This window comes from Stenotrophomonas sp. PI_27 (genome assembly GCF_027854495.1).
Classification (GTDB): domain Bacteria; phylum Pseudomonadota; class Gammaproteobacteria; order Xanthomonadales; family Xanthomonadaceae; genus Stenotrophomonas; species Stenotrophomonas pavanii.
Map to the genome: position 1 here is coordinate 172,162 of NZ_JAJNOF010000008.1, position 40,967 is coordinate 213,128.

Genomic DNA, 40,967 nt, shown 5'->3' on the forward strand with positions numbered 1-40,967 from the left:
AATGAAGCCCAACCGCCGCGGAACTCTGCACATCGATTCCACCGCGGTTGTGCCAGCCTTGCCGCACTTCAAGGAGAACACCATGCCTGCGCAGTACCACATCAGCCTGCCCGACCCGTCCAAGGCACGCGGCAACGACCCTGACCTGTCCTTCCATTCGCAGGGCGCCGCCGGCTTCGCCGAGGAGCTGCAGGATGCCCTGCGCAGCGGCACGTTGTTCGAACGCTGGAAGGCCAAGCAGCCCGACCCGGATGCAGTGGAGCCGCAGTGGGGCGCAACCGATCCCGAGGCCACCGTGACCGGTGAGCAGAAGGACCTGCGCATCAACCTGGTGGCCACCACCCGCATCGACAGCGATGTGTTCAAGCAGCGCCTGCGCCTGCTGGCCGGCAGCCACTGGGAACTGCGCGACGTGCGTTGAGGCATCCTACCCCGCCGGGCACGGCGCGGCGCTAACGTGCCCGTGTCGTGATCGACCCGGTGCCGATGACCATGCTCGGGTGGACGCCAACCTTGGGCGGCGCTTGCACAAACGACTGCCAACCAAGGGTGGCAATTACTGATGCACCGTCGGACATGGCCCAGCGCTACTGAAGCCTGCTCCGGTAGGCGCCAACCTTAGTTGGCGCTTTCCAACCCGCCGCGCATGTGGCTGGCACACTATGGGAATGAGAAACAGAGATGCCATCACCCGGCCGGGTACGCGCGGCGAGAAGAAGCTGCGCGATGCCCCACGCCGACTACGCGACCTGCAGCATTGGGCTGACTGCTTCAGCGGTGCGTTTCCCTCGTCGGAGGAGCTGGGCAGTCAAGCTCGCTACTGGAACTACAAGGTTCCGACCCGAGCAGGTCTGATCGAGCCCGGCCACCACCCTGAGAATCCAGCGTGCCTGCGCCCAATCGCTCATCAGCGCCTGCGCAAATCTAATCCAGTCGCGGCCCGCTTCACAGGCTAATGTGCGGGTAACCTGCTGCATCGCCCAGCCGGGGATGTTCTCCAGCGAGATTTGCCTTTACCTGGACGAAGCGTACTTCCAGGGCCACGTCGCCTCGACAGCGGATGGTCAGGTCACCGCCATCACCTCGCGCAGCCTTTCCGCCGAATGGCAGCTCGTCCTACCTCGAGGGGTTGAGGAGCGAGGTGTGCAGGTCAGCATTCCTCCCACCGACCACGATGACGGTCTGGAACAGGAATACTGGTTCTACGGCGAGGTCGCCGACAGGCGTTGGTGAACGAGAACGCAAGCTCGGTCGGCGCTTCCGGGAAGCGCTGCCAACCAAGGTTGGCAACTACCGAACCGCCGGGTAGTGGCGGCCGCTACCCAGGGCGCGGTACAGCGCTATGCGCACGATCGCAGCTCCGGCCTGACTGTAAAGCGCGATGTCCTTGGATGGCCGGAACCCCAAACAGGCTGGTTCTGTACGACCAGCGGCGAGCCGGATTGGCCTGGCCGAACAGGATGAGGCGGTTTGGCGGCAACGGGCAGCAGCGCGTGACGGGCTGGCCTGCTCAGCAATCCATGGTTCCGTGCGCGTTGCCCTCGTCATCCAGCACGTGTGCATGCAGGACCACCTGGTTGCGGCCGGCACGCTTGGCGGCATACAGGCCGGCATCGGCATCGGCCAGCAGCTGATCGGCGCTGGCCATCGCTGGCGGATGCAAATAGCCCACGCCGATGCTGATGCTGACCGACCCTTCAGGCAGCGGCAGCGCCGCCACCGCCTCGCGCAGGCGCTCGGCCAGTGCCAGCACGCCCGACAGCGCACTTCCGGGCACGATCACCGCGAATTCCTCGCCGCCGTAGCGCGCAACACGGTCACCGGCGCGGCCGGCGCTCGCCTTCAGGACCGCTGCCACGGCCTGCAGGCAGCGGTCGCCGGCGGGATGGCCGTGGCGGTCGTTGAAGGCCTTGAAATGATCGATATCCAACAGCAGCAGGCCCAGCTCGGTGCCACTGCGCCGTGCGCGGTTCCACTCGGCCAGCAGCAGCGCGTCGAACTCGCGCCGGTTGGCTACGCCGGTCAGGCCATCCTGGCGCGCCAACTGGTCCAGCGAGGCCTGCCGTTCCATCAGGTCCACCTGCAACAGGATGCTGCGCAGGCCGAACCCCAGCGTCGCCACCACGAACCCGCTCACGGCCAGGGGCCGGGCGTGGTCGACCACCAGCGTGCCTACCACCAGCAGCAGCAGCGGCAGGATCATCGGGCCGGCCGCCTGCACCGTGCGCGCCATCCGCGGATGCGGCGCCAGGACCCGCGCCGGTGCCTGGCTGAGTGCGAGCAGCGCCAGCAGCAGGAACGGCAGATCGATCAGCAGGTCGGCATAGGCACCGAACGCATCGCCGGAGGTGTAGTGGTTGATGTAGTACGCCACCAACAGGTAGGTCACCGCATACATCGCCAGCGCGCGGAAAAAGGTGCGCCGCTCGGGGACGTCGCCGGCCAGCCAGCGCACCACCGCGAACACGGCGATGCACAGGTTCTGGATATCGAACATGCGTTGCATGTTGGCCAGCGCGTGGTCGTCGATGTCAACGCGGGCGGCAAACGACTGCGCGTGCACGAAGAACAGCACGCCCAACAGCGCCGCCATCGCCGCATCGATCAGGCTGATGCTGACCCGTTCCCGGCGCGCCCGGGCCAGGATGAACACCAGGGGCACACCGTAAAGCACGTAAAGGAACAGGCTTGCGCGCGGGGTGAAATCGGCACGCCCGGCGCCCAGGGCATCAATCATGTTGAACGCCATGCCGCCGGCCCACAGCAGCAGGGCCAGTGCCGTGGCGCGCCACCCCAGTGCCGCGCGGTCGCGGCGGGCCCGCCACAGGCAGGCGATCGCAGCCAGCAGCGGGGCGCCGGTCAGGAAAACGAAGGAACCCGCCCCGGCGGGACCGGGCCACAGGGCCAGCACCAGCCCATGGCACAGCACATACAGCAGCGCCAGCACTACCGGCATGCCTTCCCCCATCCGCAAGGCCGTATGGGCGCACGATAGCGCGCCGGCACGCCACAGCGGCGTGATCCACTGCGGCAAAACAACACGCTGCGTGCACCGCCAGGGTCGTGCCGGCCGCTGGCTGGCATCCGAGGGAATCACGCGGCGGCAGGTTGCCGGCCAGCGGCCGGCACTACCGGCAAGGCCTCAGGCGTGCAGCGCGTGGGCGTGGTGGGGCTGGCACGCCACCACCGCGTGATCCACTGCGGCGAAACGACGCTCCGCGTGCACCGCCAGGGTCGTGCCGGCCGCTGGCCGGCATCCGAGGGAATCACGGGGCGGCAGGTTGCCGGCCAGCGGCCGGCACTACCGGAAGGCCCCCAGGCGTGCAGCGCGTGGGGGTGATGGACCGGTACGCCACAGCGGCGTGATCCACTGCGGCGAAACGACGCTCCGCGTGCACCGCCAGGGTCGTGCCGGCCGCTGGCCGGCATCCGTGGGAATCACGCGGCGGCAGGTTGCCGGCCAGCGGCCGGCACTACCGGAAAGCCCCCCGGGCGTGCAGCGTGTGGGCGTCGTGGGGCTGGCATGCCACCACTGCGATCCACTGCGGCAAAACAACACGCCGCGCGCACCGCCACGGTAGTGCCGGCCGCTGGCCGGCATCCGAAGGAATCACGCGGCGGCAGGTTGCCGGCCAGCGGCCGGCACTACCGGAAAGGCCTCAGGCGTACAGCGTGTGGGTGCGATGGGCCGGCACGCCACAGCGGCGTGATCCACTGCGACAAAACAACACGCCGCGGGCACCGCCACGGTAGTGCCGGCCGCTGGCCGGCATCCGTGGGAATCACGCGGCGGCAGGTTGCCGGCCAGCGGCCGGCACTACCGGAAAGGCGTCAGCCGTGCAGGGCGCGGGCGTGGTGGGCGATGTGCTCGCCGATGAAGCTCGCGATGAAGTAGTAGCTGTGGTCGTAGCCCGGCCGCAGGCGCAGGGTCAGCGGATGGCCGGCCGACGCGCAGGCCTCCTGCAGGCGCTGCGGCTGCAGCTGGGTCTGCAGGAATTCGTCCGCCTCACCCTGGTCGACCAACAACGGCAGCCGCTCGCTGGCCGCGGCAATCAGTGCGCAGGCGTCCCATTGCGCCCAGTCGGCCGGGTTGTCACCCAGATAGGCAGTGAACGCCTTCTGCCCCCACGGGACATGGCTGGGCGCGACGATCGGCGAGAACGCTGACACGCTGCGGTAGCGCCCCGGGTTGCGCAGCGCGATCACCAACGCACCGTGGCCGCCCATCGAGTGACCGCTGATGGCGCGAGCGCCGGTCGCCGGGAACTCCGCTTCGATCAGCGCCGGCAGCTCGTGCACTACGTAGTCATGCATGCGGTAGTGCTTCGCCCAGGGCGCGCGGGTGGCGTTGAGGTAGAACCCCGCACCCTTGCCGAGGTCGTAGCCTTCGGCATCGGCCACGTCATCACCGCGCGGGCTGGTATCCGGCGCGACGATGATCACGCCGTGTTCGGCCGCATAGCGCTGCGCGCCCGCCTTGGTGATGAAATTCTGCTCGGTGCAGGTCAGCCCGCTCAGCCAGTACAGCACCGGCAGCGTCTGCGTTTCCGCCTGCGGCGGCAGGTACACGGCGAACTGCATATCGCAGCCCAACGTGGTCGAATGATGGCGGTAGACGTCCTGCCAGCCACCGAAACAGGCGCGGTGTTCAATGCGTTCCATCAGGCTCTCCTGCGCACCGGCCTCAGCCAGCACGTCTATTGATCAGTTCATCCAGCTGCGAAAGCAGGTGCAGAAGCGGCTCGACACCGGGCTGGCCGTCGAGGTTGCGGTACGCCGCCACCGCCACGTCGCTGCGCGGTGGCCACTGGCCGTCGGCGCGGGCTTCGTGCAGGCGCGGCAGGAACACCTGTGCCAGCCAGTGCTCGAACGGCATCTCGTCGATACCGAAAGGTGAATCCACCGCACGCGGTGGCCCCACCTCGCCGTCGACCCAGCCCAGCGCACGCAACGCCTGCTCGATCGGCGCCACCAGGGCCGCGCGCGGGTCTTCCGCACGCGGCCGGCGCAGGGCATCCAGCCAGCCCATGACGCGGCTCAGTAATGGACCACCGAACGGATCGACTTGCCTTCATGCATCAGGTCGAAGGCGTCGTTGATCTTGTCCAGTTCCATGGTGTGGGTGACGAACGGCGCCAGTTCGATATCACCCTTCATCGCGTCTTCGACCATGCCCGGCAGCTGGCTGCGGCCCTTCACGCCGCCGAAGGCAGTGCCCATCCACTTGCGGCCGGTCACCAGCTGGAACGGGCGGGTGGAGATCTCCTGCCCGGCACCGGCCACGCCGATCACCACGCTCTGGCCCCAGCCACGGTGCGCGCATTCCAGCGCCGCGCGCATCACGTTGACGTTGCCGATGCACTCGAAGCTGTGGTCCACGCCCCAGGTGGTCATCTCGACGATGACCTGCTGGATCGGCGTGTCGAAGTCCTTCGGGTTGATGCAGTCGGTGGCGCCGAATTCGCGCGCCAGTTCGAACTTGGACGGATTGGTGTCCACTGCGATGATGCGGCCGGCCTTGGCCTGGCGCGCACCCTGGATCACCGCCAGGCCGATGCCCCCCAGGCCGAACACAGCTACGCTGTCGCCTTCCTGCACCTTGGCGGTGTTGTGCACTGCGCCGATGCCGGTGGTGACACCGCAACCGAGCAGGCAGACGTGCTCCGGGTTCGCGTCCGGGTTGATCTTGGCCAGCGAGACTTCGGCCACCACGGTGTACTCGCTGAAGGTCGAGCAGCCCATGTAGTGGTACAGCGGCTCGCCGTTGTAGCTGAAGCGGCTGGTGCCATCGGGCATCACGCCCTTGCCCTGGGTGGCGCGCACCGACACGCACAGGTTGGTCTTGCCGCTCTTGCAGAACAGGCACTCGCCGCACTCGGCGGTGTACAGCGGAATCACGTGGTCGCCCGGCTTGACGCTGGTCACGCCCTCGCCCACCTCCACCACGATGCCGGCGCCTTCATGGCCCAGCACCACCGGGAACAGGCCTTCCGGATCATCGCCGGACAGGGTGAACGCATCGGTGTGGCAGACACCGGTATGGGTGATCTTCACCAGCACTTCGCCCTTCTTCGGCGGGGCGACGTCGATCTCGACGATCTGCAGCGGCTGGCCGGGACCAAAGGCGACGGCGGCACGGGACTTCATGGTGGCTTCTCCAAGGGCAGGCAGTAACAGGATGGGCGGCGCACTGTTGCGCCGTCGTTTATTTCAGGTACGAGCGGATCAACGCGCTCATGTCGCGCACGCGTTCGGCGCGTTGTTCGTCAGAGGCGGCGGGCTGGCCGAACTCCTCGCGCAGATGGGCTTCCATCACCTCGGACATCAGGCCGTTGACCGCGCCACGGATGGCGGCGATCTGCTGCAGCACCGGCCCGCAGTCGGCGCCAGCTTCGAGCGCGCGATCCAGCGCATCGCACTGGCCGCGGATGCGGCGCACTCGGGCCAGGACCTTCTTCTTCTCTTCGGGGGAGTGCGGCATGGCGGGCCACCTCGAAACTATACTGGGGGATAGTATACACGGCCACCCTGCCAGTGTCACCGAAGCTCCCCGCCGCCATCGTGATCCGCCGGCAGAGCCGGGCTAAAGAACCCCGCCACGCAGCCGTTATCCGGTGCCTGATGGCGAATGAGTCGCCGGCAATGACACGGAGTTCTGATGATGGTGCGTTCCCTGCTGCCCGCCTGCCTGGCCATGGCCCTGGCATTACCCGCACTGGCCGGGCAGGCCCCCACTGACGCGGCGGCCCAGGTGGATCTGCAGCAACCGGCGCGCATCCGCCTGTTCAGCGCCAATGGCCAGTATCTGGCGATGCGCAAGAACCACACGCGCAGCGGCGCCGAAGCCGAGGTGGTCAGGGTGGAGAGCAAGGCGTCCAAGGGTGTGTTCAGCACGCTCGCCTCGCTGGCCACCGGCAATGAAAGCACCTCGATCGGCATGCCCGAGTCATTCGCCACCGGTACGCTGGGCGGTATCCGCAAGCCCTTCTATCGCGAATTCGCACTGGTGCCGGGCCAGCTGGTCAATGTGATGGCCAACTTCGAGGGCAATCGCCGCTGCGTTCCGGCGGGCGAAAGCGTTCGCGACCTGCGCTTCACGCTGCCGCCCTCGCTCCTGCTGACGCCGGAACCCGGCCTGGACTACGAAGTATCGTTCGGTACCGACGGCAGCAGTTGCGGCATGAACGCCAGGCTGCTGCTGGCCGACGGGCGCTCAGTGCCACTCCCCACCGAGTTGCAGCGGCAACGCTCAGCAAAGACGTACAAGGTGGAAGGAACGCATCTGTATACCTTCCTGTTCCGCCCGGGCAGCGTGTACTACCGCCCGGTCGGCGAGGCGGAGGACCTGCAGCTGCGCATCGACGATGCCGAACATGCCGACGCATTCGAAACGGCGATGCGCGAGATCGCCTCGCGGCCCGGCACCCAGATGTGCATCGTGCTGCCGGACTTCTTCTACAAGAGCCCGCTGAAAGACCGGCTTGACCGCGTCCTGGACGAGCAGGACAAGAATTTTCCGGCGATCCTCGAACCGATCGAAGGACTGCGCAAAGTCCGCCAGCTTGAGGACCATGTGCCCACCACCTTCCTGGATGCTGCCGCGTACTGCCAGTTGGCAGGGATGATGGCGTTCCCGCCACGCAACACGCTCGATGGCGCACCCGACGTGGCAGCCCCGGCTCAGTCAAACAATCCCTGAGCCGCCAGCCGCGCCAGCTCATCCACCACATAACGTACCTTCGGCCGCAGGTGGCGGGTTGGCGGCCACAGCGCATGGATGTCGATATGCCGCTGCATGTGCGCATCCAGCACCGATTGCAGCGCGCCGGATTCCAGGTGCCGGCGCACCAGTGACTCCGGCATCTGGCAGATGCCCAGCCCAGCAATGGCGCCGTCGATCACTGCATCGCCGTCGTTGAGCTGGTAGGCCGCATTCGGGATGAACGTTCCTTCGGCATCATCACTGCCAATCCGCCACGCCACCGGTTGCCCGTGGCGAAAGCCGACGATGCTGCGGTGCTGTGCCAGTTCCTCCACGATCGCAGGCACACCATGCGCCTGCAGGTACTCCGGCGATGCGCAGGTGACCAGGCGCTGGCGACCCAGCCGGCGCGCGACCAGGTGCTCTGCGTGGTGCAGCCCACCGAAACGGATCAGCAGGTCGATGCCCTCTTCGACCGGATCAACGAAGTGATCGGTGAAGGTCATCGTCAGCTGCAGGTCCGGGTACTGCCGGCACAACCGCAGCAGCACCGGCAACACCACCAGCCGCCCGAACGAGGACGGCATGTCGATGCGCAGCCGCCCACTGGGCAGGCCGGCCGAACCCAGGCAGGCCTCGGCGGCGGAGATTTCTTCCAGCGCCGCCGCACACGACGCGTAGTACGCCTCGCCGTCGGTGGTCAGCGCGATGCGGCGCGTGGTGCGGTGGAACAGGCGCACGCCCAGCCGCGTTTCCAGCCGGGCGATGGCCTTGCCCACCGCCGAGCGTGAGACGCCCAGTGCATCGGCCGCTTCGGTGAAGCTGCCCGAGCGGGCCGCGGTAACGAAGGTCACCAGGCCATTCAACGATTCCAGCGGCAGCATTCTTTCCCCCACATTGGGGACAAATAGTCCCACGCTCAGGGAGATCGAAGCGCTTTATGCGCCCGCATGTCAACTCCATCCTGTGGGCATCGCGCCGCTGGCGCTCCTCCCCCCGCACCGAGATGACCGACATGACCGCCACTCTGTTCCGCCCCTTCGACCTGTCAGGCACCCTCCTGCGCAACCGCATCGTGATGGCCCCGATGACCCGTGCCCGCAACCCCGGCTCGGTCGCCAATGCGCTCACCGCGCAGTACTACCAGCAGCGCGCCAGCGCTGGCCTGATCATCAGTGAAGGCACCCCGGTCTCGCCGCAGGGCCAGGGGTACATCGACGTGCCGGGCATCTGGTCGGCCGAGCAGGTGGCGGGCTGGAAGCAGGTGACCGAGGCCGTGCATGCTGCCCAAGGCACGATCTTCGCCCAGCTCTGGCATGTGGGCCGCATGTCGCATGCCTCGCTGCAGCCCGATGGCGGACAACCGGTCAGCGCTGGCACTCGCCCGGTCGCCAGCGCACCAAAGAACACCTCGTTCGTCTACCTGGACGACGGCAGCCGCGGCCATGCCGATCCCACTCCGGCGCGTGCGCTGGCCACCGAAGAGATCCCCGGCATCGTCGACGACTTCGTGCGCGGCGCGGAGAACGCCATCGCGGCCGGCTTCGACGGCATCGAGCTGCATGCTGCCAACGGCTACCTGTTCGAACAGTTCCTCAACCCGCTCATCAACCAGCGTGAGGACCGGTATGGCGGCTCGCTGCCCAATCGTGCGCGCCTGATCCTGGACACCGTCGATGCGATGGCGCAACGCATTGGTGCCCACCGCATCGGCGTGCGCCTGGCACCGAACAACCTCACCTTCGACATGCCGTTCTACCCCGACAACGAAGCCACCTATCTGTATCTGGCCGAGGAACTGGGCAAACGCGGCCTGGCCTACGCGCATCTCAACGACAACCTGCAGGCGGGCCAGTCGGTGCTGGGCGAGGCCTTCCTGCAGCAGTTCAAGCAGGCCTACGGCGGCACCCTGATCCTGGCCGGTGGCATGACCCGCGAACGCGCGCTGCCGCTGGTCGAGGCGGGCACCATCGACCTGGCCGCGTTCGGCCAACCGTTCATCGCCAACCCGGACCTGGTCGAGCGCCTGCAGCGCGACATTGCGTTGGCCACTCCGGACCGCAGCAGCTACTACGGCGGCGGCGAAGCGGGTTACCTCGACTACCCAGCCGCCGGCTGATCCCGCACGGGGTCGGATCCCCGCCACAGGGGGGGCTCCGACCCTTGGATCAGGCGTCCTCGCGCACGTAGGCGAACGACTGGTCCAACCGCTCGAAGCCGATCACTTCAGCGACGATGGCCTGCGCATCCTCGTCGCTGATACGTCCCTCGGCAATAGCGTCAACACGGGCGAACAGCCGCTGCAACGCCGCGTACTGGTCATCGCGCAGGAACGGTTGATGGCTGTGCAGCCAGCGCTGCAGATTGCTGGCCAGCTCGCCATGCGAAAGCAGCGTGTACGTCGCTTGGTAGTCGGCAACTGCTTCGACCATCTTGCGGAACAGGAAGTCCTGGTAGCTGGCGGCCAGCACATCGGCACGATCATCGTCATGCCACACCAGCACGACCGGCGATTCGGCAACACCGGGCGCGTTGCTCCAGAAGCAGTAGCTGTCGCCGCCCCCCGTCCGCGCAAACGGCAGCAGCTGCAGGTCCGTGCGCAGGGGGTTGTAATGATCCTCGGCGGTCAGTTCCTGCCACGCCTCGCGCAGTTCATCGTGTTCCAGCGGTTCGTATTCCTGGGCGTACAGCAGCACCGGCGGATCCGCCTGCAGCGTCGGGAACACCACCTTGGACCATTCCGGATGTGGGGCACCCCAGCTCAACCGACCCGCTGCATGCAACTGCTTGAACAGGGGCGGGAAGGACTGGCCGGTGGCCCGTTCGATGTCAGATAGCGTGCTCATGGATGTCCTTGTCGATAGAGACCGCCCAGCTTGCCCGAATGCGCGCAGCAGATGAACCGGCGGCAGCACGCGGCAGGACTAGACTGCGACCACCGGATGCCGCCCATCGCTGCCATGAACGCCCCTGCCCACAGCTTCATCGTCAACATCGACGTGCCCGACCTGGCCGCCGCCGAAACCTTCTACGTGGCCGCGTTTGGATTGCGCATCGGCCGCCGTCTCGGCCCGGAGGCCGTGGAATTGCTCGGTGGGCCAACACCGCTCTACCTGCTGCAGAACGAGGCGGGCAGCGCCGCCACCGAAGACGGCGACGTGCGCGACTACGAGCGCCACTGGACCCCGCTGCACCTGGACTGGGTGGTGGATGACATCGACGCCGCGCTGGCACGTGCAGTCGCAGCCGGGGCGACACTCGAGCAATCCGTGCGCGAGCGTCGCTGGGGACGCATCGCCGTGCTGGCCGATCCATTCGGCCACGGCTTCTGCCTGATCCAGTTCAGTGGCGAAGGCTACGACGCGCTGGTGACATGAGCGATTGGGGTGGGTGCCGGCCGTGGGTCGGCACTGCATCCCTTACCGCCACTACGCCCGCAGCATATCCACGAACGCCCGCAGCGCGCCCGGCATCTGCCGCTGCTTCGGGTAGTACAGCGCGAATCCGGCGAACGGTTCGCTCCAGTCTTCCAGCACTGCCACCATCTGCCCCGAGTCGATGTACGGCCTTGCCGTGTCTTCAAGCACGTACGCCAGGCCGATGCCATCCAGAACGGCGCGCACGATCGTGCCCTGCTCGCACAGGGTCAGCCGCCCCGGTACATCGATCTCCAGCGCCTGCCCACCGCGCTCGAACTGCCACTTGTACAGGTGCCCGCTGGCGAAGCGGAAGCGGATGCATTCGTGTGCGGCCAGGTCGCGCGGATGCTGTGGCGCCGGGCGCCGCCGCAGGTAGTCCGGCGAGCCGACAATCAAGCCACGCAGCGGTGGGCCCATCGGCACCGCCACCATGTCCTCGGGTACGAACTCGTGCAGGCGCACGCCGGCGTCGTAGCCTTCGGCAACGATATCGACCAGGCCATCGTTCTCGGTCAGCTCCACCCGCACGTCGGGATGGGCGTGCAGGAAGCGCGCCAGCCGCGGCCCCAACTGGGTCGGCACCGCCGCGCGGGTGGCGTTGATGCGCAGCAGGCCGGCCGGGGCGGCGCGGAAGTGGTTCATTTCTTCCAGTGCGTCGTGCACCTGCCCCAACGCCGGCTGCAAGCGCTCCAGCAGGCGCTGCCCGGCTTCGGTCAGGGCCACGCTGCGGGTGGTGCGATGGAACAGGCCAACGCCCAGCCGCTCCTCCAGCGCGCGGATCGCATAGCTCACCGCCGAGGTCGACAATGCCAGTTCGGCACCGGCGCGGCGGAAGCTGCGATGGCGGGCGACTGCGGCGAACGCGGCCAGATGGGTCAGGTTGTCAGTGGCCATTGTGCAGTTTCACTTGATGAATCATGCCGATATCCGCGCTTCTTGCCACTGGGCATGGGGCGTATTGTAAAGCGCCTTTCGATAAACCCTGCCAAGGATTCCCCATGTCCCTCGCCCGTGGTTACGCCGCCCATTCACATACCGCCCCGCTGGTGCCCTACGCGTTCGAACGTCGCGCGGTCGGCCCGGACGACGTGCGCATCGAGATCCTCTACAGCGGCATCTGCCATTCCGACCTCCACCAGGCCCGCGATGACTGGGGTGGCTCGATCTACCCGATGGTGCCGGGCCACGAGATCATCGGCCGGGTGACCGAAGTCGGCAGCAACGTCACCCGCTTCAAGATCGGCGACCACGCCGGCGTCGGCTGCATGGTCGATTCCTGCCGCCACTGCGACGCCTGCCAGCACGACCTGGAGCAGTACTGCGCCGAGGGTGCGACCTGGACCTACAACGGCCGTGAACGCGAAACCGGCGCGCCGACCTACGGCGGCTATTCCGACCACGTGGTGGTCGAGCAGCGCTTCGTGGTGAAGGTGTCCGACACCCTCGACCTGAAGGCGGCCGCACCGCTGCTGTGCGCCGGCATCACCACCTGGTCGCCGCTGCGCCACTGGAAGGTCGGTCCGGGGCAGAAGGTGGGCGTGATCGGTCTCGGTGGCCTCGGCCACATGGGCGTGAAGTTCGCCAAGGCATTGGGCGCGCACGTGGTGATGATCACCACCACGCCGGAAAAGGGTGCCGACGCCAAGCGCCTGGGCGCCGATGAGGTACTGGTCTCGCGCGATGCCGCGCAGATGAAGGCGCACGCCGGCAGCTTCGACTTCCTGCTCAACACCATCCCGGTCGGCCATGACACCAACCCGTACATGGGCCTGCTCAAGCGCGAGGCCACCATGTGCCTGGTCGGCGTACTGACCGAACTGGACCCACCGCTGACCGGTGGCAGCGTGATCTTCGGCCGCAAGCACCTGACCGGCTCGGCGATCGGCGGCATGGCCGAAACCCAGGAAATGATGGACTTCTGCGCCGAGCACGGCATCGTCAGCGATGTCGAGATCATCGACATCAAGAACGTCAACGAAGCCTGGGAACGCATGGCGAAGAACGATGTGCGCTACCGCTTCGTGATCGACATGGCGACGATGAAGGACGCCGCCTGATCCAACGCAGATGTGGAAATGAAAAACCCCGGCAATGCCGGGGTTTTTCTTCTGGTAGTGCCGGCCGCTGGCCGGCAACCCCGCATGACGATCAGTACGCGAATTCGCGGAACACCGGATCGACGTCGCCGTGCCAGCGGCCATGGAACAGCGCCAGCTTGCGCTCGGCCGGGGTCAGGCCGGACTCGACGATCTCCTGCAGCACGTCCAGGAACTTGCTCTCGTCCTGGCCGTCGGCATTGCGCGCCGCGCGGCGCTTGAGGCCTTCGACGGAAATCTTCACCGCTTCCCGGGCCAAGTCGCGAACCGTGCCATTGCGGAACGGCAGGTTCATCGCATGCTTGGGCACGCCATCGCGCAGCGCATGGCGCTCGGCCAGGGTGAAGTCATGAACCAGGTCCCAGGCAGCATCGAGTGCGGTGTCGTCGTACAGCAGGCCGACCCAGAACGCGGGCAGCGCACACAGGCGGCTCCACGGGCCGCCATCGGCGCCACGCATTTCCAGGTACTTCTTCAGGCGCACTTCGGGGAACGCGGTGGTCATGTGGTCCGACCAGTCGCGCAGGGTCGGCAGCGCACCCGGCAACACCGGCAGCCTGCCCTGCATGAAGTCGCGGAAGCTCTGCCCGCTGGCGTCGTGGTAGATGCCATCGCGGTAGGAGAAATACATCGGCACGTCGAGCAGGTAGTCGACATAGCGCTCGTAACCGAAGCCATCCTCGAACACGAAGTCGAGCATGCCGGTGCGGTCGGCGTCGGTGTCGGTCCAGATGTGCGAGCGGTAGCTCAGGTAGCCGTTCGGCTTGCCTTCGGTGAACGGCGAGTCGGCGAACAGCGCGGTGGCGATCGGCTGCAGCGCCAGCGACACGCGGAACTTCTTCACCATGTCCGCTTCGGTGGCGTAGTCCAGGTTCACCTGCACCGTGCAGGTGCGGGTCATCATGTCCAGGCCCAGCGAGCCGACCTTGGGCATGTACGAGCGCATGATCTTGTAGCGGCCCTTCGGCATCCACGGCATTTCATCGCGCTTCCACTTCGGCTGGAAGCCCATGCCGAGGAAACCCAGCTGCAGTTCGCCGGCCACCTGTGCCACTTCGTTGAGGTGGGTGCCGGTCTCCACGCAGGTCTGGTGGATGGTCTCCAGCGCCGCGCCGGACAGTTCCAGCTGTCCGGCCGGTTCCAGCGTCACCGAGGCACCGTCGCGCAGCAGCGCGATCGTGTTGCCGTTTTCCTGCACCGGCTCCCAGCCGAAGCGGATCAAACCGTTGAGCAACGCTTCGATGCCGCGCTCGCCCTCGAACGTCGGCGGGCGCAGGTCATCCAGGCGGAACCCGAACTTCTCGTGCTCGGTGCCGATGCGCCACTGCGCGCGGGGCTTCTCGCCGGAGGCGATCACCTCCACCAGCTGCGAGCGGTCGGTAATGGGGGTATCGGCGACGTGGCTGGGGCTCGACAAGGGGAAGGCTCGCTGGACGGTGGCGGGGGATGTGGGGCTCGCGGCCTTCCATCGCAAGGGCGCACTATAGCGTGGCACCCCGTTGCGTCATGCGACGGTGACGGGTTTCAGCATCCTACCGACGCCCTCTTGACCCTCGTACACTCAGCGCATGAGCCGCCATTCGCGACACCCCGAACTGCACCGCTCCGAGCGCGTCGGCTGGCTGCGTGCCGCCGTGCTGGGCGCCAACGATGGCATCGTCTCGGTGGCCGGCCTGGTGGTCGGCGTGGCGGCCAGCGGCGCCTCCGCTGCCACCCTCCTCGCCACCGGCGTGGCCGGCACCGTGGCCGGCGCGATGTCGATGGCCGCCGGCGAGTATGTCTCGGTGCAGACCCAGGCCGACACCGAAGCGGCCGACCTGGCCATGGAAACACGCGAACTGCGCGAAGACCCGCACAGCGAGCTGGAGGAACTGGCTGCGATCTACCGCCACCGCGGCCTGGAGCCTGCATTGGCCCGGCAGGTGGCCGAACAGCTGACCGCCCACGATGCACTGGGTGCCCACGCCCGCGATGAGCTGGGCATCACCGACACCCTGCGCGCGCGCCCGCTGCAGGCGGCGCTGGCCTCGGCCGGTGCGTTCACCTGCGGAGCAGCGCTGCCGGTGCTGACCGCCCTGCTCGCGCCGGTCGACAAGGTCGCATTGATGACCACTGCCAGCACCCTGCTCGGCCTGTGCCTGACCGGCGCGGTGGCGGCCCGGGCCGGGGGCGCACCGCCTGTGCGCGGCGCGATCCGGGTGATGTTCTGGGGCGCGTTGGCGATGGCTGCGGCGGCCGGCGTCGGTCGCCTGTTCGGTGCCCAGGTGTCATGACCGGCATGCTGCCACCGGCCACCGCGGTGCTGGCCGAGATGGCCAGTCTGGCCGGCTGCGGGCACGCCGAGGGCTACGCCTGCATCACCGCGCGCCGCGAGCATGGCGCCAGTTCGGTAGAGGTTCCGCAGCCGCAGTTCGCGATCCTGCTGGAAGGCCGCAAGCAGGTGCGCACTGCACGCCAGTCGCTGACGTTCGTTCCCGGCGACATCCTGCTGCTGACCCAGCGGTGCCGCATCGACGTGGTCAACACCCCTGATCCCTGCAGCGGCCGCTACCTCAGTGCCATCGTGCCGCTCTGCGCCGAAGTGCTGGCGGCGGCGCGTACGCTCTGGAACGAAGAGCTTCCCGCGCCGGGCCCGGCGATGGCGCGGCTGCCGTTGATCGAACATGCCGTGGTGCTGCGCCAGTGGCGGCAATCACTGCAGGACGGGCGTTACAGCGAAGCGCGACTGGCCCTGGCCTCGCTGGTGCTGACCCTGTGCCGCCAAGGTCATGGCAACCTGCTGCTGCCGCAGGCGCCGAGCCTGAGCGAACAGATCCGCGACCGCATCGCCGCCGAACCGGCACGCGACTGGCAATCACGTGATGTGGAAGCGCAGTTCGCGCTGAGCGGCGCCACCCTGCGCCGCCGCCTCGCCGCCGAAGCCACCAGCCTGCGCCAGCTGCTCACCGAGGCGCGGTTGGCGCATGGCATGCAGCTGCTCTACACCACCGACCTGCCACTGAAGACCGTCGCCGCACGCGCGGGTTACCGGTCTGCGGCGAGTTTCAGCAAGCGCTTCGCCGAGCAGTACGGACTGGCTCCGACCGACATTTGAGGGGGTTCGGCAGGGCTGCGCCCTGCACCCGCCGAAGCGAGTGCAAGAGCCGGAGCAACAGCAACAGCGTGCTATCCGTGGGATGGCGGGGCGGTGCCGGAGTGCGGGGACGCCGCAAGTACGTCCCTGTAGGCTTGGCAGCCGCATCCATGCGGCTGACACCCCGCACTCCGGCACCGCCCCACCTGCGACAGGTTCACTCGGCTGTTGGTAGGTGTCGACCTTGGTCGACACATCTGTCAGATATCGAAATCGATCTGGGGTCAGATCCGTTTTCCTGCGGAAAACGGATCTGACCCCAAGAGCATTTCCAACAGATCGCGGAAAACTGTCGAAGGCGGGGTGGGTCCGGTTGCGGGAGTGTCCGCGGCATGGATGCCGCGGCCAAGCCCCCATGGACGGGTTTACGGGGTCTCCCGCAACCGGACCCACCCCGCCATCCCACGGATAGCCCGCTGTTGCTGTTGCTGTTGCTTCGGCCATTGCCGTTGCCTCTGCGGGTGCAGGGCGCAGCCCTGCAGACAACCCCCCCTCCCTGAGCATTCCGCGCAGCGGATTGAGCGCCGCGCACACGCCCGTCACGGCACGCTGGCACCACGGAATCACCCGTTCACCGAGAACCGCCATGACCCTGCACCCCCTGCCGCTGCGCGGCGCCCTGCTGCTGGCCCTGTCCTCCCTGCCGCTGGCTGCGCTGGCCGAAGCTACCTCGCCCGCGCCCACCCAGCAGGTACCCGGCGTCTACCACCAGCGCGTCGGCACCTTGCAGGTCACCGCGCTGTTCGATGGCGTGGTCGCGCTGGGCCGTCAGGAAGTGGTGGATGTGCCAGCGACGCTGGTCAGCCGCCTGCTGGAAGGCCGCTACGTACCGGAAGACAAGAAAGGCCTGCAGACCGCGATCAACGCCTTCCTGGTGCGCCAGGGCAACCACCTCACCCTGGTCGACACCGGCACGGCGCAGTGCTTCGGCCCCGGCCTGGGCCAGGTGCTGGGCAATCTGCGTGCCTCCGGCGTGGACCCGTCCGAGGTGGATGAGGTGCTGCTGACCCACGCCCATCCGGACCACCTGTGCGGCGTACTCGACGCACAGGGCAAGCCGGCCTACCCGAATGCCACGGTGTGGCTGTCCAAGGCGGATGCCGATTACTGGCTCAACCCGGCCAGCGAGGCCACCGCGCCGAAGGGCGTGCGCTTCGCCTTCCCGCTGGCACGCAACGCGGTGGCGCCGTATCAGGCCAGCGGCCACCTGCGCACCTTCAGCCCCGGCGATGCCCTGCCCGGTGGCGCGGTAGCGATGGATACCCATGGCCATACCCCCGGCCATGTCTCCTACCGGTTCGACAGCCAGGGCCAGTCACTGCTGGTGTGGGGCGATGTGCTGCACTTCCACGCGGTGCAGTTCGCGCATCCAGAGGCGGCGTTCGAGGCCGACTCGGACCGCAAGGCGGCCATCGCCAGCCGCCGGAGCCTGCTGCAGCAGGCCACCGCCCGCGGCTGGTGGGTGGCCGGTGCACACCTGCCGTTCCCGGGCCTGGGCCACGTGCGCAGCGAAGGCCAGGCGTATGCGTGGGTGCCGGCGGAGTATTCGCCGTTGTGAGGGTGTGCCGACCAAGGTCGGCACCCACCCGATCGGGTAGCGCCCGGCTGCCAGCCGGGCGACCGGAGAGCCTTATTCCAGCCCCAGCCAGCCGCCGATCACGCCGCGGGCTTCGTCCACGCCGGTGCGGTCTTCGCCGGAGAACACCTGCACGCTGACGCTGTCGCCATAGGCCGAGTGCAGCTCCTTGCGCACCTTCTGCAGCGTCTGCATCTGCTGGCTGCGGCTGAGCTTGTCGGCCTTGGTCAGCAGCGCGTGCGCCGGCAGGCCGCGCTGCACGGCATAGGCCAGCATCTGCCGGTCGTAGTCCTTCAGCGGATGGCGGATGTCCATCACCACCACCAGCCCCTTCAGGGCCTCCCGGGTGCGGAAATACCTGTCGATGAAGGCCTGCCAGTGCGCCTGCAGGTCCAGCGGCACCTTGGCGTAGCCATAACCGGGCAGATCGACCAGGTGCGCGTCCGGAGTGATCTGGAAGAACACCAGCTGCTGGGTGCGGCCGGGAGTCTTGGAGACACGGGCCAGGGCGTTCTGGCGGGTCAGCGCGTTGAGCGCACTGGACTTGCCGGCGTTGGAGCGGCCGGCGAAGGCCACTTCGGCCCCTTCATCGGGCGGCAGCTGCCGCACGTTGTGGGCCGAGAGGTGGTAACGGGCGCGTTCGATGAGCAATGACATATGCCTAGGATCGCATGTTGCGGCGCCGCGCGCCCGTCCCGGCGGCCCGTGCCGGCATTTTTGCTGCACTGCTGCGTTGACCGTGCGCGGAAACGGCGTTGATAATCCGGGCGATGCCGGCCGCCATCGCCCGGCCCGGTCCATACGGAGCTTCAGCATGCGCCACGCTCGCGTTCTTGCCGTATCCGCCCTTGCCACTGCCGTAGTCGTTGCCGCCGCTGCGTTCGCGCAGACCACGTTGACTCCGCTGCCCGACAACGGGCCGATCCGCACCGCGTCGCTGGAGGTGGACTTCAGCAAGACCCACTGGGGTGATGCCAAGGCCGGCCAGACCAAGGCGACGGCCTGTGCGGCCTGCCATGGCGCCGACGGCAATTCCACGGTGGAGATGTATCCGTCCATCGCTGGCCAGAGCGAACGCTACGTGGCCCAGCAGATGGCCCTGATCGCCAATGGCCAGCGCAGTTCCGGCGCCGCGGTGGCGATGGTGCCGTTCGTGCAGAACCTCACCCCGCAGGACATGCGCGATATCGGCGCCTACTTCGCCACGCAGAAGGCCAACGCGGGCATCGCCGATGACACGGTGGTCACCGACGGCCCCTACAAGGGCATGAAGTTTTACGAGATCGGCCAGCAGCTCTACCGCGGTGGCGATGCCAAGCGTGGGCTGCCGGCCTGCATGGCCTGCCACGGCCCCAGCGGTGCCGGCAATCCCGGCCCGGCCTATCCGCACCTGGGTGGGCAGCACGCCAGCTATGTCGCGCGCCGCCTGCAGGAGTACCAGGCCGGCCAGACCAACGAGACCGACAAGGCGCACTTCCAGATCATGGCCACGGTCGCGCAGAAGCTCAGCGAGCAGGAGGTGCAGGCCCTGTCGAGCTACCTGCAGGGCCTGCACAACAAGGCCGACGATGTGGCCGCTGCGGCCGCGCCGACACAACCGGCTGCCGCCCCCTGAGCACCACTGGTCGGCCGGGGCCGCGACGTCGGCCCACGGCTGCGGTATGTTTCCTTCACGCCGGCGGCTGCGCCGGCGTTGCTTTTTTCAACGGAGATGCGTGTCAATGAGGTTGATTTCCCGCCTGCTGTTGTCCGTGCTGGTGCTGCTGCCGCTGGCAGCCTGCGCCGCCACCCCCGCCAATGCCCCGCTGGTCGAGGGCAAAGACTACGAGCGCATCGCCCAGCCGGGCCCGTTCCAGCCGCTGGCCGGCAAGATCGAGGTGGTCGAAGTCTTCGGCTACACCTGCCCGCACTGCGCCCATTTCGAACCGCAGCTGGAAGCCTGGGCGGCCAAGCTGCCGGCCGACGTGCGCTTCACGCCGGTCCCGGCGGCCTTCGGTGGCGCCTGGGATGCCTGGGCACTGGCCTACTACGCCGCCGACGAAGTCGGCGTGGCCAAGCGCAGCCACGCTGCCGTGTTCAAGGCCCTGCACGAGCAGGGATCGCTGCCGATGCAGAACGTCTCGGCCGATGAGCTCGCCACGTTCTACAAGGCCTACGGCGTGACCCCGGACCGCTACCTCCAGGCGCTGCGCGGCGATGCCGTGCAGAAGAAGGTCGAGGCCGCGCGCGCGTTCGCCCAGCGCACCAAGGTGCCGGGCACCCCGGCCATCATCATCAACGGCCAGTACCTGGTGCGCGGCAACAGCTTCGACGACCAGCTGCGCATCGCCTCGGCGCTGATCGCCCAGGCCCGCGCCGCCCGCGGCCGCTGAACCAACGCCCACCCTCGACACGGCGCTGTCGCCGCCGCATGTCATCATTTCCCCCTGGCTGGCGCCTGGCGCCGGCCCCACCTTTCCAGATGCTGGAGACGTTTCCATGAAGATCCGTTACGCCCTCGCCCTCGCAGCGCTGCTGCCGATCCTGGCTGCCTGCAAGGCTGATGACGGCAGCACCAACACCACCGCGGCCCCGGCCGCACCGGCCGCCGCCCCGGCCACCCCCGAACCGGCCGCTGCGCCGGCGGCGGGCAGCGAAGGCGCCGCGCCGGCTGCCGCCGAAGGCGACAAGGTCCCGGCCGAAGCGACTCCGGCCGCCGCGCCGGCCCCGACCACCGCCGCGCTGACCGGCCCGGCCCCGGTGGAAGGCGCCGATTACCAGGTGATCCCGAACGGCCAGCCGTTCCAGCCGGCCGCCGGCAAGATCGAAGTGACCGAGATCTTCGGCTACGTCTGCCCGGCCTGCGCCGCGTTCCAGCCGCTGGTCGGCCCGTGGAAGGCCGGCCTGCCGAGCGACGTCAACTTCGTCTACGTGCCGGCCATGTTCGGCGGCACCTGGGATGACTATGCCCGTGCGTTCTACGCCGCGCAGACCCTGGGCGTGCAGGAAAAGACCCACGAAGCGCTGTATGCCGCCATCCACTCGCAGAAGACCCTGAAGGGTGAGCGCGGCCGTGATTCGGTGGAAGACATCGCCAAGTTCTACGCCGCCTATGGCGTGGATCCGAAGCAGTTCGCCGCCACCATGGGCAGCTTCGCAGTGAACGCCAAGACCAACTCGGCCAAGCAGTTCGCCCAGCGCAGCCAGATCAGCGGCACCCCGTCGATCATCGTCAACGGCAAGTACCTGGTGAAGGGCAAGAGCTTCCCGGACATGCTGCGCATCGCCGACCACCTGATCGCCCGCGAACGCGGTGCGGCCCAGGCTCACTGATCCAAGAGACGCATTTCCCGGCCGTGAATTCCCCCCGTACACGGACCCTGCGCTTGCTGACGGCCAACATCCAGGCCGGCTCAAGTACCCGCCGCTACAGCGACTATGTGACCCGCAGCTGGTCACATGCGCTGCCGGCGGGTCGCAAGCGCAGCAGCCTGGACGCGATCGCCACCCTGGCGCGCGACCATGACATCGTCGGCCTGCAGGAGGCCGACCCGGGCAGCCTGCGCTCGGGCTTCACCAACCAGACCCACTACCTGGCCCAGCGCGCCGGCTTCAACTACTGGAGCCACCAGCCGAACCGGCGCATGGGCGGCGTGGCGTCCAGTGCCAATGGCCTGCTGAGCAAGCTGGAACCGGTGGAAGTGCAGGACCATGCCCTGCCCGGCCGCATCGGCGGGCGCGGCGTGCTGCTGGCCAAGTTCGGCGACGGTACCGATGGCCTGGCGGTGGCGGTGGCGCATCTGTCATTGGGCGCGGGCTCGCGGATGTCGCAGCTGGGCTTCATCGCCGAGCTGCTGTCCGACCACCCCAACGCGGTGCTGATGGGCGACTTCAACTGCCTGGCCGAACGCCCGGAAATGCAGGTGCTGTACCAGAAGACCCGGCTGCAGCCGCCCGGCTGCATCGTGCCGACCTTCCCCAGCTGGCGCCCCGATCGCGCCATCGACCACATCCTGGTCAGCAGCGGACTGCTGACCCGCACCGTGGAAGCCGTACCGGCCGCGTTCTCCGATCACCTCGCCCTGGCGATGCAGATCGACGTCCCGACCGACGCCCTGCGCTGAACCGCCGCCCTGGTAGGTGCGGACCGTTGGTCCGCACGCTTCGCACCGGCCGCCGCCTGGCGCCCCCTAAATCAGGGCATAAACGACTTAATCCCCTCCGTCCCCTTTTTTCAGGCGGTGACGGGCGCCTTCAGGCGCCGCGCGGTCATCGTGCTGCCCACCGAGGCCAGCACCGTGCAGCCGATCGCCAGCCACTGCAGCCCATGCAGGTGTTCGTGCAGCAGCAGCATCGCCCACAGTGCGGCCACCGCCGGCTCCATGCTGATCAGGATGCCGAACGTCTCCTTCGGCAGGCGCTTGAGCGCCATCATTTCCAGCGACATCGGGATCGCGCTGGAGACCAGCGCCACCAGCAGGCCGGCGGCCAGGATCTTTGGGTCCAGCAGCGCCGCGCCGGCGTGCACCACGCCCACCGGCACCACCACCAGCGACGCCGCCAGCAGCCCCAGCGACACCGAATGCCCGGCGTGCAGGTGGCCGGCACGCTTGCCGAACACGATGTACAGGCCCCAGCACGCCGCAGCACCCATCGCATACAGCACGCCGGCCGGATCCAGCGCCGGGCCGCCGCCGATCGGCAGCAGCAACAGCAACCCCACCGCCGCACAGCCCACCCAGAGGAAATCGATCGGCCGCCGCGACGACAGCATCGCCACCGTCAGCGGCCCGGTGAACTCGATGGCCACCGCGATGCCGAAGGGAATCGTACGCAGGGCCATGTAGAACAGCAGGTTCATCAGGCCCAGGGTGAGCCCGTAGCGCAGGATGGTGATCGCATCCGCGCGGCCGGTCTTCCAGCGCCACGGCCGCCAGAACAGCAGCAGCAACAGGGCCGAGAAGCCCACGCGCAGCGCGCTGGTGCCCTGCGCGCCGATCAGCGGGAACAGGTGTTTTGCATAGGAGGTGCCGATGGCCAGCGAGGTGACCGAGCCAAGCACCGCCAGCGCCGGTAACATCGGCGCGAGTCGTGGGGTCTGCATGGGCAAAGTCTATTGCGCCGGCGCCGAGCACTTGGCTCAATTGACGGCCCGTTCGTGCAACTTCTGCTCGCCATGGCCACCGCCCCCGTGCTCGACAGCTTCGACCGCGCCATCCTCGACCTGCTGCAGCGGGACAACACCCTGCCGCAACGCGAAATCGCCGAGGCTGTGCACCTGTCCGCGCCGGCCGTGCAGCGCCGCATCAAGCGCCTGCAGGACGGCGGCGTGATCGCCGCCAACGTGGCGGTGGTCGACGCGGCCAGGGTCGGGCGACCGCTGACCATCATCGTCGAGGTGCGCGTGGTCAGCGAGCAGCGCGACCGCGTGGCACCGTTCAAGCGCCGCGTGCAGGACGACCCGGCGGTGCAGCAGTGCTACTCGATCACCGGCGATGGCGATTTCCTGCTGCTGGTGTCGGCCGCGTCGATGGAAGAGTACGAGGCAATCACCGAGCGGCTGTTCGGCGCAGATGACAACATCGAGCGCTTCCGCACATCGGTGGCGCTGGGCACGTTGAAGCGCAGTTTCGAGGTGCCGCTGGCATGACATCCGCTGATTCCCCCTCTGCGGCCCGCCGCCTGCGCCGCTGGCTGCTGCGCGGCCTGTGGCTGGCCGTGGCCCTTGTTGCGGTGATGGCGGTGTGGAACAGCCCGTGGGCGGCCGCACCGAAGATGCTGTGGACACTCTCGCGGATGCCGCCGGCCACCGGACTGCCGGTGCCCGTGGACGGCGTCAGACCCGGGCAGATCGCCGATACGTTCGGCGCACCGCGCGGTCGCGACCGCTCCCACGCCGGCATCGACATCTTCGCCAGGCGTGGCACCCCGGTGCGCAGCGCCACGCCTGGCGTCATCGCCGACGTCCGTGAGGGTGGCCTCGGCGGGCGCCAGGTGTGGGTGATCGGGCCCGGGCGCGAACGCTACTACTACGCGCATCTCGAAGACTGGGCGGAGGGCCTGGCGCGCGGCCAGGTGGTCCAGGCCGGCGACCTGCTCGGCCACGTCGGCGACAGCGGCAATGCCAAGGGCACGCCCCCGCATCTGCACTGGGGCATCTACGGCACCGACGGTGCCCGCGATCCGCTGCCACTGCTGCGCTGACCCCAACTGTTGCGTCGGGCTCTGCCCAAGCGCCTTCCTCGTTCAGGATTTGTAAATAGGAATAGTTCGTATTAACATTTCTTTCGTTTCCGGTGGTGCCAGGACGGCCTGCCCGCCCTTCCCCTACCCGTAGCGCCTCGCCTCCTGGATGCCGGCCGAGCGCGCGTGCTCGCCCAGGACCTCCATGACCCGTTCCGCCCTCCGTATCCCGCAGCCGCAGCGGCTGTCCGTTGCCGTGCTCGCCGTGCTCTGCAGCGTGGCCCCGGCCGCCTTCGCCGACACCGCCGCCGACCCGACCACGCTCGACAAGGTCGTGGTCAAGGGCGAACGCGCCGAAGGCTATTCGGTGCGCCGCACCTCGGCCGGTACCCGCTTCGACCTGGCGCCGCGCGAGATCCCGCAGTCGCTCAGCATCATCAGCCACCAGCGCATCGAAGATCAGAAGCTGGACGACATCATCGACGTGCTGGCCAACACCACCGGCGTGACCAGCACCCAGTCCGACAGCGAGCGCACCGAGTTCTACGCGCGTGGCTTCTATATCGATGCCTACCAGTTCGATGGCCTGCCCACGCAGATGGTGCAGAACTGGAGCTACGGTGACTCCGGGCTGGACCTGGCGCTGTATGACCGTGTGGAAGTGGTGCGAGGTGCCACCGGCCTGCTCAGCGGCGCCGGCAACCCGTCCGCGTCGGTGAACCTGATCCGCAAGCACGCCGACAGCGCCGAGCTGGCCGGCAGCGTGTCGGTGAACGTGGGCAGCTGGGGCCGCACCCGCACCACCGTGGATGTGGGCAGCGCGCTCAATGCCAGCGGCAGCGTGCGTGGGCGCGTGATCGGCAGCTATCTGGACACCGACGGCCAGATGGACCGTTACAACCAGCGCAAGACGCTGGGCTATGCGGTCATCGATGCCGACCTGACCCCGGACACGCAGCTGAGCGTAGGCTACGACTACCAGCAGAAGCGCGCCAATGGCGCGACCTGGGGCGGTTTCCCGATGCTGTATTCGGATGGCTCGCGCACCGGCTACGACGAATCGTTCAACGCCAGCCCGGAGTGGACCTATTGGGACACCACCAGCAAGCGGGCCTTCGCCACCCTGCAACACGCCTTCAGCAGCGGCTGGAAATTCAAGGTGGGCGCCACGCACGATGAGACCAGGGCCGACGACAAGCTGTTCTACCCCGCCTACAACGACTGGACCACGGGCGCCTCGAACTTCGACCGGGCCACTGGCGCGGGCATCTCGCCGTCCGCAGGCCTGTACAACACCGAGCGCAAGGTCACTGGCGTCGACGGCTACGTGGATGGCCCGTTCCAGCTGTTCGGCCGCGAGCACCAGCTGATGGCCGGCCTCAGCTACAACAAGCGCGAGTACGCCAACTACGGCGACTACCAGGTCGGTGGCCCGGGCCAGACCTGGGATCCGTTCGCCAGCTATCTGAACTGGACGGGCAAGATCGGTGAGCCGAACTGGAACCCGCTGGCCCTGGCCAGCGAGGGCACCATCACGCAGAAGGCCGGCTACGCGGCCGCGCGCCTGTCGCTGGCCGATCCGCTGAAGCTGATCATCGGCGCACGCTACACCGACTGGAAGAGCGAGGGTGAAGGCGCCGACCGCGCGCACAAGGTGACCACGCCGTACGCTGGCCTGGTCTTCGACATCAATGGGACGTACTCGACCTATGCCAGCTACACCGAGATTTTCCAGCCGCAGACGCTGAAGGACCGCAATGGCAGCTACCTCGATCCGGTCGATGGCAAGAGCTACGAGGTGGGCGTCAAGGGCGCGTGGTTCGACAACCGCCTGAACGCCTCGCTGGCCGTGTTCCGCATCGAACAGGACAACGTCGGCCAGGCCACCGGCGAGCCGGTGCAGGGCAGCCAGAACGAGTTCGCCTATCGCGCTGCACGCGGCACCGTCAGCCGCGGCTTCGAGTTCGAGGTGAACGGCGAACTCGCCCCGGGCTGGAACGCGACCTTCGGTGCGTCGCGCTATGTGGCCAAGGACATCAACGGCGCCGACATCAACACCAACCTGCCGCAGACCGCGCTGAAACTGTTCACCAGCTACACCCCGCAGTCGCTGCAGGCACTGACCGTCGGCGGCGGCGCCAACTGGCAGAACCGCATCTACTACCCGGTGCCAGCCTACGGCCGCATCGAACAGAGCGGCTACGCGCTGGTCAGTGCCTTCCTGCGCTACCGCATCTCGCCGGAGTTCAGCGTGCAGGCCAACCTCAACAACCTGCTGGACAAGAAGTACCTGTCGCAGGTCAACGGCTACGGTGCCTACGGCGATGGCCGCAATGGCTCGCTGACGTTCACCTGGGCGTTCTGATCAGACGCGGGGTACGACCACCCCGCGCCTGTTGAGCCGAGCGCGGGCTCGGCTCTACGCCCGCAAGGCAGCGCCGGAACTGACCGGCGCTGCCACCGTCACATCAGAACCGCAGGTCCGCGCGCAGGTACCAGTAGCGGCCACGCGGGATGTCGTAGGTCGAGGCGTCATACCCGTTCAACGAACACGACAGGCAGATCGGCGGATCCTTGTCGAACACGTTGTTCAGGCCCGCGGTCAGCTGCAGCCCCTTCATCCAGTCGATCTTGTAGCCCACCTGCACGTCGTGGAAGGTGGTGGCCGAGAGCGTGTTGGTACCGGCGGCCTGGTTGCTGCAGACCGGGAATGCCACCGCATCGCCACAGTTCTCGGTCAGCTCGGAGATGTGCCGCACCGTCCAGTTCGCACTCCAGCGGTCCAGCGTCCAGCCGATGCTGGCGTTGCTGGTCCACTCTGGAATGGAGCTGTCGGCCACTTCCACGCCCGGCTTCTGCGGCTGCTTCTGCCCGGCCGCGCCGGTGGCTTCGTAACGACCGACGAAGGTGTTCTTCCAGGCCAGCTTGAACTGGCCGACCGAGGTCTGCGGCAAGGTCCAGAACAGGTCCACGTCCCAGCCATCGGTCTTGATCGAGCCCAGGTTGGTCAGCCGGTTGTTGAAGCTGCTGACCGCGCCGGTGCTGGCGCGGGTGATGCCACCGCAATACAGCGGGTCAAGCGTGTCCACGCACAGGTCCAGCTGGGTCTGGGCGTTGATGGCCTGGATCGCACCATCGATGGCATGGCGGTAGAAGGTCACTTCCACATCGAAGCGCTCCGACCAGGACGCGTTGTTGCCGAACCACGGACTCCACACGAAGCCGGCGCTGAAGCTGCGCGAGCGCTCCGGTTCCAGCTCGCGGTTGCCGCCGGTGGTCACCGAAATCTGCGAGTTGGCCTGCTGGAAGCCGGCCGGGACGCCCAGCGCGGCGCAGTTGGCGGCGCTGCCGCGCGGCGGCGTACCGCCGAGGCCCACCGAGCACGGATCGAACAGCTGCAGGTCGGCGCGTGCGGCCGAGCCGTACAGCTCGCCGATCGATGGCGCCCGGAAGCCCTCGGCGTAGGTGGTGCGCAGCACGAAGTCGTCGGTCACCTGCCAGCGCAGGCCGTACTTCGGGGTGAACTCGCCACCGAAGGTGGAGTAGTCCGAGTAGCGGCCGGCCAGGCTCAGGTCCAGCTTCTTGCCCAGCGGCGAGTCGGCGAAGATCGGAACGCTCAACTCCAGGTACGCTTCGTTGACGTCATACGAACCGGACGTCGGCTGCGACGGCACACCGTTGTAGTGGCCGATCACCGTCAGCGGGTCGGGCTGGTACCAGCCCTTGTACTTGCGATATTCGTAGCCGCTGGCGAACGACACCGGACCGGCCGGCAGGGTGAACAGGTCGCTGGACAGGTTGGCGGTGAACAGGCTCAGCTCGTTCTGGCTGCGGTCGCGCACCACCGGCTGGATCCACTTCAGCATGTCCGGGGTGATCGAGCCGGCGCCACCGAAGATGTTCAGCGGCACGCATCCCGGGGTTGCCGCACACACCGCCGGATCGCCCAATGCCAGGTTGACGTTGTAGATGTTGTAGCTGCCATAGTTGGTCTGTTCGGCCTTGTTCTTGCTGTACATGCCGTTGACGTCCCAGTACCAGCTGCGGTCGGCGGCATGGAAGTTGCCGACCAGGCCGGTGGCCACGTAGGTGGTGTTGACCTCCTGCTTGAACACGCGTGCCCCGCCCTCCACCGGGCGGCGGCCGATCAGGCTCATGTTGTCGCCGGACACCAGATCGAAACCGAACGGGTTGTAAGGGTTCAGGCGCGAGACCACGATGTTGTCGGCCAGCGGGTTGCCGGTGGCGCCGTCAGGACCAAAGAACAACGGCTCCGGTCCGGCCTGGTTGGTCGACTCGCGGCGGTTGCCCAGCGCCTTGATGTACCACTGCACGTTGTCGGTGATGTCGAAACGGAACTGGCCGAACAGGCCTTTGCGCTCCGACGGCGTGAGTACCATGTTGTATTCGGCGAAGTTGAAGCGGTCGGCGGTGGTGAAGCAATGGTAGTCATCGCTGCGGTTGCAGCCGGCGCTGCCGTCGTACCGTGGATTGCTGACACCGCTGTTGGGCACGATGTTCTGCACCGCGCCGGTGTTCGGATCGGTGAACATGAAGCGGCCCTGCGGGATGCCACCGCTGCCGAAGGCCAGGCCGGTGCCGGGAATCGGGAAGCGCGACTGTTCGCGGTCCTTGGCAAACACCGGATCCTGCTTGGTCCAGCTGGCGCCCAGGAACAGGCTGAAGCGGTCGCCGCTCTTGCCCCAGGCCAGATCCACGCCCTTCTGCGTGCCGTCGCCCTTGCTGTACTCACCATAGTTCAGCGTCACCTGGCCGCCGTCGAAGTCGCGGCGGGTGATGATGTTGACCACGCCGGCGATGGCATCGGAGCCGTACAGCGACGATGCGCCGTCTTCCAGCACCTCGATGCGTTCGACGATGGCCAGCGGGATGGTGTTGAGGTCGGTGGCGGCACCCACACCCGATGCGGACGACTCGTTGACCCAGCGGATGCCGTCGACCAGCACCAGCACGCGCTTGGCACCGAGGTGGCGCAGGTCGACCTGCGCCGAGCCGGCACCCACGCCGCTGCCATCTGGCGGGAAGCCGAAGTTGCCGGACGAATTGAACTTGGCATTGAGCGCCGAACCCGAGCCGGTCAGTTGCTGCAGCACCTCGCTGATCGAGTTCAGGCCGGTGCGTTCGATGTCACCGCGGGTCAGGGTCTGGATCGGGACCTGGCCCTCGACTTCAGCGCGCTTGATGCGGGTACCGGTGACTTCCACCGCATCCAGGTTGGTGGTGGATTGTGCAGCGGCACCCAACGGGGCCAGGGCCATCACGCACAGCGCGACGGCAACCGCCAACGGGCGGTGGTGCAGGTGATTCATTCGCTCTCTCTCCAAAGGAATGTCGGGACATGGACTGCCGCGCTCCCCCCCTGCATGGCGGCAGCGTCTCCTTTGTAAACAAGCGGTAAAAATCACGGCGTGACGATCGACACTCTTTCACGCGGAATTGACGCAATTGCATGACATTTGCGTCAGATGAGTGCCGTTTAGAACCGGACGGTAATGTTCCGCCGCCTTCGCTTTGATGCTGGCCGCGACAGCGCGCGCCGGAAACTGCCGCGCGCATGAAAGTGCCTTTGCCGAACCATTTCAGGAATAGTCTGAAATTCCTTCATTCAGAAGGCCCGCTTGATCGACCCGGTGCAGACTCGCACCTCCAGCCATTCGCGGGAGGATCGATCATGAAAGCATCAACTGCCGTGCCAAGCGTCATGATGGTGATCACGCTGCTTCTTCCCCTGGCCGGCGAATCGAGGGCAGGTGGCGTGATCGAGTGCAACAACTGCCCCTCTCCCAGCGATGCGGCCTCGGCCTCAGGAGAGGGATTGACGGTTGTGGTGGATTTCGAGAGCGCCGCGTTGACCGCTTTCGACGTTGAACATGACCCTGAAACCGGAAGGTGGCGAGCACATCCGACCCCGGTTCCGGCGCAGATTGAAATGGCTTTTCTGCGGATCCTGGATGCGACGCTGTCAGCAGGGCAAGCGCCGCTCATGCAGCAATCACCGCATGAGCGGCAGTGAGACAACGCTCTATCGCACGAAGGCAATCCGCTCCATGCCGGTCGCCTCGGCCGCAGCCAATATCCGCGCCATGCCTTCGTACTCGGCCGCCGGATCGGTGGCGATGCGCAGCTCCGGCAGGTTGCCGGCATGTTCGCCCACCTGTGCCTGCAGGCGCGCCTGCAGCTCACTGATCGCCATCGGCTGGCCATTCCAGCTGAGCTGGTTGCCAGCGTCCAGGCGCAGCTCGATCGGCGGGGGCGATTCGGGACGGTCAACCACGCGATCGGTAGCCTGTGGCAACTGCACGGCGATTGGCCGAGCCACGATCGGCGCAGTCACGATGAAGATGATCAACAGCACCAGCATGACATCCACCAGTGGCGTGACATTGATGTCCGCCAGCGGGCCGCTTCTTCCTGCGCTACTGAACGCCATGTGCCGCTCCCTGCAGCCGGGCCGTTCGCCCAAGGCCGACGTTACGACGACTGTCACTCGCTGCGGCAGGGGCTTCTACGGATTCATTCAGCTGTCGTTGCCGACGCCCGGCGTGCACGCAATGCGAAACTGAATTCAGCCACCGCCCGCTATGCTGCATGCCATGACCCGACGATCTCCGACCGCCCTGTCCCTGCTGCCCTTGGCCACCACGCTGCTGATCGGTTGCGCCAATGCCCAGTCCCTCGACGCCCAGAACGCGCAGTTGAAAGCCGCGATCGCGGCCGCCGAACGCGGCCAGTTCGATCCTGGCCAGGCCGCTGCGCTCAGCCGCCACCCGGCGTACGGCTGGCTGGAGTACGCCAACCTGCGCCGCAACATCGACACCGTCGATACCGCGCAGGCACAGGCCTTCCTCAAGCGCTATGAGGGCCAGGCCGTGGCCAGCACGTTCCGCAGCGTGTGGCTGCCCTCGCTCGCCCGCCGCCAGGACTGGCCGACCCTGCTGGCCAACTGGGCGCCCACCGACAACGCCGGCCTGCGCTGTGCGCAACTGACCGCGCGCCAGGTAACCGGCAAAGTCGATCCGCAGTGGATCAGCGAAGCGCAGGAGCTGTGGCGCAAGAACGGCAAGCCGCTGCCGGACAGCTGCGATGCGGTGTTCACCGTGCTGCAGGCCCAAGGCGGCCTGAGCGACGCCCTGCGCTGGGAACGGATCGATGCCGCCGCCGACGCGCAGCAGCCCGCCGTGATGCGCAGCGCGGCCCGCGGCCTGCCTGCCACCGATCTGGCACTGGCCAACACTTACGCCGCCTTCGTCGACAAGCCCAATGCCAGCGCCCTGAACTGGCCGCGCAACGAGCGCAGCCGGCGCATCGCCACCGATGGCCTGGCCAAGCTGGCCAAGGCTGACCCGGCCGCCACCGAACAGCAGCTGCCGCAGTACGCGCAGGCGCTGGGGCTGAGTGCCGACCAGCAGGGCCAGGTGCTGTACCAGATCGCGCTGTGGACGGTGGCGTCCTACCTGCCCGATTCGGCACGCCGCCTCAACGCGGTGCCGGAGTCGGCCTATGACGAACGCCTGCACGAGTGGCGCGTGCGCGAAGCGATGTCGCGCGGCGACTGGCCGGCGGCGCTGACCGCCATCCGCAAGATGGGCAGCAAGCAGCGCAGCGACCCGCGCTGGCGCTACTTCGAAGGCCGCATGCTGGAGAAGACCGGCCAGGCCCAGCAGGCGCAGCCGCTGTTCCGCGAAGCCGCACGCGCACCGACCTTCCACGGTTTCCTTGCCGCCGACAAGCTGCAGCAGGGCTATACCCTGTGCCCGTGGAAGCCCAACGACAGCGCGCAGGCACAGGCCGTGATCGCGCGCGACCCGGCCATCCAGCGGGCGATGGCGCTGTACCAGATCGACCGCGCCGGTTGGGCCGTGGCCGAATGGAACAGCGCGCTGTCGCGCTTCGACGACACCCAGCGCCGCCTCGCCGTGCGCGTGGCGCAGGACAACGGCTGGTTCGACCGTGCCGTGTTCGCGCTCGGCAAGCAGCCGCAGGAACAGCGCCTGTACGACCTGCGCTTCCCGCTGCACCACGACGCCACCATCCGCCGCGAGTCGGCACGCAACGCGATCGATCCGGCCTGGGTGGCGGCGGAGATCCGTGCCGAGAGCACGTTCACCCCGCGCGCGCGCTCGCCTGCCAACGCCATGGGCCTGATGCAGGTGCTGCCGGCCACCGGTGCCAGCGTGGCCAAGTCGATCGGCCTGACCGGCTACGGCGGCGCCGACAGCCTGTACGACCCGGACACCAACATCGCGATCGGCACCGCCTACCTGCGCCAGCTGATGAACAAGTACGACGGCCTGCCGTACGTGACCATCGCCGCGTACAACGCGGGGCCGACGCCGACGGCACGCTGGCAGGGCCAGCGCCCGGGCTTCGATCCGGATCTGTGGATCGAGACCATCAGCTACAAGGAAACCCGCGAGTACGTCGCCCGCGTGCTGGCCTTCAGCGTGATCTACGACTGGCGCCTCAACGGTGATGCACTGCCGCTGAGCGACCGCCTGATGGGCCGCCTGGTGGACAAGCGCAAGCGCTTCAGCTGCGCGGCCGACGCCGAGCAGGGCGGCGATTGATCGCAACACGGTACTGCCGGCCGCTGGCCGGCATTCCCCGGTGTCCACGCCCTGGGGAGTGAAACGATGCGCCTGCTGGCCTGGATCAGGCTGGCCGCTGTATCGGTAGTGCCGGCCGCTGGCCGGCAGCTTCGGGGTGACTGCGGTTGCCGGCCAGCGGCCGGCACTACCGGTGCATCTGCACCGGGCATGCGATGATTCCCGCCATGAAGATCTATCTTGTCGGCGGCGCCGTGCGTGACCGCCTGCTGCAGCGACCTGCCGGCGACCATGACTGGGTGGTGGTCGGTGCCACGCCCGCGCAGATGGAAGCGCAGGGCTACACCGCCGTCGGCCGCGATTTCCCGGTGTTCCTGCACCCGAAGACCGGCGAGGAATACGCGCTGGCGCGCACCGAGCGCAAATCCGGTCGTGGCTACCGCGGCTTCGTGGTCGATGCCGATCCGGCGGTGACGCTGGAGGAGGACCTGCAGCGCCGCGACTTCACCATCAACGCGATTGCCTGCGACGAGGACACCGGCACGCTGGTCGATCCCTACGGCGGTGTGCGCGATATCGAGCAACGCGTGCTGCGCCATGTCGGCCCTGCGTTCGTGGAAGATCCGCTGCGCGTGCTGCGCGCGGCGCGCTTCATGGCGCGCTTCGCGCCACTGGGCTTCACCGTCGCCGAAGAGACCATGGCACTGATGCGCGAGGTCGCCGCCAGTGGCGAGCTGGACGCGCTGGTGCCCGAGCGCGTCTGGCAGGAGCTGCGCAAGGCGCTGGTCAGTGAGCGGCCCTCCGCGTTCCTGCGCACATTGCACGATGCGCATGCACTGGGCCCGATCCTGCCCGAGCTGGAAGCGCTGTATGGCGTGCCACAACGTGCCGAATTCCACCCCGAGGTCGATACCGGCATCCACCAGGAAATGGTCAGCGACATGGCTGCCAGGCTGGCGCCGGGCGATGACCTGGTCGGTTTCGCGGCCCTCACCCACGACCTCGGCAAGGGCCTGACCCCGCCGGAGGAATGGCCGCGCCACATCATGCACGAGCAGCGCGGCATCAAGCCGCTGAAGGCACTGTGTGCGCGGTTGAAGATTCCCGCCGAACACCAGCAGCTGGCTGAAGCGGTGTGTCGCGAGCACTTGAACGTGCACCGCATCGACGAACTGCGCGATGCCACCGTGCTGGAACTGCTGGGCCGCTGCGATGCGCTGCGCCGGCCGGAACGCGTGGCCCGCATCGCACTGTGCTGCGAGGCCGACAAGCGCGGCCGGCTCGGCTTCGAGGATGCCGACTACCCCCAGGGCGAAACGCTCAAGCGACTGCACCAGGCGGCGCTGTCAGTGCAGGCGCGGGATCTGGATACCACGCACCTGAAGGGCCCGGCCATCGGCGAAGCGCTGGCCAAGGCGCGGGTGAAAGCCATCGCCGCCGCCCGCTGATCCGCAACCGCCGTGGCGGCCGCGCACCGACTCCCACGGGTAGTGCCGGCCGCTGGCCGGCACCCCTATATCACTGGCTTCAGTGCGCCATCCCACGGGTAATCGCCGCCGCACGCTGCTTCAGCTGGGCCACGGCATCGGGAATCATCTCCATGCCCACGTCCAGGCCCGGGTTCAGCACCAGGCCGACGCCGTCGCCGATACCGGCCAGCAGCGCATGCACTGCGATCGGCATGGCATGCGCAAACTGCGGCAGCTGCTCGTGCCACAGGCCGGCACGCTCGGGCGCGGTGAACACCGCGAACATCGGCTCGCCGCTCTCGCTGGTCAGCACCAGCGGCGAGATGCTCTCGTCCCAGGCACCATCTTCGCCGATGGCCTTGTCCAGCAGCACGAACGCCGTCGAGGTCAGCAGGCCGTCGAGGAACTGCGCTGCGGTCAGCGTGCCGTCCTGGGCCTGCAGCAGGCGCACCTCGAGGTCGTTGAGGGGTTCGAACGGGGTGTCGTGGTCCATGGTCGGTTCCGGTACGTGGTTGCAGGCTGCAACTTTAGCAGGCCGGGCACGAGGCACGGCAGCGCCTCGGCAGGGACACCGGCTTCAGCGGCCGATGAGGCTTTCCGCGGGAATGCCCAGGTTGCGGTGAAGCTTCCGGATCATTTCCAGAGTCAGACCGCGCTTGCGATTCAACACCTCATAGACACGATTGAGCTGGCCGATGGACGGCACCAGATCCTTCACGGTCAGACCGCCCTGCTCCATGCGGAAGCGGATTGCGTCGATGGGATCTGGCGGTTCGATCGGGTAGTGCTTCGCTTCGTAGGCTTCAACCAGCGTTACGAGAATTTCGAATCGATCGCCCTCCTCGCTGCCCGGCTCCGGCTCGTTGTCCACATAGGCCGAAATCTCGCGCAGCGCATTTTCGTAGTCGTTTTCCGTACGGATGGGCTGGATGTTCATAGAAGCTCCACAGTGTCGGCGTCGATCCGGTCGTACTCGGCGTGGGTGCCAATGAACTTGATGTAGACCACTTGAAACCTGTAACTCACAGCGACGATGAGCCGGTAGCTGTTGCCCTTTATGTTGAACACCACACGACTGTTCGCCACGAAACTTGCGCTTGCATAACGTTGGCGTACGTCGTGCGGCGTGTCCCATACGGCGTGCCTGACTTCGTCGTACCAGGACCTCAGCACTGCTTCCGAATCAGGGTGACGTTCCCAGAATCGTTTCAGCGTTGCCAAAGCAACCACCTTCATCCCCACATCCTAGTCCCAATATGGGACATAAGCAACCGTTTCATCTTCATCAGCGGCCGATATAGCCGTGCCGCCATAGCCAGCCCAGCGCGGCCAACCCGGCCACGCCCACCAGCATCAACGGCAGGCCGAAGCGGTGCTGCCACGGGATCGGCACCCCGCCCAGCTGCTGGTCCATGGTCTCGGTATCCAGCACCCAGCCGTGCTCGCACCGGGTACAGGCCAGCTCGTAGCGGCGCTGGTAGGTGAACCCGAACAGCAGGTCGATGCGCGCCATCTTGTAGCGCAGCTGCGGGGCGAATTCGGTTTCCGTCTGGCAGCGCAGGCAGTGGTGCGCTTCGGTGGGGCCGACGATCAGCACCCGTTCCTGTTGGCCGATCAGGATCATGTCCGGTTGCCCCGGCAGGTGGGCTGGGCCAGCAGCCAAGCCTGGGCGGCGGCGACGGTGGCCGCGTCACCCTCCACGCGCTGGTCGGGCTCGATCTTCAAGCCATCGCCACGATCATTGCGATCCCGCATCACGCTGGTGGTCAGCAGCAGCGCGCTGCCATCAGCCAGCGGCCGCATCACGTTAGCGGTGGACAGCCCCGAGGTGGGCTGGCCGAAACTGCGCGTCTGCGGCCGGCCGCGGAAGGAAAGTACGGTGGCCTCTCCGGAGCTGGCAGTGCGCGGGCCGGTCAGCACGGCGACGGGCGCGCCCGGATGTTTGAGCAGATAGCCGGGCCCACCAAGATCGATCCGCACGCGATCGCCAAGACGCACACTGGATGAGGTCAGCTGCCAGAGCGACGGACCATCTGCGGCAGCGAAGGAACCCACGTTCTCGTCGGCGCTGGGCGTGACGCGCAACAGCGGCGCCACGCCCAGCAGCATCGGCCACATGTTGCCACCGGTGTTGTCGCGCAGATCGACAATCCAGCCGCAGCGGCTGCCGTTGTCCTGGTCATCGATGATCGCCTGCCAGCGCTTGGCACGCTCCTTCATCTGCTGGTGCGCCGTCGGGCCCTGCATGACGCCGTAGCCCTCGATCTCCACCCAGCCGATGCGCGGGTCCGGTGCTCCGGCCAGGGACGTCGTTGCTTTCGGAGCCGCTGTCGCTGCGCCATTGGCGCGCTCCAGGCGTTCTGCCTTCGCCTGCAGCTGCTTTGCGCTGATCCAAGCACCGTGCCCGCCGGAACTGCGACCGATGGCCTGCCGGAGCACTGCGCGGACCTCAGCCGGGTCGTTCTGCGCCGCCTTCAGGCGCGTGCGGATGGCCCGCCAGTCCACCCGGTCGCGGTACAGCGATTCCTTCTCCAGCATGTCCAGCAACTGGGCCTGTGCCTGTGCTGTCGGCAGGTCGATGGCGTCTGGTGCCACGGCCTGTGCGGTGGTGCAGAACAGGGCGCCCAGTGCAGTGGCCATCACGCGGCGATCAATAGACATTCGACGTTCCTTCGTCGTGAGCAAGTACCGCAGCATACGCGCTTGCCGCCGCCGTTGCGTGTCGGCTTTGGCACTCCCATGCGGGGCGTGATTTACAACTTTGCTCATGTCGTTGTTCGAGTGAAAGCGCGAAGTTGGCTGTGCCAACGTACGTTGCGCTGGCCGGGATTGGCGTCCCGAATCAAACATCGAAGCGATCGATTTGCCGCATCAACGGCAATCGCGACAATGCACCGGCTTGCCCATGGTGGGCGGTGCGTGGGGATCCTCGTGATCCGTCGGCTTTTTCGCTTTGATTTTGACCGGCACGCCAACCCGCACCGCCCGCCACCTTGCATCCCGCAGGTGGCCTCGCCTCGTGAGGTTGCCGCCATGAACACGCCCCACCCCACCTATCCACGCCTGCAGGCATTGCTCGGCGCTGCACTGCCCGGCCTGCAGCTGTCCACTGCCGTCGCCGAAGCGTTGGAAGATGCACTCGCCGAAGCCAACGAACAGGCGCCACCGTCGGCGTTCTTCGCCCGGTTGCGCGGCATCGCTCACAGCCACGCAGCCGACGGCCAGGCGTGGCGCGAGCGGCAACTCAGCGAGGCGCGCGGCCGGGACCTGGCCGAGGCAACGCGCTGCCTGGCGGCAGTGTCTGCGTGTGGGGGCGTGTTGCTGGCGGCGCAGTCGGCACGCGAGATGGATGATGCGCAGGCGCAGTGTCCGCCGCAGGTGGAGGAAGGCTTGCTGCACGCAGTGGTGGTATTGGCCGATCATGCCGGAGCGTTGGTGGAACCGGATGCGTGCGCACCGCTGCTATAGAGCTGAGCCTATGCTCGGAGGCGCAGAGGTCATGGCGTGGGTGGGATTCGTGCCGACCAAGGTCGGCACCTACCAGAGCAACGTCATGGCGCCGTTGGATCTGTGCCCACCAAGGTCGACACCCACCAGAACGGGTCATGACACCCATACCGCGCGCTACCAGTCCGCGCGCAGGCCGATGTTGCCTTCGATGATGCGGCGCTTCTCGTTGCGGTCGCCACCCAGCTCGCGCGTGTAGTCGGCCACGGCATAGGCGCTGATGGTGCGGTTGAAGCGACCGACCACACCCACGCCGGCTTCCAGCGCGCGCGAGCGCTGCGAATTGACGATCACGTCGTCGTCGAAACGGATGCGGTCCTCGCCGGAACGGCCATGCCAGTAATTGAGCTTGAAATACGGCTGCCAGCCGTTGTCGGCCAACTGATAATCGCCGGCCAGGCGCAGGCCGATGCGGCCGGTCCAGGCGTTGTCGTTGTCGAAGCGCACGCTCGATACTTCATCGCGACGGTCATCCAGCGAAGCGCGCTGCCAGATCACCTGCACCTGCGGTTCCAGCCACCATGCGGACTGCCCGACGTGCAGCAGCGGCTTTCCGGCCTCCACTGACACGCTGGTGCCATCGCCCTTGATGCCGAAGCCGAGCCCACGCGAGGAACGCACGCGGCCGTCGTAGCGGCTCTGCATCGCCACGGCGTCGATGTAGCCGCCACTGCTGTCGGTGAAGGTCCAGTACAGGCCCACGTGCTTGTCGTCCAGGCGGTTCTGGCCCACCTGCACGTTCTCCCAGCCCAGTGCCAGACCCGTGGTCTTGCCCTGCGCGCGGGTGCGGCCAACGAATACGCCGATCTGGTTGCGGTGGTTGTCAGACGCCGCAGCCCACACGTCGAGGCCGGCCTGCAGGCCCATCACATCGCCATCGAAGCCCGGCTGCGCATCCCCCTTCCAGTGGATCTCGCTGCTCTGCCCCACCAACCGGCCCCAAGCGGTGCGGAATGCGCCCTGGTTGTACAGCAGGCGCTGCTCGCCCTGCCGCTCGTGGAACGTGCCGAGACTGGCCAGCGAGGTCTCGCGCAGCAGCGGTGGCACCACGGCGTAGGCGGCGGTCTCCACGCGGTACAGCGGTACCAACACGCCTTCGGCCGGGCGTGCACCCGGCGTTGGCGGAGTGCCGGTACTGGGCAGCGCACCGCCGGCCACCGGCACGTCCGGCACCGCCGGGTCGCTGGGCGGCGCCACCGGTGCCGGTTCCGGTGGCGGCGGTGGCGGCGCGGTCTCGCCGGCGGTCAGGTCAGGATCGGTGGCGCCTTCCGGTGGCGGCGGCGGTGCCGGGGTGATCGCCGGCGGCGGTGCGACCGGCGGCGTCAGCGGCGGTGGCGCTGCGCTGCCATCACCGTTGGGTGCCGGCGTTGGCCCGGTCACCAGCGTCGATCGCAGGTACCAGTTCTCGCTGGTGCCGGCGCTGACACCGCCCTTGAACAGGAAGTACTCGTAGGCACCGGCCGCGACCGGCGCAAACAGCGAGAACGCGCCCGGCGCGGTGCGGCCACCATTCAAGGCCTGCACCACCAGGATGCCATCGGCCAGCGTGGCGGCACCGCTGCCGCCCGCATTGAGCACGCCGATGCCGGTGGTGCCGGTGGCGGAACCGCCATCGATCACCAGGCGGTCGCTGGTGGAATTGTCTGCGCCCAGCACGGTGCGCAGGTACAGGCCACCGCCGTCGCCGCGATAATTGCCGCGCACGGTGAACACGTCGCCTGCGCCGGTGCCGGTCAGGTCGATGCGCCCGGCATTGACCATCTCCACCAGTGCACCACTGTTGAACGGACGGATGGCATGGCCGCCACTGCCTGCATAGACGGTGCTCGTGTCATCCACCGTGAGCGTGCCGGTGCCGGTACTGCTGTCGCCCAGCACCAGATCGCCATCGAAGGTCAGCTCGGTGCTGTTGGCCAGGCGCACCGTCTCCCAGTTCTGGAAACGGCCCACGCCCGCCGTCTTGACGTTGCTGAGGTTGAGCTGGTCGATGCCGCTGCCACCGTCGAACAGCGGCACCGCCCCCAGGTTGCCCTGGTTGAGGTTGCCGAGGGTGGCGACGTCGTTGTCCGGCCCCATGTCGATCGCACCGTAGACGATGCCACCGCCATTCCAGTTGAAGGTGTCATCGCCGGTACTGAGCAGTACCTGCCCGCGCACGGTGCCGTCGGTGATGGTCACGCTGTCGTTGCCGCCGCTGACGCTGATGTTGCCGCCGATATAGGCCGTGCCAGAAATGATGATGGTGTCGGTGTCGAAGCCGGTCACCACGTTGCCATCCACGGTACCGCCGGACTGGTCCCACAGGTTCTTGTCCAGCTTCATGTTGACGCGGCCGATGCGGCCTGCGGTCATCCAGGCCTGGTCGCCATCCTCGAACGCACCGATGATGCGGCCACCGCTCATGCGGAAGGTATCGATGTTGTCGCCCTGCTGCAGCGCGCCGATCGTGCCGCCACTCATGACGAAATCATCGCGGCCACTGCCCTGCGCCACCACGCCGGTGACGGTGCCACCGGTGACGGTCATCTGGTCATCGCCACTGCCCTGGTCGACGCTGTCGATCGTACCGTTGCCCAGCACCAGCACGTCGTTGCCATCGCCCTGCAGGACGCCGCCGCTGATGCTGCCGGCCTGCATGTCCAGGCGGTCATTGCCGGCACCGAACTGCACGCCGGTGCGCCCGCTGATCGTTCCGCGGTTGACCAGCACGCTGTCGCCCGCGCCGACGAACTGCAGCGCGGTGTTGTTGCCGGTACTGATGCTGCCCGCATTTTCGACGCGGCTGCCGCCACCGAGCTGGACCGCCAGGCCGCCCACCGAACTGATCGTGCCCAGGTTGGACAGCAGGTGCCCGCCGGCGCCGACAAGCGAAATCGCGCTGCTGCCACCGCTCTGCTGCAGTTGTGCCGTGTTGGCGACAGTGACGGTGATGCCGGCGGCGCCATTGGCGGTGATGGGCACGGTCTGCGGGTTCGGCGCGTTGGCATCGCAGGTGACCGTCTGGCCGGCGACGGGGGCGACGCTGTCACAGCCGGCCCAGGCGGCGCTGGCGGTCAACAACATGACGGACGGAACAGCCAAGGCCTGCAGTACGGAAACAGTGAGGCGGCGCATACGCACTGCGCGCGGGACGGCATGGGACATACAGCACTCCTGGCAAGGGATCAGGAACTGCGGATATGCGGTACTGCGAGCGCAGTCTGCGCCGTGGTGAATGGTTTCGTCAGGTGAATTTGCGTGCCGCTCATCACAGTTCAGATGCGAACTTGATCGGGCATCACCTGGCCTCTACGTGCCTGAAATCGTTCATCTTTGCAGCGGTCATACGTCGCGAGA

The 40,967-nt window shown here is 67.4% G+C and carries 40 protein-coding genes (1 of these 40 running past the window's edge); 21 read left to right on the top strand and 19 right to left on the bottom strand.

The window, feature by feature from the left end:
• The 3 genes from LRM18_RS12555 to LRM18_RS12565 form a co-directional block, all read left to right on the top strand.
• A protein-coding gene (locus tag LRM18_RS12555) for a DegV family protein (protein ID WP_049469102.1) crosses the window boundary here: on the top strand, positions 1–5 show its final stretch. 937 nt of this gene lie to the left of the window's left edge; 5 of the gene's 942 nt are visible here — the last part of the coding sequence; its start codon lies off the left edge, out of view; the stop codon is at positions 3–5.
• 77 nt (positions 6–82) lie between these two features.
• Entirely contained in the window at positions 83–421 is a 339-nt protein-coding gene (locus LRM18_RS12560) for a hypothetical protein (RefSeq protein ID WP_049469108.1), read from the top strand.
• A gap of 485 nt (positions 422–906) precedes the next feature.
• Entirely contained in the window at positions 907–1,233 is a 327-nt protein-coding gene (locus tag LRM18_RS12565; RefSeq protein ID WP_336297083.1) for a DUF3916 domain-containing protein, read from the top strand.
• Positions 1,234–1,510: 277 nt separating this feature from the next.
• On the opposite strand, the gene LRM18_RS12570 is transcribed toward LRM18_RS12565, so the two are convergent.
• From LRM18_RS12570 to frmR, 5 genes are all read right to left on the bottom strand, one after another.
• On the bottom strand, positions 1,511–2,956 hold the full coding sequence (locus tag LRM18_RS12570; RefSeq protein WP_057494603.1) for a GGDEF domain-containing protein: 1,446 nt from the start codon (positions 2,954–2,956) through the stop codon (positions 1,511–1,513).
• An 875-nt stretch (positions 2,957–3,831) separates the two neighbouring features.
• Positions 3,832–4,662 carry an S-formylglutathione hydrolase gene (gene fghA, locus LRM18_RS12575; RefSeq protein ID WP_270954743.1) on the bottom strand — a complete coding sequence of 277 codons (831 nt, stop codon included), beginning with the start codon at positions 4,660–4,662 and terminating at the stop codon, positions 3,832–3,834.
• 22 nt (positions 4,663–4,684) lie between these two features.
• Complete coding sequence (locus LRM18_RS12580; RefSeq protein ID WP_270954744.1) at positions 4,685–5,029, bottom strand: YqcC family protein; 345 nt, start codon at positions 5,027–5,029, stop codon at positions 4,685–4,687.
• An 8-nt stretch (positions 5,030–5,037) separates the two neighbouring features.
• Entirely contained in the window at positions 5,038–6,147 is a 1,110-nt protein-coding gene (locus LRM18_RS12585; protein WP_053461366.1) for an S-(hydroxymethyl)glutathione dehydrogenase/class III alcohol dehydrogenase, read from the bottom strand.
• Positions 6,148–6,205: 58 nt separating this feature from the next.
• Positions 6,206–6,481: a formaldehyde-responsive transcriptional repressor FrmR gene (frmR, locus tag LRM18_RS12590; protein ID WP_005411009.1), complete on the bottom strand. Its 276-nt coding sequence runs from the start codon at positions 6,479–6,481 to the stop codon at positions 6,206–6,208.
• Positions 6,482–6,658: 177 nt separating this feature from the next.
• Between frmR and LRM18_RS12595 the strand changes: the two genes are divergently transcribed.
• Entirely contained in the window at positions 6,659–7,699 is a 1,041-nt protein-coding gene (locus LRM18_RS12595; RefSeq protein ID WP_270954745.1) for a hypothetical protein, read from the top strand.
• Here LRM18_RS12595 and LRM18_RS12600 read toward each other — a convergent pair.
• The gene (locus LRM18_RS12600; RefSeq protein ID WP_270954746.1) at positions 7,681–8,586 is read right to left on the bottom strand and encodes a LysR family transcriptional regulator; all 906 of its coding nucleotides are present in this window, start codon (positions 8,584–8,586) and stop codon (positions 7,681–7,683) included. The two genes, LRM18_RS12595 and LRM18_RS12600, sit on opposite strands and share 19 nt — an antisense overlap.
• A 131-nt stretch (positions 8,587–8,717) precedes the next feature.
• On the opposite strand from LRM18_RS12600, the gene LRM18_RS12605 reads away from it, so the two are divergent.
• Positions 8,718–9,821, top strand: coding sequence for an alkene reductase (locus LRM18_RS12605; protein WP_270954760.1), 1,104 nt, complete (start codon positions 8,718–8,720; stop codon positions 9,819–9,821).
• A gap of 49 nt (positions 9,822–9,870) precedes the next feature.
• Here LRM18_RS12605 and LRM18_RS12610 read toward each other — a convergent pair whose 3' ends face one another.
• On the bottom strand, positions 9,871–10,548 hold the full coding sequence (locus LRM18_RS12610) for an SMI1/KNR4 family protein (RefSeq protein WP_154331184.1): 678 nt from the start codon (positions 10,546–10,548) through the stop codon (positions 9,871–9,873).
• A 114-nt stretch (positions 10,549–10,662) separates the two neighbouring features.
• Between LRM18_RS12610 and LRM18_RS12615 the strand changes: the two genes are divergently transcribed.
• On the top strand, positions 10,663–11,079 hold the full coding sequence (locus tag LRM18_RS12615) for a VOC family protein (protein WP_270954747.1): 417 nt from the start codon (positions 10,663–10,665) through the stop codon (positions 11,077–11,079).
• Positions 11,080–11,130: 51 nt separating this feature from the next.
• On the opposite strand, the gene LRM18_RS12620 is transcribed toward LRM18_RS12615, so the two are convergent.
• Positions 11,131–12,015 carry a LysR family transcriptional regulator gene (locus LRM18_RS12620; protein WP_049470402.1) on the bottom strand — a complete coding sequence of 295 codons (885 nt, stop codon included), beginning with the start codon at positions 12,013–12,015 and terminating at the stop codon, positions 11,131–11,133.
• A 104-nt stretch (positions 12,016–12,119) separates the two neighbouring features.
• On the opposite strand from LRM18_RS12620, the gene LRM18_RS12625 reads away from it, so the two are divergent.
• Positions 12,120–13,178 carry an NAD(P)-dependent alcohol dehydrogenase gene (locus tag LRM18_RS12625; protein ID WP_270954748.1) on the top strand — a complete coding sequence of 353 codons (1,059 nt, stop codon included), beginning with the start codon at positions 12,120–12,122 and terminating at the stop codon, positions 13,176–13,178.
• 91 nt (positions 13,179–13,269) lie between these two features.
• On the opposite strand, the gene LRM18_RS12630 is transcribed toward LRM18_RS12625, so the two are convergent.
• A complete protein-coding gene (locus tag LRM18_RS12630) occupies positions 13,270–14,634 on the bottom strand; it encodes a glutamate--cysteine ligase (protein ID WP_182067992.1) in 1,365 nt (454 codons plus the stop codon).
• Between the two features lie 151 nt (positions 14,635–14,785).
• Here LRM18_RS12630 and LRM18_RS12635 point away from each other — a divergent pair, with 151 nt between their 5' ends.
• From LRM18_RS12635 to LRM18_RS12645, 3 genes are all read left to right on the top strand, one after another.
• Positions 14,786–15,490: a VIT family protein gene (locus LRM18_RS12635; protein ID WP_057495007.1), complete on the top strand. Its 705-nt coding sequence runs from the start codon at positions 14,786–14,788 to the stop codon at positions 15,488–15,490.
• Entirely contained in the window at positions 15,487–16,311 is an 825-nt protein-coding gene (locus LRM18_RS12640) for an AraC family transcriptional regulator (protein WP_270954749.1), read from the top strand. The genes LRM18_RS12635 and LRM18_RS12640 overlap by 4 nt, the downstream gene beginning before the upstream one ends.
• Positions 16,312–16,936: 625 nt before the next feature.
• Positions 16,937–17,908, top strand: a complete 972-nt coding sequence (locus LRM18_RS12645; protein WP_049466468.1) for an MBL fold metallo-hydrolase — start codon at positions 16,937–16,939, stop codon at positions 17,906–17,908.
• Positions 17,909–17,980: 72 nt separating this feature from the next.
• Here LRM18_RS12645 and yihA read toward each other — a convergent pair whose 3' ends face one another.
• Entirely contained in the window at positions 17,981–18,583 is a 603-nt protein-coding gene (gene yihA, locus LRM18_RS12650) for a ribosome biogenesis GTP-binding protein YihA/YsxC (protein WP_049466467.1), read from the bottom strand.
• 157 nt (positions 18,584–18,740) lie between these two features.
• Between yihA and LRM18_RS12655 the strand changes: the two genes are divergently transcribed.
• From LRM18_RS12655 to LRM18_RS12670, 4 genes are all read left to right on the top strand, one after another.
• The gene (locus LRM18_RS12655; protein ID WP_270954750.1) at positions 18,741–19,541 is read left to right on the top strand and encodes a c-type cytochrome; all 801 of its coding nucleotides are present in this window, start codon (positions 18,741–18,743) and stop codon (positions 19,539–19,541) included.
• Positions 19,542–19,647: 106 nt separating this feature from the next.
• Positions 19,648–20,298, top strand: a complete 651-nt coding sequence (locus LRM18_RS12660) for a thiol:disulfide interchange protein DsbA/DsbL (protein WP_049466462.1) — start codon at positions 19,648–19,650, stop codon at positions 20,296–20,298.
• Between the two features lie 106 nt (positions 20,299–20,404).
• Positions 20,405–21,238: a thiol:disulfide interchange protein DsbA/DsbL gene (locus tag LRM18_RS12665; protein ID WP_154331188.1), complete on the top strand. Its 834-nt coding sequence runs from the start codon at positions 20,405–20,407 to the stop codon at positions 21,236–21,238.
• A 23-nt stretch (positions 21,239–21,261) separates the two neighbouring features.
• Complete coding sequence (locus LRM18_RS12670; protein WP_049466458.1) at positions 21,262–22,029, top strand: endonuclease/exonuclease/phosphatase family protein; 768 nt, start codon at positions 21,262–21,264, stop codon at positions 22,027–22,029.
• 110 nt (positions 22,030–22,139) lie between these two features.
• Here LRM18_RS12670 and LRM18_RS12675 read toward each other — a convergent pair whose 3' ends face one another.
• Positions 22,140–23,009, bottom strand: a complete 870-nt coding sequence (locus LRM18_RS12675) for an EamA family transporter (protein ID WP_270954751.1) — start codon at positions 23,007–23,009, stop codon at positions 22,140–22,142.
• 72 nt (positions 23,010–23,081) lie between these two features.
• On the opposite strand from LRM18_RS12675, the gene LRM18_RS12680 reads away from it, so the two are divergent.
• The 3 genes from LRM18_RS12680 to fhuE all read left to right on the top strand — a co-directional run bounded on the left by LRM18_RS12680 (position 23,082) and on the right by fhuE (position 26,453).
• Positions 23,082–23,555, top strand: a complete 474-nt coding sequence (locus LRM18_RS12680) for an Lrp/AsnC family transcriptional regulator (RefSeq protein ID WP_049466454.1) — start codon at positions 23,082–23,084, stop codon at positions 23,553–23,555.
• Entirely contained in the window at positions 23,552–24,109 is a 558-nt protein-coding gene (locus LRM18_RS12685; RefSeq protein ID WP_057495001.1) for a M23 family metallopeptidase, read from the top strand. Before LRM18_RS12680 ends, LRM18_RS12685 begins: the two co-directional genes overlap by 4 nt.
• A gap of 184 nt (positions 24,110–24,293) precedes the next feature.
• Positions 24,294–26,453 carry a ferric-rhodotorulic acid/ferric-coprogen receptor FhuE gene (fhuE, locus tag LRM18_RS12690; protein ID WP_057495000.1) on the top strand — a complete coding sequence of 720 codons (2,160 nt, stop codon included), beginning with the start codon at positions 24,294–24,296 and terminating at the stop codon, positions 26,451–26,453.
• A gap of 103 nt (positions 26,454–26,556) precedes the next feature.
• Here the strand turns inward: fhuE and LRM18_RS12695 are convergent, their stop codons facing one another.
• Positions 26,557–29,418: a TonB-dependent receptor gene (locus LRM18_RS12695; RefSeq protein WP_053506218.1), complete on the bottom strand. Its 2,862-nt coding sequence runs from the start codon at positions 29,416–29,418 to the stop codon at positions 26,557–26,559.
• A gap of 245 nt (positions 29,419–29,663) precedes the next feature.
• On the opposite strand from LRM18_RS12695, the gene LRM18_RS12700 reads away from it, so the two are divergent.
• The gene (locus LRM18_RS12700) at positions 29,664–30,122 is read left to right on the top strand and encodes a hypothetical protein (RefSeq protein WP_270954752.1); all 459 of its coding nucleotides are present in this window, start codon (positions 29,664–29,666) and stop codon (positions 30,120–30,122) included.
• A 9-nt stretch (positions 30,123–30,131) separates the two neighbouring features.
• Here LRM18_RS12700 and LRM18_RS12705 read toward each other — a convergent pair whose 3' ends face one another.
• Positions 30,132–30,539, bottom strand: coding sequence for a biopolymer transporter ExbD (locus LRM18_RS12705; protein ID WP_270954753.1), 408 nt, complete (start codon positions 30,537–30,539; stop codon positions 30,132–30,134).
• A 151-nt stretch (positions 30,540–30,690) separates the two neighbouring features.
• Here LRM18_RS12705 and LRM18_RS12710 point away from each other — a divergent pair, with 151 nt between their 5' ends.
• Positions 30,691–32,676 carry a transglycosylase SLT domain-containing protein gene (locus LRM18_RS12710; RefSeq protein ID WP_074726591.1) on the top strand — a complete coding sequence of 662 codons (1,986 nt, stop codon included), beginning with the start codon at positions 30,691–30,693 and terminating at the stop codon, positions 32,674–32,676.
• Between the two features lie 206 nt (positions 32,677–32,882).
• Positions 32,883–34,103: a multifunctional CCA addition/repair protein gene (locus tag LRM18_RS12715; protein ID WP_150827040.1), complete on the top strand. Its 1,221-nt coding sequence runs from the start codon at positions 32,883–32,885 to the stop codon at positions 34,101–34,103.
• A 79-nt stretch (positions 34,104–34,182) separates the two neighbouring features.
• Here the strand turns inward: LRM18_RS12715 and LRM18_RS12720 are convergent, their stop codons facing one another.
• The 5 genes from LRM18_RS12720 to LRM18_RS12740 all read right to left on the bottom strand — a co-directional run bounded on the left by LRM18_RS12720 (position 34,183) and on the right by LRM18_RS12740 (position 36,785).
• Entirely contained in the window at positions 34,183–34,617 is a 435-nt protein-coding gene (locus LRM18_RS12720; RefSeq protein WP_005419309.1) for an SseB family protein, read from the bottom strand.
• A gap of 84 nt (positions 34,618–34,701) precedes the next feature.
• Positions 34,702–35,061 (bottom strand): transcriptional regulator, encoded by a 360-nt coding sequence (locus tag LRM18_RS12725; protein ID WP_064239186.1) that lies wholly within the window; start codon positions 35,059–35,061, stop codon positions 34,702–34,704.
• Entirely contained in the window at positions 35,058–35,360 is a 303-nt protein-coding gene (locus LRM18_RS12730) for a type II toxin-antitoxin system HigB family toxin (protein ID WP_064239187.1), read from the bottom strand. Before LRM18_RS12730 ends, LRM18_RS12725 begins: the two co-directional genes overlap by 4 nt.
• Positions 35,361–35,409: 49 nt before the next feature.
• A complete protein-coding gene (locus LRM18_RS12735) occupies positions 35,410–35,748 on the bottom strand; it encodes a hypothetical protein (protein ID WP_049466438.1) in 339 nt (112 codons plus the stop codon).
• Positions 35,745–36,785 carry a S41 family peptidase gene (locus LRM18_RS12740; RefSeq protein ID WP_270954754.1) on the bottom strand — a complete coding sequence of 347 codons (1,041 nt, stop codon included), beginning with the start codon at positions 36,783–36,785 and terminating at the stop codon, positions 35,745–35,747. The genes LRM18_RS12735 and LRM18_RS12740 overlap by 4 nt, the downstream gene beginning before the upstream one ends.
• 372 nt (positions 36,786–37,157) lie before the next feature.
• Here LRM18_RS12740 and LRM18_RS12745 point away from each other — a divergent pair, with 372 nt between their 5' ends.
• Positions 37,158–37,592, top strand: coding sequence for a hypothetical protein (locus tag LRM18_RS12745; protein ID WP_049466433.1), 435 nt, complete (start codon positions 37,158–37,160; stop codon positions 37,590–37,592).
• A 156-nt stretch (positions 37,593–37,748) separates the two neighbouring features.
• Here the strand turns inward: LRM18_RS12745 and LRM18_RS12750 are convergent, their stop codons facing one another.
• Positions 37,749–40,775 carry an autotransporter outer membrane beta-barrel domain-containing protein gene (locus LRM18_RS12750; RefSeq protein WP_270954755.1) on the bottom strand — a complete coding sequence of 1,009 codons (3,027 nt, stop codon included), beginning with the start codon at positions 40,773–40,775 and terminating at the stop codon, positions 37,749–37,751.
• Between the last annotated feature and the right edge of the window lie 192 nt (positions 40,776–40,967).

Coding starts and splice junctions, on each gene's coding strand:
- LRM18_RS12715 (WP_150827040.1), top strand. CDS start 32,883: ATGAAGATCTATCTTGTCGGCGGCGCCGTGCGTGACCGCCTGCTGCAG.
- LRM18_RS12595 (WP_270954745.1), top strand. CDS start 6,659: ATGATGGTGCGTTCCCTGCTGCCCGCCTGCCTGGCCATGGCCCTGGCA.
- LRM18_RS12620 (WP_049470402.1), bottom strand. CDS start 12,015: ATGGCCACTGACAACCTGACCCATCTGGCCGCGTTCGCCGCAGTCGCC.
- LRM18_RS12585 (WP_053461366.1), bottom strand. CDS start 6,147: ATGAAGTCCCGTGCCGCCGTCGCCTTTGGTCCCGGCCAGCCGCTGCAG.
- LRM18_RS12725 (WP_064239186.1), bottom strand. CDS start 35,061: ATGAACATCCAGCCCATCCGTACGGAAAACGACTACGAAAATGCGCTG.
- LRM18_RS12625 (WP_270954748.1), top strand. CDS start 12,120: ATGTCCCTCGCCCGTGGTTACGCCGCCCATTCACATACCGCCCCGCTG.
- LRM18_RS12635 (WP_057495007.1), top strand. CDS start 14,786: ATGAGCCGCCATTCGCGACACCCCGAACTGCACCGCTCCGAGCGCGTC.
- LRM18_RS12655 (WP_270954750.1), top strand. CDS start 18,741: ATGCGCCACGCTCGCGTTCTTGCCGTATCCGCCCTTGCCACTGCCGTA.
- LRM18_RS12695 (WP_053506218.1), bottom strand. CDS start 29,418: ATGAATCACCTGCACCACCGCCCGTTGGCGGTTGCCGTCGCGCTGTGC.
- LRM18_RS12675 (WP_270954751.1), bottom strand. CDS start 23,009: ATGCAGACCCCACGACTCGCGCCGATGTTACCGGCGCTGGCGGTGCTT.
- LRM18_RS12730 (WP_064239187.1), bottom strand. CDS start 35,360: ATGAAGGTGGTTGCTTTGGCAACGCTGAAACGATTCTGGGAACGTCAC.
- LRM18_RS12580 (WP_270954744.1), bottom strand. CDS start 5,029: ATGGGCTGGCTGGATGCCCTGCGCCGGCCGCGTGCGGAAGACCCGCGC.
- LRM18_RS12745 (WP_049466433.1), top strand. CDS start 37,158: ATGAACACGCCCCACCCCACCTATCCACGCCTGCAGGCATTGCTCGGC.
- LRM18_RS12700 (WP_270954752.1), top strand. CDS start 29,664: ATGAAAGTGCCTTTGCCGAACCATTTCAGGAATAGTCTGAAATTCCTT.
- LRM18_RS12750 (WP_270954755.1), bottom strand. CDS start 40,775: ATGTCCCATGCCGTCCCGCGCGCAGTGCGTATGCGCCGCCTCACTGTT.
- LRM18_RS12740 (WP_270954754.1), bottom strand. CDS start 36,785: ATGTCTATTGATCGCCGCGTGATGGCCACTGCACTGGGCGCCCTGTTC.
- LRM18_RS12605 (WP_270954760.1), top strand. CDS start 8,718: ATGACCGCCACTCTGTTCCGCCCCTTCGACCTGTCAGGCACCCTCCTG.
- LRM18_RS12600 (WP_270954746.1), bottom strand. CDS start 8,586: ATGCTGCCGCTGGAATCGTTGAATGGCCTGGTGACCTTCGTTACCGCG.
- yihA (WP_049466467.1), bottom strand. CDS start 18,583: ATGTCATTGCTCATCGAACGCGCCCGTTACCACCTCTCGGCCCACAAC.
- fghA (WP_270954743.1), bottom strand. CDS start 4,662: ATGGAACGCATTGAACACCGCGCCTGTTTCGGTGGCTGGCAGGACGTC.
- LRM18_RS12560 (WP_049469108.1), top strand. CDS start 83: ATGCCTGCGCAGTACCACATCAGCCTGCCCGACCCGTCCAAGGCACGC.
- LRM18_RS12640 (WP_270954749.1), top strand. CDS start 15,487: ATGACCGGCATGCTGCCACCGGCCACCGCGGTGCTGGCCGAGATGGCC.
- LRM18_RS12665 (WP_154331188.1), top strand. CDS start 20,405: ATGAAGATCCGTTACGCCCTCGCCCTCGCAGCGCTGCTGCCGATCCTG.
- LRM18_RS12660 (WP_049466462.1), top strand. CDS start 19,648: ATGAGGTTGATTTCCCGCCTGCTGTTGTCCGTGCTGGTGCTGCTGCCG.
- fhuE (WP_057495000.1), top strand. CDS start 24,294: ATGACCCGTTCCGCCCTCCGTATCCCGCAGCCGCAGCGGCTGTCCGTT.
- LRM18_RS12570 (WP_057494603.1), bottom strand. CDS start 2,956: ATGCCGGTAGTGCTGGCGCTGCTGTATGTGCTGTGCCATGGGCTGGTG.
- LRM18_RS12710 (WP_074726591.1), top strand. CDS start 30,691: ATGCTGCATGCCATGACCCGACGATCTCCGACCGCCCTGTCCCTGCTG.
- LRM18_RS12645 (WP_049466468.1), top strand. CDS start 16,937: ATGACCCTGCACCCCCTGCCGCTGCGCGGCGCCCTGCTGCTGGCCCTG.
- LRM18_RS12705 (WP_270954753.1), bottom strand. CDS start 30,539: ATGGCGTTCAGTAGCGCAGGAAGAAGCGGCCCGCTGGCGGACATCAAT.
- LRM18_RS12610 (WP_154331184.1), bottom strand. CDS start 10,548: ATGAGCACGCTATCTGACATCGAACGGGCCACCGGCCAGTCCTTCCCG.
- LRM18_RS12735 (WP_049466438.1), bottom strand. CDS start 35,748: ATGATCCTGATCGGCCAACAGGAACGGGTGCTGATCGTCGGCCCCACC.
- LRM18_RS12720 (WP_005419309.1), bottom strand. CDS start 34,617: ATGGACCACGACACCCCGTTCGAACCCCTCAACGACCTCGAGGTGCGC.
- LRM18_RS12615 (WP_270954747.1), top strand. CDS start 10,663: ATGAACGCCCCTGCCCACAGCTTCATCGTCAACATCGACGTGCCCGAC.
- frmR (WP_005411009.1), bottom strand. CDS start 6,481: ATGCCGCACTCCCCCGAAGAGAAGAAGAAGGTCCTGGCCCGAGTGCGC.
- LRM18_RS12685 (WP_057495001.1), top strand. CDS start 23,552: ATGACATCCGCTGATTCCCCCTCTGCGGCCCGCCGCCTGCGCCGCTGG.
- LRM18_RS12680 (WP_049466454.1), top strand. CDS start 23,082: ATGGCCACCGCCCCCGTGCTCGACAGCTTCGACCGCGCCATCCTCGAC.